This is a genomic window from Blattabacterium sp. (Periplaneta americana) str. BPLAN, from assembly GCF_000093165.1.
Taxonomy (GTDB): Bacteria; Bacteroidota; Bacteroidia; order Flavobacteriales; family Blattabacteriaceae; genus Blattabacterium.
In genome coordinates, this window is record NC_013418.2 from 459,842 (window position 1) to 517,512 (window position 57,671).

Below are 57,671 nucleotides of genomic sequence, written 5' to 3' on the forward strand. Positions count from 1 at the left end.
AAAATAAATTTAGAATTCCGCTTTCCTCAAGCATTAATTTTATGTCCTACAAGAGAACTTTGTATACAGATAACACGTGATCTTTCCCGTTTTTCTAGATATATTTCATTAATAAAAATTATCCCATTATATGGAGGGGTTAGCATCGAGAATCAAATACTATCTTTACAAAAAAGAACTCACATTATTGTCGGAACTCCAGGTAGAATTATTGATTTAATTGAAAGAAAAAAATTGCATTTATCCGATATAAAATATTTAGTACTTGACGAGGCGGATGAAATGTTGAATATGGGGTTTAAAGAAGAATTAGATTCCATTATAATAAAACTACCGAAAAAAAGACAAAGTTTGCTATTTTCTGCCACAATGTCTAAATATATGAATGGAATAGCACATGATTACTTAATAGATCCTATAGAAATTATTACAGGAAAACGAAATTTTGCATCTGATGATGTGAGACATATCTATTACATAGTGAGTAATCAAAATAAATATCTTGCTTTAAAACGTATCGTAGATATCAATCCAGATATTTATGGAATTATATTTTGCAAGACTAGAAAAGAAACTAGAGAAATAGCAGAATCTTTAATACAAGATGGTTATAATGCAGATGCACTTTATGGAGATCTTTCGCAATCACAACGGGAATCCGTTATGAACCGGTTTAGAAATCGAATTTTACAATTCCTTGTGGCAACAGATATAGCGGCTCGTGGAATAGATGTAAATGATGTCACTCATGTCATTAACTACAATATTCCAGATGAAAGTGAAATTTATGTACATAGGAGTGGTCGAACAGGAAGAGCTGGAAATACGGGAATTTCTGTTTGTATTATTCATTCTAGAGAAACTAGAAATCTACGAGAATTTGAAAAAAAAATAGGAAAAAGTTTTGAGAGAATTATGATTCCTTCTGGAGAAGAAGTCTGTGAAAAAAAACTCTTTCATTTTATAGAAAAAGTCAAAAAAATAGTAGTGGATGAACAATCCATGAAAACATTCCTTCCAGAAATCCAAAAAAGATTGGAGGTATTTGATCGAGAAGAATTAATCAAACGTTTCTCTTGGATAGAGTTTAATCGTTTTTTTTCTTATTACAAAAACTCCAAGAATCTAAACAATTCTATTTTCTCATACAAAAAAAATTATTCTGCAAAAAAAAAATTTCTCTCAAAGAGAGTGAAAAAAGAATCTTTTTCAAAACTTTTTCTAAATATAGGATATAAAGACAATTTAACAAAATTAGGCCTGATTAATCTAATCAATCAAGCAGTGAATAATTCACGTATTAATATTGGAAATATAGAAATTTTATCCAACTTTTCTTTATTTGAAGTAGAAAAACGTTATCAAAAAAAAATATTAATAGGAATGAGTAGAATCCATCATTTTGGAAGACCTATTTCTATAGAGATAAAAAATTAAAATTTGATTTATGGCTGGTAATATTTTTGGGAATTTATTTAGAGTTACTACTTTCGGGGAAAGCCATGGAAATGCTTTAGGAGGTATTATTGATGGATGTCCCGCTGGAATAGAATTGAATCTTGAAGAAATTCAAAATGAATTAAATAGAAGAAGACCAGGTCAATCCTCTATTGTTACTCAAAGAAATGAACCGGATAAAGTAAATTTTCTTTCTGGAATTTTGGACAATAAAACTACAGGAACTCCTATTGGATTTATTATCTTCAATAAAGATCATCAATCAGATGATTATAGACATATTCAAAATATATATCGTCCTTCTCACTCAGATTTTACCTATGAAAAAAAATATGGAATAAGAGATTATAGAGGAGGTGGGCGTTCTTCTGCACGTGAAACAATATGTAGAGTGGTAGCTGGATCCATTGCTAAACAATTAATAAAAGACATAAAAATTACATCTTATGTTTCTTCCGTGGGGAACATATCCATCAACAAACCTTATCAAGATTTGGACTTATCAAAAATAGAAGAAAACTCTATCAGGTGTCCTGATCCATATACTGCTGAAAAAATGATATCTCTAATCCGTAAAATTAAGAAAAAAGGAGATACCATAGGTGGAACTATAACCTGTGTCATAAAAAATGTTCCAGTAGGAATTGGAGAACCTGTTTTTAACAAATTACATGCTGAATTGGCAAAAGCTATGCTTTCTATTAATGCTGTAAAAGGTTTTGAATATGGTAGTGGATTTTTTGGATCTGAATTAACCGGATCGAAACATAATGATTTATTTAATAGTGACGGAAGCACTAAAACAAACTTTTCCGGAGGGATTTTAGGTGGAATCTCAAATGGAATGGATATTTATTTTAGGATAGCATTTAAACCTGTAGCTACAATAATGCAAAAACAAAAAACCATAGATAAAGAAGGAAATCTAATTTTTATGGAAGGAAAGGGGAGGCATGATCCTTGTGTACTTCCTCGTGCTATTCCCATTGTAGAATCTATGACTGCTTTAGTTTTGGCAGATTATTGGATGTATAGAAAATTATCTAAATATTCTTCAATAAGGAATTGAAACCTTATTTTCTAATTTTTATTTTAGGTCCAACTGGTGTTGGAAAAACGTCTATATCCATTTTTTTAGCAAAGAGATTAAAAACTGAAATTTTATCTTGTGATTCTAGACAATTTTATCAAGAATTAAAAATAGGGTCTTACCGACCTACTATAAAAGAGCTTGAATCAGTTCCACATCATTTTATAGGACATTTAACTATTCATCAGTCTTATAATGCCAAATGTTTTGAGAAAGATTCATTAAAAAAAATGAAACAATTATTTAAAAAATATTCTATTTTAATTATGGTAGGAGGATCTGGATTATATGAAAAATCGATAACAGAAGGTTTGTCGGATATTCCGAATATTGATTTGAATATTAGAAATAATCTAATCTATAATTTTAAAAAAAAAGGAATTCTTTTTCTTCAAAAAGAAATTCAAAAATTATCTCCAATCCCTACCAATATAGACAGGAATAATCCAAGACGTTTGATAAGATATCTAGAAATAGTTAGATCTACAGGAAAAAATCCTTCTTTCTTTTTTAAGAAGAGAAATTTAAGATTTTTTTCAACCCTAAAAATTGGATTAACTTTGCCAAGAGAAGAAATCTATATTCGAATAAATAAGAGAGTAGAAAAAATGATTCAAATGGGGTTATTAGAAGAAGCTTGTAGGTATTATCCTTACAGACATTTGAATAGCTTGCATACCATAGGGTACAAAGAAATTTTTGATTTTTTATTATCTAAAAAGAAACAATCCTTCCATGAAGCAATAGAAGAAATAAAAAAAAACACCAGAAGATATGCAAAAAGACAATTGACTTGGTATCGAAAAGACCCTTCTATTACATGGTTTCATCCAAAAGAAAAAGAGAAAATATTTTATTTTATTTTGAATAAAGTAGAAATGGGCAATACTGGATTTGAACCAGTGCCCCCCTGCTTGTAAAACAGGTGCTCTAAACCATGCTGAGCTAATTGCCCTAAAAATATCTTCAAATGTAAAGAAAAATTTATAAATTCAATAAAGCTTCAGATACAGTAAAAGTGCTTCCACTTATTAAAATTAGATCTTTTTTTTTAGCTTGAGATTTTGCTGATAAAAGAGCTTTCTTTACAGAAGGGAAAAAACATATTTTTCGGTTATTTTTAAACATTTTTTTTACCAAAATTTTCAAATTTTCAATAGAAAATTTTCTTTCTATATTAGGTTGACAAAAGTAATAAAAAGCTTCAAGAGGAAAATATCTTAATAATTTTTCTACCTTTTTTTCTTTTACGAAACCTAATACTAAATGCAAATTTTTATATGATTCTTTTTTCAATTGTTTATTGATCATAAAAACACCTTCTTCATTATGAGCTATATCACAAATAATTTTTGGATTATCTCGTTGTAATATATGCCAACGTCCTTTAAAATTAGTATTTTCAATAACTTTTTTTAATCCGCTCTTTATAGATTCATTAGAAACTATTATATTTTTTCTTTTTTGTAAAATGTCTATAGTTTTTAAGACTATAATTCTATTCAAATTTTGATAATCTGCTTCAAAAGGCATTTGATATTTTGAATAACCTTTTACATAATTTGAGAAATATATTGGAGCGTTTTTTTTTAAGGCTTCTTTAAAAAAAACAAATTGGATTTCTTTAGAAATCTCGCTCCCAATTATAACCGATATGTTCCTCTTTATAATTCCTGCTTTTTCTAAAGCTATTTTTAATCTATCATTTCCCAATGATTCTGTATGATCTTCACTAATATTAGTAATAATGGAAATTTCCGGATTTATAATATTAGTGGAATCTAAACGCCCTCCCAATCCTACTTCAATAATAGCTAGATGAACTTTCTTTTCCTTAAAGTATTGAAATGCTAAAGCCGTATTCATTTCAAAAAATGACATTTTTTCTTTTTCAATAATTTTCTTATTTTCTGCAATAAAATTGATAATGAAATCTTTTTCTATTAAAATACCATTACAGCTGATTCTCTCTCTAAAGTCTATTAGATGAGGAGAAGTGAATAAACCTATGTTATATCTTTCTTCTTGTAAGATAGAAGATAACATATGTACTGTTGACCCCTTTCCGTTAGTCCCTCCAACATGAATGCTTTTAAAAAAATTTTGGGGATTTCCTAAATAAGAGCAAAAAGATTGTATTCTTTTCAAACCAGGTTTATAGGATTTTAATCCTTTTTTTTGATAAATGGGAAGACGGTTAAAAATCCATTGAATAGTTTCAGAGTAATTCACTAAATATAGAAGTTTAATAATATAGCAAAAATAGATTTTTTTCAAAAAATTCATTAAATTTATCGAGTAGTATTATTACACTCTGAAATAATAAAAACACATTTACACTTTATCGAAAAAATTATAGAAGAAGATTTAAAAAGAGGTTTTCCTATTGAAAAAATTAAGATTTCGATTTCCTCCAGAACCAAATGGGTTTCTTCACATTGGACATGTTAAAGCTATATATCTGAATTTTGAATTAGGAAGAAAGTATAAAGCACCTGTCAATTTAAGATTCGATGATACAAATCCTATTGGAGAAGAAAAAAAATTCATAGAATCTATCAAAGAAGATATCAGATTTTTGGGATTTAAATGGAATAAAGAATGCTATGCTTCGGATTATTTTCAAAAGCTTTATGAATGGGCTGTGGAACTTATTAAAAAGAATAAAGCTTATGTAGACGACCAATCTAAAGAAATCATACAAGGTCAAAGAAAAACTCCTTTTGAAGAGGGGATAAACAGTCTATATCGTAATAGATCTGTGAATGAAAATTTGTATTTATTCGAAAAAATGAAGAATGGATTTTTTGAAGAAGAATCATGTGTTCTAAGAGCTAAGATCAACATGAAATCTTCAAATATGAACATGCGAGATCCAATTATGTATAGAATTTTGAAAAAAAGACACCCTCGTACTAAAAACGAATGGTGTATTTATCCTACTTATGATTGGACCCATGGTCAATGTGATTATTTTGAACAAATATCTCATTCTTTATGCTCTTTGGAATTTGAAAATAGACGTCCCTTATATAATTGGTATCTAGATCAAATTTGTGAAAGCAATAAAATAAGGCCAAAACAAATAGAATTTTCAAGACTAAATTTGAGTCATACCATAACTAGTAAAAGAAAAATACAATACTTGATTGAAAAAAATGTGATCTCATCATGGGATGATCCACGTATTTTAACAATATCTGGATTGCGTCGTAGAGGATACACATCTTTAGCTATAAACAATTTTATTCAAAAAATAGGAATAACAAAAAGAAAAAATCTTATTGACACCTCTCTTTTAGAATTTAGAATTAGAGAACATTTGAATAAAATTTCTCCTAGAGTAATGGTGGTGTTAAAACCAATAAAATTAGTCATTGATAATTATTCTATAAATTCTACTGAATGGCTAGAAACAGACAATAATCCAGAAAATCAGAAATTTGGATGTAGAAAAATTCCTTTTTCAAAATTTTTATATATTGAGGAAAATGATTTTCTAGAAAAAAAAGTAAAAAAATTTTTTAGACTTTCAATTGGACATGAAGTCAGACTTAAAAATGCTTATATCATTAAAGCAAATTTTGTAGTAAAAGATTCTAATGGAAAAATAAAAGAAATACATTGTACTTATGACCCAACAAGTCAATCTGGAAAATTGGTAAAAAATGAAGATAAAAAAAGAGTAAAAACTACCTTACACTGGGTTTCTATAAAACATTCTATTCCTATAAAGATATATTTATATTACCCCCTTTTTTCAATAAAAAATCCAGATAAAGAAAATTTTAAAGAACACATAAATTCAAAATCTATAGAAAAGATTGTAGCCTATGCAGAACCTTCCTTACAAAAAGCTAAAAGAGGAGATCGCTTTCAATTCCAAAGAATTGGATATTTCTATGCAGATATCAATCTAAATAATAATAAAGAAGAACTAATTTTTCATAAAACCGCTTCTCTTAAAGATCAATGGAAAAAAATAAATAAAAAGTAATTACAAAATTTCTACATCCGGATTTTCATATTCTCTTAATCCAGTTCCTGCAGGTATTTTATGTCCTACAATTACATTTTCCTTTAATCCATATAAATGATCAGTCTTACTACTTATAGCTGCTTCACTTAAAACTTTAGTTGTTTCTTGAAAAGAAGCTGCAGATATAAAAGATTTAGTCTGCAAAGCTGCTTTGGTTATCCCTTGTAATATAGGTCTTGCAGTAGCTGGTATAGCATTTCTAGTTTTCATCAATTTCTTATTCTTATATTTTAAAACAGCATTTTCATTCCGAAAATCTCTATAACTAATCAAATCTCCAGATTTAAAATTTGAAGAATCTCCAGGATTTTCAACTACTTTCATTTGAAAAATTCTATCATTTTCTTCTATGAAATCATCCTTATATTCAATATTTCCTTCTAAAAATTTAGTATCTCCTACTTCAATCACTTCTACTTTACGCATCATTTGCAAAACAATTACTTCAAAATGCTTATCGTTAATTTTAACACCTTGCAAACGATATACTTCTTGTATTTCTTTTACCAAATATTCTTGAACAGCTCTTGGTCCCCTTATATTTAAAATATCATTCGGAGTAACTGCTCCATCGGATAAAGGCATTCCTGCTTTTACATAATCATTCTCTTGAACTAGAATTTGATTAGAAAGTTTTACTAAATACTTTCTAATTTCCCCTGTTTTAGATTCTACTATAATTTCTCTATTTCCTCTTTTTATTTTTCCATGACTGACTATTCCATCCATTTCTGATACTACAGCCGGATTAGAAGGATTACGAGCTTCAAATAATTCAGATAAACGAGGCAATCCTCCTGTAATATCTCCAGACTTAGCGGACCTCCTGGGAACTTTAACCAAAATTTTTCCTACTTTTATTTTCTCTTGATCTTCTACCATTAAATGAGCACCTACTGGTAAATTGTAAATCTTCAATTCTTCATCATTTTCATCCAAAATTTTTAATGTAGGTATTAAATTTTTATTTCTTACTTCTGTAATAACTTTTTCTTGAAATCCAGTTTGCTCATCTATTTCCACTTGAAAGGTCACCCCCTGTTCTAAATGTTGATAAGAAATTTTTCCAGTATACTCTGCAACAATAACGGCATTATACAGATCCCACTGGCAAATTAGATCTCCTTCTTTTAACTCATCCCCATGTTTAACATATAAAGTAGCTCCATAAGGAATATTATTAATCATTAAAACAGATGACTTATTTTTATTAAATAGTTTCATTTCTGTAGAACGAGAAACTACCACTCCAACTTTTTCTCCATAATCATTTTTAATTTGAACAATTTTTAAATCCTCAAATTCTATAATTCCATCATATTTTGTTCGTATCTGTGAAGATTCTGTGATATTTCCAGCTGTTCCTCCAACATGAAAAGTACGTAAAGTTAATTGGGTTCCCGGTTCTCCAATGGATTGTGCGGCGATAACTCCTACAGCTTCTCCTTTTTGAACTATTTTTCCTGTAGACAGATTACGTCCATAACATTTAGAACAAATACCCATTTTAGCTTCACAAGTAAGAGGAGAACGTACTTCCACGAACTCTATTCCAGATTTTTCAATTAAATCTGCAATTCTTTCATCAATCATTTCTCCAGAATCAACTATTAATTCATTGTTTTTTGGATGAAAAAGATCATTTAAAGATATACGTCCCAAAATTCTATCAAATAAAGTTTCAACTACTTCTTCGTTTTTTTTCAATGCTGATATTTCTAAACCACGTAACGTGTTACAATCTTCCATTTTTATAATTACATCTTGAGCAGCATCTACTAGACGTCTTGTCAAATATCCAGCATCTGCCGTTTTCAATGCTGTATCAGCCAATCCCTTACGAGCTCCATGAGTAGATATAAAATACTCTAAAATAGAAAGTCCTTCTCTAAAATTAGACAAAATAGGATTTTCAATAATTTCTCCACCAGAAGATCCTGCTTTTTGAGGTTTAGCCATTAATCCGCGCATTCCAGAAAGCTGACGAATTTGTTCCTTGGATCCTCTTGCTCCAGAATCTAACATCATATATACGGGATTAAAACCATGTCTATCTTCACGCATCTGCTTCATTACTTTTTCTGTTAACATAGCATTTGTATTTGTCCATATATCAATAACTTGGTTATAACGTTCGTTATTTGTTATTAACCCCATATTATAATTCATTTTCACATTGTCTACTTGTTTTATAGCATAATTTACCATGTTTTTTTTATCACTTGGAATGATAATATCTCCTAATCCAAAAGAAAGACCTCCTTTGAAAGCATTATAAAATCCTAATTCTTTGATGTCATCTAAGAATTTTGCAGTAGTAGGAACATCTGTTAAATGCAAGATTTTTCCAATAATTTCCCTTAAAGATTTTTTTGTAAGGGATTCATTAATGAATCCTACTTTTTTAGGAACAACTTGATTAAATAAAACTCTTCCTACAGTAGTTTCTATCAATTGATCAAACAAAGTTTCTTTCTTTCGAACACTAACTTTCACTTTTATTAGAGCATGTAATTCCACCACATTTTGATTATATGCTATTTCTACCTCTTCTGGAGAATAAAAAATAAGTCCTTTTCCTTTTACTTTACTAGAAGTAACTAAAGGTTTAGTCATGTAATATAAACCTAATACCATATCTTGAGATGGAACAGTAATAGGAGAACCATTGGCAGGATTTAAAATATTCTGAGAAGCTAACATAAGAAGTTGAGCTTCTAAAATAGCTCCAGAAGATAAAGGAAGATGAACGGCCATTTGATCTCCATCAAAATCTGCGTTAAAAGCAGCACAAACCAAAGGATGTAATTGAATTGCTTTTCCCTCTATCAATTTTGGCTGAAAAGCTTGAATTCCTAATCTATGTAAAGTTGGTGCTCTATTCAACAAAACAGGATGTCCTTTTAAGACATTCTCTAAAATATCCCAAATCATGGGATCTCTTTTGTCTATAATTCTTTTAGCAGATTTTACAGTTTTTACAATCCCTCTTTCAATTAACTTTCGTATAATAAAAGGTTTATAAAGTTCAGCGGCCATATCTTTAGGAAGTCCACACTCCTGTAATTTTAAATGAGGCCCTACTACAATAACTGAGCGAGCAGAATAATCTACTCTCTTTCCAAGAAGATTTTGTCTGAAACGACCTTGTTTTCCTTTTAAAGAATCAGATAAGGATTTTAAAGGACGATTCGCCTCAGATTTCACTGCGGATACTTTCCTGGAATTGTCAAAAAGAGAATCTACAGCTTCTTGAAGCATCCTTTTCTCATTTCGTAAAATAACTTCAGGAGCCTTAATTTCTATAAGCCTTTTTAAACGATTGTTTCTTATAAGAACACGACGATATAAATCCGTCATATCAGAAGCCGCATAACGACCTCCATCTAGAGGAACAAGAGGACGTAATTCAGGAGGAATAACAGCTAAAATATGAATAATCATCCAAGAAACATTTCCGCCATTCTTTTTTCCCTCTCTAAAAGATTCTACTACTTGTAAACGTTTTAAAGCTTCAATCCTTCTTTGTTTAGAAGTTTCATTATGAGCTTGATTTCTCAAATCAAGAGATAATTTATCTAAATCTAAACGATTCAAAAGATCTTCTATACACTCACCCCCCATCTTAGCTATAAATTTTTTAGAATCCGTATCTTCTAAATAAAAATTTCCTTTTGGGAGTTTATTTAAAACATATAAATACTCTTCCTCTGTAAGAAAATCGCCTTTTTGAAAAAAGGAACCATCTGAACGAGTAGCCTCCCCTCCCTGAATTACCACATATCTTTCATAATAAATAATCATCTCAAGCTTTTTAGATGGTAATCCTAATAAATAACCTATTTTATTAGGGGAAGAACGAAAACACCAAATATGAACCACGGGAACCACCAAATTAATATGCCCCATGCGTTCTCTTCTTACCTTTTTCTCGGTTACTTCTACTCCACATCTATCACAAACAATTCCTTTGTAACGGATTCGTTTATATTTTCCACAAGCACATTCATAATCCTTAACTGGACCGAAAATTCGTTCACAAAAAAGACCATCCCTTTCTGGTTTATGAGTTCTATAATTGATAGTTTCCGGTTTTAAAACCTCTCCATGAGATTCTTTCAATATAGATTCTGGAGAAGCTAATCGAATAGTAATTTTATTAAATTTGTTATTTTTTTTTCTATTCATTCTTTCATAAAGTATAAGAAACTGAAAACTTTCATTCTTCTAAATTAATATCCAGTCCAAGTCCTTTTAATTCATAACATAAAACATTAAAAGATTCTGGATTATTGGGTTCAGGCATGGGGTCCCCTTTCACTATAGATTCATAAGTTTTAGCTCTTCCTGTTACATCATCAGATTTAACAGTTAATATTTCACGCAAAATATTAGAAGCTCCAAAAGCTTCTAAAGCCCAAACTTCCATTTCTCCAAAACGCTGTCCTCCAAACTGAGCCTTTCCTCCTAGAGGTTGTTGGGTGATAAGAGAATATGGACCTATAGAACGAGCATGCATTTTATCATCAACCATATGACCTAGTTTTAACATGTATATTACCCCTACTGTTGCTGGTTGATCAAATCTCTCTCCTGTCCCTCCATCAAACAAATAAGTAGTTCCGAAACGAGGAATATTAGCTTTATCTGTAAATTCAGATATTTTTTCTATAGTAGCTCCATCAAATATAGGAGTTGAAAATTTAATATTTAACTTGTAACCAGCCCAACCTAATACAGTCTCATATATTTGTCCAATATTCATTCTAGAGGGAACTCCTAATGGATTTAAAACTATATCTACAGGACTTCCGTCTTCTAAAAAAGGCATATCTTCCTCGCGAAGAATACGAGCCACTACTCCTTTATTTCCATGTCTACCAGCCATTTTATCTCCAACTTTCAATTTTCTTTTTTTTGCAATATAAACTTTAGCCATTTTAATAATCCCAGAAGGCAATTCATCTCCAACTGTAATAGAAAATTTTTTGTGTTTCAACATACTATTTAAATCATTAACAGAAATTTGATAATTATGCAGTATTTCCGATACAAGATTATTAGTTTCTACATCAAAAGTCCAATCTCCCGGAGTAATTTCTATATAATCAGATATTTTATTAAGTAATTTCGCAGTGAATTTAGTTCCTTCTTCTATAATTTCCTGTTTTTTTTCATTAATAATAATTTTCTTAGAAATTTTTCCATGTAAAACGGTATGCAATTTTTGCAATAATTGATTTCTTAAATCAGAAAATTTCTTCTCATATTTTTTTTCTATGCGCTCTAGCTGTATTTTATCCTGAACTCTAGATTTTTTATCTTTTATACTACGAGTAAATAATTTCGTATCTATCACCACTCCAAATAAAGAAGGTTCTGCTCTTAAAGAAGCATCTTTTACATTTCCAGCTTTATCTCCAAAAATAGCTCTCAATAATTTTTCTTCTGGAGTAGGATCAGATTCTCCTTTAGGGGTGATTTTTCCAATCAAAATATCACCAGGTCTTACTTCCGCACCTACTCGTATAATTCCATTCTCATCCAAATCTTTAGTAGCTTCTTCACTAACATTTGGAATATCATTTGTTAATTCTTCCATTCCTAATTTTGTGTCACGTACATCTAGAGAATACTCATCTATATGTATAGAAGTAAACCAATCTTCACTTACTACTTTTTCTGAAATTAAAACGGCATCTTCAAAATTATACCCATTACATGGAATAAAAGCAGCTCTTAAATTTCTTCCTAAAGCTAATTCTCCATTTTCAGTAGCATATCCTTCACATAAAATCTGTCCTTTTACTACTTTCATTCCCATCTTAACAATAGGTTTTAAAGTAATACATGTATTTTGATTAGTTTTTCTAAATTTAATCAAATCATAAGTTTTCACTTTAGGTTCAAAACTGACCAAAGCTTCTCTTTCCGTTTTTTCATAACGTATAATTATTTTTCTTGCATCAAGATATTCCACTAATCCATTGCTTTCTGCATTAATTAAAATACGAGAATCTCTGGCTACCTGTTTTTCTAATCCAGTTCCTACAATTGGGGCTTCAGGTTTTAATAGGGGAACAGCTTGACGCATCATATTAGAACCCATGAGAGCTCTATTCGCATCATCATGTTCCAAAAAAGGAATTAAAGAAGCAGATATAGAAGCGATTTGATTAGGAGCTACATCTATATAATCCACTTTTTTTGGAGTGACTATAGGAAAATCTCCATCTTCACGAGCTATGATTCTATCAGAAATAAAATTTCCATATTGATCTATTGCATTAGCTTGTGCTATGATTTTTCCTTCTTCTTCTTCTGCACTTAAATATTTAACCTTAGATTTTAAATCTACTTTTCCATCATGAATAGATTGATAAGGAGTTTCTACAAACCCCATATCATTAATCTTTGCAAAAACAGAAAGAGAAGAAATTAAACCAATATTTGGACCTTCTGGAGTTTCAATGGGACATAATCTTCCATAATGAGAATAATTTACGTCTCTCACCTCAAATCCAGCCCTTTCTCTGGATAACCCTCCAGGACCTAAAGCAGACAATCTTCTCTTATGAGTAAGTTCAGATAATGGATTTGTCTGATCCATAAATTGGGATAATTGATTAGTTCCAAAAAAAGTATTTATAACGGAAGATAAAGTTTTTGCATTAATAAGATCTACCGGCATAAAAACTTCATTATCCCGAACATTCATCCGTTCTCTTATTGTTCTAGCCATTCTTGCCAAACCGATACTAAATTGGGCATAAAGCTGTTCTCCTACAGTTCTTACACGTCTATTAGATAAATGATCGATATCATCCACTTCTCTTTTAGAATTGAATAATGCATTCAAATGTTCAACTATAGCAATAATATCTTCTTTAGTTAAAACTAGATAATCCGGATTAATATTTAATCCAAGACGTTTATTCAAACGATACCTCCCCACAGGTCCTAAACTGTATCTAGTATCAGAAAAAAAAAGCTTATCTATAACTCCTCTAGCCGTTTCTTCATCTGGAGGTTCTGTATTTCTAAGCTGTCTATATATATATTCTACAGCCTCTTTTTCAGAATTAGTGGGATCTTTTTGCAAAGTGTTATAAATGATAGAATAATCTTTCTTCTTTCCTTCCTTTTTATGCAATAAAATTGTTTTTATCTCATGTTGGATCATCAAATCAATATGCTCTTGTGTTATGGAGACATCTCTATCTATCAAAACTTCATTTTTCTCTACAGAAATCACCTCTCCTGTATCTTCATCTACAAAATCTTCATGCCAAATATTCAATATTCTAGCTGCCAAAGATCTTGATAAAATAGATTTTGTGTCTTCTGTTTCTGTTATTTTTACTTCTTCTGCTAAATCAAATATTTCTAATATATCTTTATCTCTTTCATATCCAATAGCACGAAGTAAAGTAGTCATGGGTAATTTTTTTTTTCTGTCTATATAGGCATACATTACATTGTTTATATCCGTAGCAAATTCAATCCAAGATCCTTTAAAAGGAATTATTCTTGCGGAATATAACTTCGTTCCATTAGCATGATGAGATTGTCCAAAAAATACTCCAGGAGAACGATGCAATTGAGAGACTATCACACGTTCTGCTCCATTGAATATAAAAGAACCAGAAGGAGTCATATACGGATAAGTCCCTAAATAGACATCTTGATATACAGTCTCAAAATCCTCATGTTCGGGGTCTGTACAATATAATTTTAATTTTGCTTTTAAAGGAACACTATAAGTTAATCCCCTTTCAATGCATTCTTCTATAGAATATCTGGGAGTATCGATAGAGTATCCTTTGAATTCTAAAACGAAGGAATTCCTCGCATCAGAAATAGGAAAATTCTCTGTAAAAGCTTTAAATAAACCTTCATTTTTTCTATTTTCTGGTTTTGTATCTAATTGAAAAAATTCTTTAAATGATTTTATTTGAATATCCAAAAAGTCAGGATACTCTACTTGTTTTGCCACTGAGGCAAAAGTTATTCTTTCTGAGACATTTTCTGTGTTCACCAAATCTAACAGTAATTTTAACTTAAAAACAAAAAAATAAATCTTGATTTATCATTTCAATTCAACTTCAGCTCCTATTTCTTCTAATTTCTTTTTTAATTCTTCTGCTTCTTTTTTATCAATAGATTCTTTAATAACGTTTGGAACATTATCTACTAATTCCTTAGACTCTTTGAGTCCTTTTCCAGTGATTTCTTTAACTAATTTCACCACAGATAATTTAGAATTTCCTGATGATTTTAAGATTAAGTTAAAAATATTTTTTTCTTCTTTTTCTGAAGATTCTTCCTTCTTTTTTGAAGAATCAACCACTAAAGTATCAGATGGTTCAATCCCATACTCATTTTTTAAGAGATTAGATAATTCATTAACTTGTTGAACAGTTAAATTAACCAATTGTTCTGCTAGCTTTTTTATCATTTTATTATTTTTTTTAATTGTTAGAAAACACGTTTATTTTTAGATATGGATAACGTCTTTAGAATTCTAAAAATCTGATTTTCTCCATATTTTATGGATAAAATAACCTGTTCAATAGGGGATTGAAGAATTTTTAAAATATCTATTATGAGATCTTTTTTAGATTTAATATTAATTAATACATCTAAATCTTTATTTCCAAAATAAAAAGATTCTTCTATATATGCTCCTTTTAAATAAGGTTTTTCTATTTTTTCTGAAACATGAAAATTTTTTATAATTTTTGATGGAATATTTCCTAAATCTGAATTGCAAGCTAAAACAGAAGTATTCCCATTTAAAATAGAAAAAAAAGAATCTAATTTTTTATTTTTGATATTTTCTAAAGCTTTTTTCAATAAAGTATTTTTGACTACTCTCATTTGAATATTATATTCATAAAAATTCTTTCTTAAAAGAGAAATTTGATTAGAATTTAAATCGGATACATCAATTAAATATATTGTATCATTATCCGATAATATAGAAATTAATTTTGATAATTCTGTTCCTTTTTTTTCTTTCTTCATTTGTTTATAAAACTTTTAGAATCTACTAAAATACTACTACTCATAGAAGTCGATAAATAAATACTTTTTATATAAGATCCTTTAGAAGAAGAAGGTTTACTCCGAGTAATTTTATTCATAATTGCTTTTACATTATTTGATATATATTGAGAATTAAAAGATGCCCTTCCGATAGAAGCATGAATAATTCCATAACGATCCGTTTTAAACGAAATCTTTCCAGATTTAATTTCCTTAATAGAATTTACTGGATTCATAGAAACTGTATCCATTTGAGGATTTGGCATTAGACCCCTTGGTCCTAATATTTTTCCTACAGAACTCAATTGATCCATAACAGACGGCATAGCTACAATAACGTCAATATCCAGCCATCCAGATTTAATTTTTTCTAGATAATTCAATCCTACATAATCTGCCCCAGCTTCTTTAGCTTCCAATTCTTTATTTTTTGTAACTAGAGCTAAAATACAAACATTTCTTCCTGTTCCATGTGGCAATCGAACAGTTCCCCGTACCATTTGATTTGGATTACGTGTATCTATATTCAGATGAACAGAAATATCCACTGAAGCGTCAAATTTAACAAAAGATATTTCTTTAAGAAGAATAGATGCTTCCTCTAAAGAATATTTCTTATTTTTATTAATTTTTTCCAGAATTTTTTTTCTATTTTTAGTTAACTTTTTTGACATGAGTATTTATTTATCGATTTCTATTCCCATAGAACGTGCAGTTCCAGAAATCATAGATATAGCAGAATCTATGGAAAAACAATTCATATCTTCCATTTTATTTCTCGCAATCATTCTAATTTGATCCAAACTAACTTTTCCAATTTTAGAACGATTTGGTTCTCTGGATCCTTTTTCTGCTTTTATAAAATTCATTAACTGAATAGACACAGGAGGTTTTTTAATTAGAAAAGAAAAAGATTTATCTTCATATATAGTAATAATCACTGGACATATCTCTCCCTTCCATTTTTGAGTCCTAGAATTATATTGTTTACAGAATTCCATAATATTCACTCCTGAACTTCCTAAAATAGGACCAATAGGAGGTGCTGGGTTAGCATTTCCTCCATTGATTTTTTGGATTTTTATTTTTTTTACTATTTTTTTTTGACTAACCATTATTCTATTCTAAATTTTCTCTATTTGTGTAAAATTCAATTCCAAGGGGGTTTTTCTCCCAAAAATCAAAACTGCTAATTCCAGTTTTCTTTTTTCTTCATTAATTTTTTCAATAGTTCCATTAAAACCACTAAAAGGGCCATCTATTACTTTTATAGTTTCTCCAACTACAAAAGGAATGCTAAAATTTTCATAATTTTCGGATAATTGATCTATCTTTCCTAACATTTTATTAACCTCTTCTTTTCTCATAGGAATTGCAGAACCTCCTTTTCCTTCACTTAAAAAATTTATCACACCAGGAACATTTTTAATAGCATGAACGGCCTCTCCCTCAAGATGGGCTTCTATCATAACATATCCTGGATAGTGCACTTTTTCCCTATGAATTTTTTTTCCTTTTCTCATTTGGATAACTTTTTCAATGGGGACTAAAACCTTCCCTATATATTCTTGAAACCCATTATCTCTAATTTCATTTTCAATATAGGACTTAACCTTACTTTCTTGACCACTAATGGTTTTTAAAACATACCATTTTCTTTCCAAATCACTCATCGATACTTAACTTTTATGTTTTATTTTAAGGAAAATAATTTTTTAATAAAAAAAATAAAAAAACCATCCACTCCATATAGAAACAGGGATAAAAATATAGAAAAAAACGACACTATTATCGTAGTGATTTGTAAATCTCCCCACCTGGGCCAGGTGATGCAATAAACAAATTCATCGTAAATTTCCAAAAAAAAATTTTTTTTTTTCATGCTCTATCTACGATTTTCGCACGGATGGTAAGAATCGAACTTACGACATTCGGTTTTGGAGACCGATGCTCTACCAACTGAGCTACATCCGTATATTAATTAATCCATAATCTTAGTAACTTGTCCTGCTCCAACAGTCTTTCCTCCTTCACGAATAGCAAAACGCAAATTTTCACTTAAAGCTACCGGTTGATGTAAATCAACTTCCATAGAAATATTATCTCCAGGCATCACCATTTCTATTCCATCAGACAGATGAATTTCTCCCGTAACATCTGTTGTTCTCAAATAAAATTGTGGACGATATTTATCATGAAAAGGAGTATGTCTACCTCCCTCCTCTTTTGTAAGAATATATACTTCCGCTTTAAATTTCTTATGAGGTTTTATAGATCCTGGTTTTCCAATAACCATTCCGCGTCGGATATCTTTTTTTTCTATTCCACGCAATAAAAGTCCTACATTATCTCCAGCTTGACCTTTATCCAAAATTTTACGAAACATTTCTACTCCTGTTACGGTAGACGATAATTTTTCTTTTGCCATTCCAATAATATCAACTAAATCTCCTGTATTAATGATTCCACTTTCGATACGACCAGTGGCTACTGTCCCTCTTCCTGTAATGGTAAACACATCTTCTACAGGCATTAAAAATTCTTTATCCATTTCTCGAACTGGTTCTGGAATATATTCATCTAATACATTCATTAATTCTTGTATCTTTTCTACCCATTTTTTTTCTCCATTTAAAGCCCCTAAGGCAGATCCTTTAATCATAGGAATATTATCTCCATCATATTCATATTTAGAAAGTAACTCTCGAATTTCCATTTCTACTAATTCTAATAATTCTGGATCATCTACTTGATCTACTTTATTCATAAAAACAACTATTTTAGGAACTCCCACTTGACGTGCTAATAAAATATGCTCTCTAGTTTGAGGCATAGGTCCGTCTGTAGCTGCAACCACTAAAATAGCTCCATCCATTTGAGCTGCTCCAGTAATCATATTTTTAATATAATCTGCATGTCCTGGACAATCTACATGGGCATAATGCCTCTTCACTGTTTCATATTCTACATGAGAAGTATTAATAGTTATTCCTCTAGCCTTTTCCTCTGGAGCATTATCGATTGCATCAAAGCTTTTCTCCTCTGCCAATCCTATTTCTGATAATACTTTTGTAATGGCAGCTGTTAAAGTTGTTTTTCCATGATCTACGTGACCAGTTGTACCTATATTTAAATGTGGTTTGTCACGTTTAAATTTTTCTTTTGCCATGATAGTTTCTAAAATTTTTAATAATTTTTGATTCAAGAAAAAGCCAACGGCGGGACTTGAACCCGTGACCTCTTCCTTACCAAGGAAGCGCTCTACCTCTGAGCTACATTGGCCTTCATTCATAATTAAGTAGAGCGGAAGACGGGATTCGAACCCGCGACATTCAACTTGGAAGGCTGATGCTCTGCCAACTGAGCTACTTCCGCCTAATATGGGGAGAGCAGGATTCGAACCTGCGAAGGCAAAGCCAACAGATTTACAGTCTGTCCTCGTTAACCAAACTTGAGTATCTCCCCAAAATAAAGCCGGTGGAGGGATTCGAACCCACGACCCCGAGATTACAAATCACGTGCTCTTGCCATCTGAGCTACACCGGCTGCTTTTATTTTATCATAGAATTAAATAATTATTCACTAACTATGGAAATCAGGTAGGTACAAATCTATAGAGATTTTTATAATTCTCAAAAAAATAATGAGTCTCAAAAAATTTTTACATGTTTGATTTTATTTTTGAAAATAAACAATAAAATAACTCCGAGAAATATTACAAAATCGGAAAAATTGAAAACTGGCTTAAAAAAATGAAAATGAGATCCTCCAAAAAATGGAATCCAAGCAGGGATATAAGTATCTATTATAGGAAAATAAAACATGTCTACTACGCATCCTTCCATGAAATTTGCATATCCATTATTTGATAAATGAAGATTTATTTTAGATATCCCTGCATAAGAAATCCATTTATGAGATTCTCTATCATAAACAGTCCCTGTATCAAATAAAAATCCATATAAGGCGCTATCTAAAAAATTTCCTATAGCTCCCGATAAAATAAAAGTGGTAGGAATTATCAAATAATTAGAAGATTTTTTTTTGATTTTTTTATAAAGGAAAACAGACAGAAAAAAAACTAGAATGATACGAAAAATACTTAAAAGAATTTTTCCAAAATATCCAGGAGCGAGATAAATCCCATAGGCCATTCCAGGATTTTCTACAAAAAAAATCCAAAAAAATGAAAAAATAGACACTCCACTCCCCAATTCAAAATGAGTTTTTACATAAATTTTTAAAATTTGATCTGTTAATAAAATAGAGGAAATACTTAGAAAAATTTTTTTCAAAAAATTAAAAATTTACTTTTTTTTTTCTTCAACTTTCCTTTTTCCTTCAATACTTAAAGTAGTATGTGGAACGGCCATTAAACGTGCTTTAGGAATCAATTTTTTTGTTATGCGACAAATTCCATAATCTTTGTTTTCAACTCTAATTAAAGCTGCATTCAAACTTCGTATAAATTTTTGTAAGTGTTCTATGATTTGAGCATTTTGTTCTTTACTAAGCGTTTCTGATCCTTCTTCAAAAGCTTTAAATGTAGGATAAGTATCATCTGTTCCATTATTTTGATCATTAGCAAAGGATTCTTTAAGGATTAAAAAATCTTTTTTGGCTTTTTCTAGTTTTTCAAGTATCAGTTTCCGAAACTCATTCCTTTCTTCCATCGAATATCTTTGTTTTATTTTCATTTTTATATATTTTCGACTTTCCGAATCAGTATATATATGGAATATTCTTCAAAATTAACCATTATCCCTTTCTTTTCTATATCTTCTTCTAACAAAAGATCTACAGCTAGAGTTTCTTGACAAATATAATCTTTGTGTTTCTGTATGAGAGATTTTATTTTTTGAATGACATTTATATAGATTAATATCTTTTCTACAACCTTATAGTTACACTTTTTTCTCAATTTCTGTATATCCCTAACCAATCCTCTTATAAACCCTTCTTCCCAAAGAAAATTAGTCACGCGAAGATCTAAAGCAATTGTCAATTCATTATCAAATAGAATAGACCAATTTTTAATAATTTCAGTGGTTATTTTAACATCTTTTAAAAAAAGTACAACCTTTTCTCCTTGAAGAAAAAAAACATATTTCTTTTTAATTTCTATTTCTTGAATCTCCTCCTGAGTGAATCTTTTGATGATTTCCGAAATTTTTTGAGTTTTATTTCCAAATCTAGGACCTAAAGATCTATAATTTGGTTGAATCCGCTTTTTTAATTCTAAAGATTTAGAAGAATCCGGATATTCAATTTCCTTGACATTAATTTCTTGTTTAAGAATCTCAGATATTTTTTGTAATCCGAAACGGATTTTAGGATCATGAACCAAAACAAGTAATTTTTGTAAAGGTTGACGAATTTTTATCCCATTCTTTTTTCTAACAGAAAAAGCCATAGCAGTAATTTTCTGAACAAGTTCCATTCTTTCTTCAAATTCTTTATTTATAAAATTTGAATTATAAACCGGAAAATCCGCTAAATGAATACTTTCAAAATTTTCTTTTTTTGTAACGGAGTTTAAATCCATATATAATCTCTCTGAAAAAAATGGAGTAATAGGAGAAATTAATTTAGCAACTGTAATCAAACATTTATAAAGAATCTGATAAGCAGATATTTTACTTTTCGTATATTTTTCTTTCCAAAATCTTCTTCTACATAACCTGACATACCAATTACTTAACTTATCTAATACAAAAGAGAAAATAAAACGAGCGGCTTTAGTAGGATTATAATTTGAATAATGTTCATCCACTATCTTAATCATTGTATTCAATTCAGAAAGAATCCAAAAATCTAATTCTGTGTTATGTTCTGAATAACAATCTTCTTCTTTATAGGAAAATCCATCTATATTAGCATACAGAACAAAGAAAGAATAAATATTGTAAAGGGTCCCAAAAAATTTATTGACCCCTGTATGAATTTCTTTTATGTTAAATTTTAAATTATCCCAAGGTTCAGAATTAAATACAATATACCAACGGATGGCATCCGGTCCATAATCTTCTATCAAATTGAATGGATTTATAGCATTCCCTTTGCTTTTAGACATTTTATGTCCTTTTTCATCCAAAACTAAACCAGTAGATATAACATTTTTATATGCTTTAGAATTAAATAAAATAGAACTAATAACATGTAATGTAAAAAACCACCCTCTTGTTTGATCTATCCCTTCTGCAATAAAATCTGCGGGGAAAAAAAAATTCTTATCTATAAAATTTTTATTCTCAAATGGATAATGAAATTGAGCATATGGCATAGCTCCAGAATCAAACCATACATCTATTAAGTCAGGTTCTCTATTCATTGGTTCTCCTTGACTAGAAACTAATATCACCTTATCCAAAAAATGTTTGTGTAAATCTATTTTTTCGTAGTTTTCATCTTTCATATCACCTGGAGTAAAATTCTTCCATGGGATGTTCTGCATAAATCCATGTTCAATAGATTTTTGAATTTCTATAAATAATTCTTGAATAGATCCTATGACTATTTCTTCTTTTCCGTCTTTTGTTCTCCAAATGGGTAATGGAGTTCCCCAATATCTAGAACGTGATAAATTCCAGTTTTTTACATTTTCTAACCAAGATTCGAAACGTTTTTTTCCTATAAATTTCGGATACCAATTGACTCTTTTATTTAAAAGAATCATCTTATTTTTTATTTGAGTAGTATTTATAAACCATGAATCTAAAGGATAATAAAGTATAGGTTTTTCTGTTCTCCAACAATGTGGATAAAAATGTGCATACATTTCTACTTGAAAAACTTTCTTTTCTTTCTCAAGAAAAGAAACTATTTCTTGATCTACAGAAACTTGTTTTTTATTTTTTTTTGAGTCAAAATCCTTCTTGACATATTTTCCACCAAATCCATGAGGAAAATTTTTTAAAAACCTTCCTTGCATATCTACTAAAGGAACTAGTTTTTTTTCTTGATTTAAGACTAACAGAGATGGAATATTATGTTCTCTAGCTATTTTTAAATCCTCTATTCCAAATGTAGGAGCTACATGAACGATACCTGTCCCTTCTATTGCATTTACATAATCTCCTTCTATAACTCGAAAGGCTTTTTCTTCTTCTTGATGAGGTTTAAACCAAGGAAGTAATTGTTCATATCTACTTTGAATTAATTCATTTCCTTTAAATTGATATTCAATAAAATAAGGAAATCTATTTTTTTTGATTTTTATATGATTAAATTCACTATTATTTGAAACGTGATAAAATTTTTTTGGAGATAAGACTTTATGAATTAACCTTTCAGCAAGAATGATGTTTTCTTTTAAAAAAGTATAAGGATTATAAATTTTCACTAAAAGATAATCTATATTCGATCCGATAGCTAATGCAGTATTAGATGGAAGAGTCCAAGGAGTAGTAGTCCAAGATAGAAAATAAATGTCTCCTAAAAAATTACGAATTTCTTTTGGAAGAGTTTCTTTTTTTGCTTTAAATTTTAAAGTAGGAGCTATTTGCTTCACCTCCTTATAGGTTCCTGGCATGTTTAACTCATGATGACTTAATCCAGTTCCTGCAGCCGGGGAATATGGTTGAATTGTATAATCTTTATAAAGAATCTTTTTTCGATAGAATGTTTTGATTAACCACCAGACACTTTCTATATATTTTGGATTATATGTAATGAATGGATTCCTCATGTCTAACCAGTATCCTATTTTATTCGTAAATTTTATCCATTCTTTCATCGATTCGTTAACGAAACTTTTACAAATTCTATTATATTCTTCTATACTGATATTCTTCCCTACATCATTTTTAGTAATTCCCATTTTTTTCTCAACATTCAGCTCAATAGGTAATCCATGAGTATCCCATCCTGCTTTTCTAATCACTTTTTTTCCTTTAATAGTATGATATCTACAAAAAATATCTTTTATAGTTCTTGCTACCATATGGTGCAGTCCTGGACTTCCATTTAAAGAAGGAGGTCCCTCATAAAGAATATAGGTAGATACTTTCTTCTCAGAAATATTTCTAGATTGAAAACTTTTTTGAAAAATATTGTTCTTTTTCCAAAATTGATATATTTCTGCAGCAATCTTTTTAAGGTCTAGGTTTTTATACTCTCTAAATATTTTTGACATAATGAATAAAAATTCAAAAAAAAAGGTCTTTATCCTTTCAATTAAACTTTTTTATAAAAAAATACCCTAATTTATTTAATTACTACTATAATATTATGAATAAAAATCAGAATTCTAATTTTCAAAAGGAAGAAACTCCATTAGTCAAACAATATAATGATATAAAAGCTAAACATCCAGATACAATATTATTATTTCAGGTAGGAGATTTTTATGAAACTTTTGGAGAAGATGCCATCAAGTGTTCTAAAATATTAGATATAGTTTTAACTAGAAGATCAAATAATCACAAACATACTCATTTAGCTGGTTTTCCTTATCACTCTTTAAATACTTATTTACCAAGACTAATACGATCAGGACATCGTGTTGCTATTTGTGATCAATTAGAAGAACCAAAAAAAGGAAAAAATATTGTTAAGAGAGGAGTTATAGAACTAGTAACCCCGGGAATAGCTATAGACGAAAATATTTTACAAACTAAATCCAATAATTTCTTAGCCTCTATTCATGCAGATAAAAAATACTTAGGATTAAGTTTTTTAGATATTTCTACAGGAGAATTTTTCATAGTAGAAGATACTAAAGAAAATCTTCTACACTATTTAAAGCATTTTAATCCAAGTGAAATTATTTTTCAGAGAAAAGAAAAAAAGTATTTTGAGGAATTATTTCAAAATAAGTATTATACCTCTCTTATGGAAGATTGGATGTTTAATTACCCATTTGCATACGAAAAATTAATATCCCATTTTCAAACAAATTCTTTAAAAGGGTTTGGAATTGAAGATCTAAAATTAGGAATTATAGCATCCGGAGTTATATTAAGCTATTTATATGATACACAACATTATAAAATAAAACATATTTCTAACATAAAAAGGATCAAAAAAGAAGAACACATGTGGATTGATGATTTTACTTTCCAAAACTTGGAAATATTTCATGGTCTGAATAAACAAGGAGTGTCCTTAATTGATATCATAGATCAAACATTAACTCCTATGGGAAGTAGATTACTAAAACATTGGATTTATTTTCCTTTAATCAATATCCTCTCCATACAAAGACGTCACCAAATAGTAGAAGAATTATTTTCGAATATTTCAATTCGTGATTTTATCCAAAAAAAACTTAAAGAAATCTATGATATAGAACGAATGATTTCCAAAATGGCTATTGGAAAGATTTCTCCACGTGAAATCATTACATTACATAAATCTTTGACAGCTATTTATGAGATACAAAAAATTTTTTTATCCCAACAATCTAAAATTCTTTTAGAACTAGGAAATAGTTTTCAAAATTGTCATATAATATCTAAAAAAATTACAGAAACTATCCATCCGGATCCTCCAAATCATATTGAAAAAGGAAATGTAATTGTAAAAGGATTTTCTCAAGAATTAGACAAAATTCGTTTTCTATATTTTTCCAAAAAAGAATATCTGGAAAAACTCCGTTCTATTGAACAATCAAATACAGGCATTCTCAATTTAAAAATTGGTTATAATAACATTTTTGGATATTTTTTTGAAGTGAAAAGCACAAAAAAACACAAAATCCCATCTCATTGGATACGAAAGCAAACATTAACTAACTCAGAAAGATATACTACTGAAGAATTAAAAAATTATGAGTTGCAAATTTTAAATTCCGAACAAAAAATATTCTCTCTTGAAAAAGAAATTTTCCATAATCTGATCAACAAACTATTAAAATATATAAAACCTTTACAGAAAAATGCAAAAATAATTGCAAAATTAGATGTTTTATGTTCATTTTCTATTTCTGCATTAGAAAATAATTATGTAAAACCAGAAATAAATCATTCTTTTGAACTATGTATAAAAAAAGGAAGACATCCGGTAATCGAAAGACAATTCATTTCTAAAATCTCTTATATTCCTAATGATCTGTTTTTAAACAAAACAGATCAACAAATCATGATTATAACAGGACCGAATATGTCCGGAAAATCAGCTATTTTACGTCAAACAGCTATCATTATATTAATGGCGCATATTGGAAGTTTCGTTCCTGCTCAATATGCAAAAATGGGTTTAGTAGATAAAATATTTAGCAGAGTTGGAGCTTCCGATAATATTTCTTTAGGAGAATCCACTTTTATGGTAGAAATGAATGAAACTGCAAACATATTAAACAATCTTTCTAAAAGAAGTTTTCTTATTTTAGATGAAATTGGACGAGGAACTAGTACATATGATGGAATATCTCTTGCTTGGTCTATTGTAGAATTTTTACATGAAAACTCTTTTAGACCTTTAACTTTGTTCGCTACTCATTATCATGAATTAAACAAGATGAGTTCTTTTTTCAAAAGAATTCAAAATTACCACATTTCTGTAAAAAAAATTAATGAAAATATTATTTTTATGCGAACATTGATTGATGGAGGCAGCGAACATAGTTTTGGAATTCACGTAGCAAAAATTTCAGGAATGCCTACAAGAGTAATCCACAGAGCAAAAGAAATATTAAAAACATTAGATAAAAAAAATCAAGTTTTTCAAGAAGAACATCCTAAAATTTTATTCAAAAAAAAAGCCTTTTTTATCTTAAAAAGAATTATGAATTATTTTATTAAAAGAAAATAAATTTGCGACATATATTAAAGTGTTTTTACCTTTATATAGTCATTTTTTTAACAAGCGAGGATAGCTCAGGTGGTAGAGTACGACCTTGCCAAGGTCGGGGTCGCGGGTTCGAATCCCGTTTCTCGCTTTTTACTACCACCCGGGTGGTGGAATCGGTAGACACACAGGACTTAAAATCCTGTGATCTGTTAAGATCGTACGGGTTCAAATCCCGTCCCGGGTATTCTTTACTACTCGCCTATTTTTTTATAATTGAAATAATTTGGAGATTCTTTTGTAATACTTACACTATGTGGGTGATTTTCTTTTAATCCAGAATTAGTGATTGTTACAAATTTTCCCATTTTCATTAATTCTGGAATAGTAGAGACTCCACAATATCCCATTCCAGAACGTAATCCTCCACAAATTTGATAGAGAACATCTTTCATTTTTCCTTTATAAGGAACTTTTGCTTCTATTCCTTCTGGAACATATTTTTCTTTAAATTGAAAATAGCGATCTTTACTTCCTCTTTTCATAGCTACTAAGGACCCCATCCCTACATAAGTTTTGAACTTTCTCCCTTGAAAAATTATTTCTTCACCTGGAGCCTCATCAGTTCCTGCAAATAGACTTCCAATCATCACAGAACTAGCTCCAGCAGCAATAGCTTTTACTACGTCTCCAGAATATCTGATTCCTCCATCCGAAATTACATTTACATTTCTTTTTTTTGCATATTCACAAACATCTTGTATGGCAGTTATTTGAGGCATTCCTACTCCAGCAATGACTCTTGTTGTACAAATAGATCCGGAACCAATTCCCACTTTCAAAATAGTAGAACCAGCATCTATTAAATCTTTAGCCGCTTCCATAGTAACTATATTTCCAGCTATTAAAACTACCTCAGGAAAAGAATTTCTGATGGATTTAATCATTTTTAATACACTGAGAGAATGACCATGAGCTGAATCTATAGAAATAAGATCTACTCCTACTTTTACTAAAGAGTCTACTCGATCCAAAGTATTTTTTTCTATACCTACAGCCGCTCCCACACGTAAACGTCCTTTAGAATCTTTGCAAGCATTTGGGTATTCTATCAAATTATCTATATCTCTAATAGTAATTAAACCTACCAATTTTTTCAAATCATCTACAATAGGTAGTTTTTCTATTCTTTCTTTCAAAAGAATATTTTTTGCCTCTTCTAAAGTTATGTTCTTTTTAGAAGTAATCAATTTTTCTTTGGTCATTACATCTTCAACCAAAGAATCTAAATCCATGCGATATTTAATATCTCTGTTAGTTATAATCCCTACTAAAGTCTGATCTTTTTCAATTACGGGAAGTCCAGATATATGATACTTCTTCATAAGATATTGTGCCTCTCTAAGTGTTGATTTTCTGGATAGAGTAATGGGATCATCAATCATTCCACTTTCACTTCTTTTGACTTTGTAAACTTCTTCCGATTGGTTTTTTATATTCATATTTTTGTGAATAATCCCCATTCCACCTTCTCTAGCTATGGATATAGCTAGAGAAGATTCCGTTACTGTATCCATAGCAGCGCTTAATATGGGGATATTAAGAGTCATATCAAATGTTAAGGAAGTTTTAAGAGATACTTCTGATGGAAGAATAGAAGAGAAAGAGGGAACAAGTAATACATCATCAAAGGTTAATGCTTCCTTTAAAATTTTTTTATTTAAAGACATAATCTTGATAGTTTTTCTTAAAATATATATAATTTTGAATAGTTAAGTGATTTAGGACGATCTAATATTCTTATTTTCAAACTAAATAAAAGAGAAGAAATTAGTATTCAATATGTCATTTTTCATTTTTTTTTTTTTTAAATCAAATAATGATATATTTTTTCATTCCAAATTTTTATATAAATTTGCCCAGAATATGTTATAACTGAAATACTATTGATTATGATGAAAAAATTAAGAATTACTGTAACCACAATTTTTTTAGCAATATTTTTATTTACAAGTAGTTGTAATAACAAGTCTAAAAACGAAAATGGAAATCCTACTACAACAGAAGAGGAAAAAACAGCTAATACAAATGAAAATACAACAAATTCTGCTCCTACTACTCCTCCTTCTACATCTAGTGAGGAAGAAACTTCCAATTCAAAAAATGAAGATTCAACATCTAATAACAATAAAGAAAAAGATAAGGTGACTTCCGAAGAGAACGAAAAGAATAATAAATAAAAAAGAAGTAACCAAAAGAGAGGAGAAGTTCAAATTTTTTTCTCTTTTGGTTCTCCAATTGCCTTATATACTTTTCACTCTTGCCTTTTTTCCCCGAAGGAATCTGAAATAATAAATTTTTGATTTACGTACTTTTCCTTTTTTATTTATCACAATATTTTGTATACTAGGTTGATTGAAAATAAAAATACGTTCTATTCCTATTTCTCCACTCATTTTACGAACAGTGAAAGTTTTTGTTAATCCTTTTCCTTGTTTCTTAATAACTACTCCTTTAAAAGATTGAATTCTTTTTTTTTCTCCTTCTTTAATTTCAAAAAAAACAGTGATAGTATCTCCAGAACTAAATGGAGGAAGATCATTCTTTTGAATACATTTTTCTTCTATATAATTCACCCAATTTTTCTTTGACATACGTTATAAAATTAATTAGTATTTTTTACTTCATATAGAATCTTTTTTGTCAAAAAATTTGTTCTTTTTTTTGAGGAACTTTCTATATGTAACCGAAGAATATTTTCGGTATTAGATTTTCTTACATGGATCCATTCATTATTTAGCAAGTAAATCTTAATTCCATCTTCAAGATCCATATTCTTTCCTTTATATTTATCTTTTATTTTTTCTAGGATTTCTCCAATTTTTTGATTAGAAGATAATCGAATTTTTTTTTTAGACATAAAGTAATTAGGATATCTTTTTTTTAATTTAGTTAACGATATTTTAGAAAGTTTAGCTACATGAGTTAAAAATAAAGCAATACCTACCAAAGCATCTCTTCCATAACGTAAATCTGGATAAATTACCCCCCCATTGCCTTCTCCTCCAATAAGAGCCTGAACTTCTTTCATTTTTTTCACAACATGCACTTCTCCTACAGAAGTAGAATAATAGGGAGCTCCTTTATTCGTAGATAAGTATTTTAAGGCATGAGAAGAAGATGAAGTAGAAACAATAGGTCCTATTTTATTTTCCAATAGATAATCTGCAATTGATACCAAAGTATATTCTTCTCCAAAAAAGTCTCCATTTTCACAAATAAATACCACTCTATCCACATCTGGATCTACAGATATTCCTAAATCTGCTCTCATTTCTGGTACTTTTTTGCAAATTTCTTTGAGATTCTTCTCAATAGGTTCAGGATTGTGAATAAAATCTCCATGAGGATCACAATACATTTTTATTACTTTTACTCCCAAACATTTTAAAAGAATAGGCACTGCTATTCCTCCAGTAGAATTAATTCCATCTACAACAATTTTAAATCTAGCTTCTTTAATAATCTCTTGATCTACCAATGGTAAAGAAAGAATAGTATCTATATGTTTATGAATATAATTTTTTTTATACCGATGAGTACCTAATTTATTAAAAGAAGCAAAATGGAAATACTCCTTTTCTACTATATGAAATACTTTTTGAAAGTCTTCTTCAGACAAAAATTCTCCTTGGGAATTAAACATCTTTAACCCATTCCAATTTTTTGGGTTATGGCTAGCTGTTAACATTACACCTCCATCCGCTTTTTCATTCATAACGGCTAGACCAACAGTAGGGGTTGTAGATAAACCAATGTCAATGACATTGACTCCAAGACTCTGAAAAGTTATAACCAAAAATCGTTGAAAAATGGAAGAAGTCATACGTCCATCTCTACCTAATATTACTAAATATTTATTTTTATACTTATATTTCCTTTTCATCCAGGAAACATATCCTGCTGAAAATTTGATAATCTCTAGAGGAGAAAAACCTTCTCCTTTTTTCCCTCCCAGTGTACCTCTTATTCCAGATGAAGATTTTACAAGTGTCAAAAATTGATTTGTATTTTTCTATATAACAAAAATACAAAATTAATTCTTGAGAATTACTCAAATTTAATCACTTTAATAGGAGGAATTTTACTAATAATAAATAAAAAAGGAAAAAAAACGGAAAAAAAACATACTAAGATAATAGATATATTAACACATAAAAAGTGATTTATATTTAAATAAACAGGAACAACATCAACATAATATTGTGTTTGATTTAATGATATCAATCGGAATTTTTTTTGCAATATTAAAAACAAAAAACCAATACTATTTCCTATTATTAACGGAGGTATTAAAATATGCATAATATAATATAAAAATATTTTATGTATGATTTGGTTTCTAGTTCCTAAAGTTTTTAAAATTCCTATAGTTTTCATTCTTTCTAAAAGGAGTATTAGAGAAAATACAATTATATTGAATATAATAGCTGTGATAACAACAAAAATAATAACAAAAATATTAACATTAAAAACATTTAACCATTCTATAATATCTTGATTATATTGATTGTATATAGTTTTAACTAGAAATTTATCAGAATATTTACGATCTATTTCTTTCTTTATAGATTCCATTCTCTTAGAATCAAGAGAAGATATAAAAATTTCAAATCCTTCTACAAAATTTTCTTTCCATCCGTTAATACTCTGTATATGTTTCATATCACCAATCAGATAAACATTATCAAATTCAGGAATTCCTGTATCGTATAAACCACATACATAAAATTGTTTATAAAAAACAAAAGGTTTTCCATTTTTAATGGAAATAAAACCTATTAAAATAGAGGATCCTTTGTTTAATTTCAATAAATTAGAAATTTTTTTGGATAAAAGAATTTCAGAACGGGAAAACAAATTTTTCTTTGACCCTGATACCAAAAAATTTTTAAAAAAAACAGGATTATAATCTTTGGATATTCCTTTGAAAACAAATCTATCCACATCTTTTTTTCCTTCACTTTTACATACTATGACTTCTTTTTCAGAAAAAGGATAAACAAAACTAACGGAATTAAAAAGAAATAAGTTTTTTTTTTCCAAAGAAAGAAAACAGGTCTCTTTTTTCGGATTATTTACAACAATAATTGGACCTTGAATATTTAAGAATTTCTGGTTAATTACTTTTTTAAACCCAAAACCTACAGAAAAAGTTAAAATACTTATAATCACACTAAATACTATAGTGGATTGTGTCACTAAAACTATAGTGCGTAATATTTTCTTTTTTCTACAATCTTTCCAAATTGTTTTTCTGGAAAAAAACCATTCAAAATTCAATGATTTTTCATTTTAAATGAAAAATCATCCTCATCTTTCAAAGATTCCTTATTATAATTCAAATTTTTTTTTCTTCATTAGGAGGACATTCTATAAAAAAATTTTCTTTTTCCAAAACATTCTTTTGATAATCTTCCTCCCATATTAAAGAATAATTTTCCTTTTTTTCAAAATTCACAAATTTTGCTTGATCACTTATAAACTTTAAACGAAACCGATCCAAACATCCATTTCTATGTTTAGCTATAATTATTTCTGCTTGACCTATGCAAGAATCCTTCTCCTCTGTATCCCAAGTATTAAATCCATAATATTCAGGTCTATAAATAAATAAAACGATATCTGCATCTTGTTCAATAGCTCCGGATTCACGCAAATCAGATAGCAATGGCCTTTTACTCCCCCCTCTTATTTCCACTGCTCTAGACAACTGTGATAAGGCTATGATAGGAATGTCTAATTCTTTAGCAAGAGATTTTAAACTACGAGAAATTATGGATATTTCTTGTTCTCGATTTCTAAATTTTGAACCAGAATCGCTAATTCCCATTAATTGCATATAATCTATCATCACCAATTTTACTCCATGTTGAGAAATTAAACGACGACATTTTGCGCGTAAATTAAATATAGATAAAGATGGAGTATCATCTATAAAAAGTGGAGCATTTTTTAATTTTTTAGTTTTATAAAACAAACGTTTCCAATCTAGATCAGAAAGACTGGCACTTTTAAGTTTCTCGGAAGAAATTCCAGTTTCTGAGGAAATTAATCTCGTTATTAATTGAATAGAAGACATTTCCAATGAAAAAATAACCACAGGAACCTTTTGTTCAATAACAATATCTCTAACCATAGATAACATAAAAGTTGTTTTTCCCATTCCAGGTCTAGAAGCAAGTATTATCAAATCTGAATTTTGCCATCCAGAAGTAACTTTATCTAATTTTTGAAACCCAGATGGAATTCCACTCAAACCTTCTTTATTATTTTCTACTTCTTTTATCCTATCAATAGCTTTTCTTATAAGATATTGAGTAGTCTCATACTTTTTTGTTCTCAAATATTTTTGATTTATCTCAAAAAGTTTAGATTCTGCTTTATCTAAAAGTTCGAAAACATCTGTACTATCTTCATAACAATGTTCTATAATATTTGAAGAAATGCTAATCAATTTTCTTAGAATAAATTTTTGTTGTACAATACGACTATGATATTCTATGTGAGCAGATGAAATAACTTTCTGTGTTAATTCTATTAAATATAACTCCCCTCCTGATTTTTCAAGTTTTCCATTTTTACGAAGTTGATTAGATACAGTATAAATATCTACGGGTTTAGAATCCTGATATAATTGTTGTATTGAACGAAATATTTCTTGATGTTCTTTTTTATAAAAGACTTCTGGAACAAGTATATCTATAATCTCATCTAATCCCTTTTTATCAATCATAACAGAACCTATAATTGCCTCCTCTAAATCCAATGCTTGAGGAGGTATTTTTCCATTTTTAATAAAATCAGGACTAGGACGAAGTATCCTATCTTCCTCTTGGATCAGATAACTCATTTTTTTCATGATATACTTTTAGCTTTCTTTTCTAATCATTAAAAACCCCTATGGAAATATACTTATTTTTTCTAGCTCTGATAAGTTCTTCTATATCAATACAAGATAATTCTTTATAGTATTTTATTATTTTTTTTTTTATAGTTTCATAAGCTTGTTCTGGACAAAAATGCGCTCCTCCTAAGGGTTCTTTTATCACATCATCTATAAGATTTAATTTATGCATATCCTCTGCTGTTAGTTTCAATGCTTCTGCAGATTTTTCCTTATTCTTCCAATTCCCCCAAAGTATTGTAGAACAACTCTCAGGAGAGATAACAGAATACCATGAATTCTCCATCATAGAAACTTTATCTCCTATTCCTATTCCCAAGGCCCCACCACTAGCTCCTTCTCCTATAATTAGAACAATAATAGGAACTTTTAGACACATCATTTCATAAATATTTTTTCCAATAGCCTCTCCTTGACCTCTTTCTTCTGCTTCTATTCCAGGAAAAGCTCCTGGAGTGTCTATAAATGTTACAACAGGTTTTCGGAATTTTTCCGATAATTTCATAAGACGTAGCGCTTTTCTATATCCTTCAGGATTAGGCATTCCAAATCTTCTGTATTGTCTATCTTTCGTATTTTTTCCTTTTTGTGTTCCTATAAACATAAAAGTCTGATTTTCTATTTTCCCAAATCCCCCTATCATAGCCTTATCGTCTCCAATATGACGATCTCCATGCAATTCAATAAAAGACTCTTTTTTTGTAATAGATAATATATAATCTAAAGTATAAGGTCTATTAGGGTGACGAGAAAGTTGCACTCTTTGCCAAGGAGTTAATCGATTATGTAGTTGTTTGATAGTTTTTTCTAACTTATGTTGTAATTGATTACAGACTTCTTTCATATTCACTCCACTCTTTTTTTCTATCATCAAACAATTAATGTATTGATCCTGAATTTCTTGTATAGGTTTTTCAAAATCTAAATATTCCATGATTATATAAAAGACTGAATATATTCTCTATTCATAAAAGAGATATTTTCTGTAGAAATCCCTTTTGGACAATCGATTTCACAAGCTTGAGTATTAGTACAATTTCCAAAACCCTCTTCATCCATTTTTTTTACCATATTCAATACACGTTTTTTTCTTTCAATCTTTCCTTGAGGTAACAGAGCTAATTGCGCTACTTTTGCAGAAACAAATAACATGGCAGATCTATTTTTACATGTAGCTACACAAGCTCCACAACCAATGCATACAGCGGCATCAAAAGCTTTATCTGCATTTTCTTTTGGAATAGGAATCATATTTCCATCCACCGTCTTTCCAAAAGTATTTACAGAAATAAAACCACCTGATGTAATAATTCTATCAAAAGAAGATCTATCTACAACAAGATCCTTAATAATAGGAAAAGACTTAGCTCTCCAAGGTTCTATGTATATGGTTTCTCCATTATTAAAATGACGCATGTGAAGCTGACATGTTGTAATCAAGTCTTGAGGTCCATGGGCTCTACCATTAATATATAAAGAACACATTCCACAAATTCCTTCACGACAGTCATGATCAAATGAAATAGGGAGTTCTTTTTTTTTAGATAAAATTTGATTATTTAACAAATCTAACATTTCTAAAAAAGAACTCTCAGGTGAAACATCATCAACTTTATAAGTTTTAAATTCGCCTTTTTCTTTACTATTTTTTTGTCTCCATACTTTTAATATAAAATTGAGTAATCCTTTCATAATAATTTATTTATAAGAACGCGATTGCGGTTGAACAAAACTAAAAGTTAAGTCTTCTTTATGCATAATTTCTTCACTAACAGATTTTTTTTCTTGATATTCCCATATAGAAACATATTTATAATGAAGATCATCACGAAGGGCCTCTCCTTCTTTTGTTTGAAATTCTTCTCTGAAATGACTTCCACAAGATTCTTTTCTATTTAAAGCATCCATAGCTATAAGTTCTCCCAATTCTAAAAAATCGGCTACACGTTCTGCTTTTTCCAATTCTGAATTGAATCCATCTCGAATATTTCCAGGAACAAAAACATTTATCCAAAATTCTTCGCGAAGTTCTTGTATCTTTTTGATCGCCTCAGATAAGCCTTTCTCATTTCTACTCATTCCAACATATTTCCACATGATATTTCCAAGTTTTTTATGAAAAAAATCAACAGATTCTTTTCCATTGGAGGAAAAAAATTTTTGAATTCTTTCTTTTACATTTTTCTCTGATTTATCAAATTCTTTATGTTTTGTGGATATTGTTTTTGTCCTACCTATATATCTAGACAAATAATCTGCTATAGTATAAGGCAAAATAAAATAACCATCAGCTAAACCTTGCATTAAAGCAGAAGCTCCAAGACGATTAGCACCGTGATCGGAAAAATTCGCTTCTCCTATAACATAACACCCTTTTATAGAGGACATTAAATTGTAATCCACCCATATTCCTCCCATGGTGTAATGAACAGCTGGATAAATCTTCATAGGAGTTTTATAAGGATTTTTATTAGTAATTTTTTCATACATGTGAAATAAATTCCCATATTTAGACTCTAGAAATTTTTCTCCAAATTTTTTAATTTCCATGTCATTTGAATTTTTTATCCCAAGTTCATTTGCTTTTTCTATTCCATATCTTTCTATGGAAGAAGAAAAATCCAAAAAAACTCCTTCTTTTGTTTCATTATTTTCTATCCCAAAACCATTATCACAACGTTCTTTAGCAGCTCTAGATGCTACATCTCTTGGAACAAGATTTCCAAATGATGGATAACGTCTTTCAAGATAATAATCTCTTTCTTCTTCTTTAAGATCTTCAGGATTTTTTTTCCCATTTCGTATAGAAATAGCATCTTCTATTTTTTTTGGAACCCATATGCGTCCGTCATTTCTCAATGACTCTGACATTAATGTTAATTTAGATTGATAGTTTCCATGTACAGGAATACAAGTAGGATGTATTTGAGTATAACAAGGATTAGCAAAAAAACCTCCTTTTTTATGAACTTTCCATATAGCACTAGCATTAGATCCCATAGCATTAGTAGATAAAAAAAACACATTTCCATAACCTCCTGAGGCTATAACAACAGCATGAGCTGCATGACGCTCAATTTCTCCAGTAATTAAATTTCTAGCAATAATCCCTCTAGCTAAACCTTCTATTACCACTAAATCTAACATTTCATGACGGTTGTACATTTTTATTCTTCCTTTTCCTATTTGTCTAGACATAGCTGAATAGCAAGCAAGCAAAAGCTGTTGCCCTGTTTGTCCTTTCGCGTAAAAAGTTCTTGAAACTTTAGTCCCCCCAAAAGATCTATTTTCAAGATATCCTGCATAATCTCTAGCAAACGGAACTCCCTGAGCTACACATTGATCAATAATATTTGAAGATATTTCTGACAAACGATAAACATTAGCCTCACGAGATCTGTAATCTCCTCCTTTAATAGTATCATAAAAAAGCTGATAAACAGAATCATTATCTCCCTTATAATTTTTAGAAGCATTAATCCCACCTTGAGCGGCTACAGAATGTGCTCTTCTTGGGGAATCTTGATAACAAAAAACTTTTACTTTATATCCTAATTCAGCTAGAGTAGCCGAAGAAGCTCCCCCGGAAAGTCCTGTTCCAATTACAATAATCTCCATATTAGATCTATTGTTGGGGGAGACTAATTCTAAAATAGATTTATGATGAATCCATTTATGAGTCAAAGGACCACTTGGAATTTTAGAATTTAATTTTAAAGAGTTTTTAGTCATTAAGATATATTAATTTCCATTGAAAAAGAACCAAATAGCGATAATAGAAAAACCAGAACAAATAAACAAGAAATAAAAAAAACTAAACTTTCGTATCCAAAATAATTTCTTTTTATTAGATAATCCCAATGATTGAAAAGAAGATTGAAATCCATGGTTTAAATGAAATCCCAAAACTAAAAAAGAAAAAACATAGATGAATGTATATACAGGATTTTTAAATAAGGAAATGACTAAAATATAATCTGAAGTATGAGAATATTTCATAGGAATCATAAAATTCATTAAATGCAGAACTAAAAAACACAAGATTAAAACCCCCGTATGAACCATAGTCCGACTACTAAATGTAGATAAAGGTTTTTTTATGGTATAATCCATTTTACCTTTTGATTTTTTATTCTTTAAATGTAATCTAATTCCAAAAAAAATATGAATAATAAAACCTAAAGCAAGAACATATTCTAGCATTTTTACAAGAAAATTTCTTCTCATGAAAGACACAGCGTTATTAAACGCTTCTTCTCCAGAAAAAATAAAAAGATTAACACTCAAATGTAATAACAAAAAAGACATAAGGAAGATCCCTGTAGTTGCCATAACTACTTTTCTTCCAAGAGAAGATTGAATAAAACGGCACTGAATCACTGATTAAATTGCGAATTTCTATCTTCGTAAAGATATTTATTTTTTTTGAAAAATTATCAATTTTTTATTTTTTGGAAGCCTTCAATTAATAAATCAACATCTTTTTTTTCATTGAAAATTCCAAAAGAAATTCTTACAGGCATCATTTTTTTTAATAAATGTTTGCTGGTTATAGAAAGAATCACATGAGAGACTTTTTTCAAATTTTTTGAGTGACAAGAACTTCCCTTAGAAATAGCTATTCCCATTAGATCTAAATGAAAATATAATAAATGATCTTTTTTTGGATAAAAAATATTTAATATATTAGGAATACTCTTATCCATAGATTCTGATAACCCATTAAAAATAATGTCTGGAATAATTTTTTTCAATTCTGAAATACAATAGAATTTTAAATTCCTAATTTTTTCTATATGATTGGGAAAATCACAACAGGATAAATGTAAAGCTTCCGCTAGTCCTACTATTCCATAAATATTTTCCGTTCCTGAACGAATACCATATTCTTGATAACCCCCTGTGATAAAAGATTTTATATTTTTTATGATTTTTTCTCTAATAAAAACAAAACCTATTCCTTTTGGTCCATAAAATTTATGTGCACTAGCAGTAGCAAAATCAAAAGGTAATTGTCTCATGTTGACAGGAAAATTTCCAATGATTTGAATAGTGTCTGAATGAAAATAAGCTTTGTATTCTTTGCAAAGAAATCCAACTTTTTCTATATCCAATAAATTCCCAATTTCATTGTTAGCGTACATTAAACTTACAAGTATTTTATTCGGATAATTTTTTTTTAATATTTTTTCTAGATAATTTAAGTCTATAACTCCTTTATCCTGAATTTGAAGAAATTCTACAAAAACTTTATTCTTCTGAACTAAATCTATAACGGTTTGTAATACAGAATCATGTTCCAGTGGAGAAGTCAAAATATATTTGACTTTTAAATCAATAACAGCAGATCTCAAAACTAGATTGTTAGCTTCAGTTCCACTAGAGGTAAAAATAATCTCAGATGGAGAAGCATTTATATCCTTTGCTATACGTATTCTTGACTCTTCTATTATGGAACGTGCTAGCCTTCCATAACTATGTTGTGTAGAAGAAGGGTTTCCAAATGAATATTTTAATGTATTTACCATGACTTTTCTAACTTCGCTCCTTACAGGAGTGGTAGCTGCATTATCTAAGTATGCTCTTTTCATAAGAATAGAATTAAGTTGCATAGTTAGTTACAAAAATAGAAAATTATGTTATAATTTATTCAAATTCCGTTGATTAAAAAATATAGAAAAAATTCCCTCGTTATTAATTTTGTATATTTATCCTTTCTCAAGGTCTTTTTTTATAAAGCTTCTACTTATTACCTTTTGTTTTAAAAATGTTATTAAAATGTCTATTTTATTTTTATTTAAATTGAGTACATATGAAAATAAATGTTGGATTTTCGGTTCTCATGGGGTTTATAATTGGAATTATTACATGTTATTTCTTTGGAAAAAAAACCATCTTGAAAAAATATATTCATTTATTAGGAAAAGCTAAAATTCAAGCAAAAAAAATTATAAAAAATGCAGAAAAAGAAGGAGAGTCTATAAAAAAAAAGAAAATCATTCAAGCAAAAGAAAAATTTATAGAACTTAAATCTAAACATGAAAAAGATGTTCGTCTTAGAGAAAAAAAAATAACGGATATAGAAAATAAAACAAGAGAAAAAGAATCTAGATTATCTAAAGAAATTGAAATTTATTTTAAAAGAAATAATCGTCTAGAAAATCAAATACATGATTGTGAAAAAAAATTCAAAATTCTTCAAAAAAAACAAGAGGAATTTAAAAACATGCAGATAAAACAAATAGAACTCCTTGAAAAAATATCCAATTATTCTTCTGAAGAAGCTAAAAATGAATTAATTGAAGTACTTAAAGGAGAAGCGAAAGTCAAAGCACAAACACATATACAAAATATTATAGAAGAATCCCAACTCACTGCAAAAATGGAAGCCAGAAAAATAGTTATTCAAGCTATTCAAAGAATTGGAACAGAACAAGCTGTTGAGAATGCAGTTTCTGTATTCAATATAGAATCGGATGACGTAAAAGGTCGCATTATTGGACGAGAAGGAAGAAATATAAGAGCTCTGGAAAAAGCAACAGGAGTAGAAATTATTGTAGATGATACTCCAGAAGCTATTCTATTATCTTGTTTCAATCCTATACGTAGAGAAGTAGCTAGGTTATCACTTCATAAATTGGTAATAGATGGACGAATCCATCCAGCAAGAATTGAAGAGATCGTAGCAAAAACTGAAAAACAAATTGAAGAAGAAATAGTAGAAATCGGAAAAAAAAACATAATCGATTTAGGAATTCATGGAATACACCCAGAATTAATTAGAATGATAGGTAGAATGAAATATCGTTCTTCTTATGGACAGAATCTATTACAACATTCTAGAGAAGTGGCTCATTTAGCAGGAATATTAGCCTCAGAATTAGGATTAAATGCAAAATTAGCTAAGCGGGCAGGTTTATTACATGATATAGGAAAAGTTCCTGAAACAGAATCAGAGCTCCCTCATGCTATTTTAGGAATGCAATGGGCTGAAAAATACGGAGAAAATATGGAAGTTTGTAATGCTATAGGCTCTCATCATGATGAAATAGAAATGAAAGTTCTAATATCTCCTATCGTACAAGTATCGGATTCTATTAGTGGAGCTCGTCCTGGAGTGAGAAGGAATTCTTTTGAATCTTATTCTAAAAGATTAAAAAATCTGGAAGATATTGCTTTTAGTTTTGATGGAGTAAATAAGGCTTTTGCTATACAGGCAGGTAGAGAACTGCGAGTTTTAGTGGAAAGCGAAAAAATAGATGATAAAAAAGCTTTTCAGTTATCTTTTGATATAACAGAGAAAATAAAAAACGAAATGACCTATCCTGGTCAAATAAAAGTAACAGTGATCAGAGAAACCAGAGCTGTACAAATAGCTAGATAAAATCTAATTATAAATTATGAAAGATTCTATTACTTCCTTCATCGAAAAATATTTTCTTCATTTTAATGCTCTAACTTTATCAGAAGCAGCTAAAGCTTATAAACATCATATTAAAAATAATGGAAAAATGATGATAACATTGGCAGGTGCAATGAGTACTGCAGAATTAGGAAAAATATTAGCTGAAATGATCCGAAAAGATAAAGTTCATATTATTTCTTGTACTGGTGCTAATTTAGAAGAAGATATAACAAATTTAATAGCTCATTCACATTATAAGAAAATTTCTAATTATAGAGATTTAACTCCTGATGAAGAAAAAAATTTTTTAAAAAAAGGATTTAATCGTGTTACAGATACTTGTATTCCAGAAGATAAAGCCTTTAAATTGCTACAAAAACATATTCTCAATATATGGAAAAAAGCTAAGGAAAAATCTGAACGATATTTTCCCCATGAATATATTTATCAATTATTATTAGAAAATATTTTAGAACCATATTATGATATCAATTCAAAAGATAGTTGGGTTTTGGCTGCCGCAAAAAAAAATTTACCCCTGGTTGTTCCAGGTTGGGAAGATAGTACAATAGGGAACATATTCGCTTCATATTGTATGAAAAAATTATTTTCACCAATTCTTGTAAAAAATGGAATCGAATATATGATTTATTTAGCTAAATGGTACCAAAAAGAATCTGTGAAAAATAAAATAGGATTTTTTCAGATAGGTGGAGGAATTTCCGGAGACTTTCCTATTTGTGTAGTCCCTATGCTTTCTCAAGATATAGGATGGACACCTACTCCTTATTGGGCTTATTTTTGTCAAATTTCTGATTCTACTACTAGTTATGGATCCTATTCCGGAGCTATTCCTAATGAAAAAATAACTTGGGGAAAATTAGATAAGGACACTCCTAAGTTTATTATTGAATCGGATGCTACTATTGTGGCACCATTAATTTTTGCTTATATATTAGATATGTAAGTAAGCAGATTTTTATAACTTTATTAAATAAAATACTTTAGTAATGAATAATTTATATGATCTTATTGTTATCGGTTCTGGTCCAGGTGGTTATGTTTCAGCTATTCGTGCAAGTCAACTAGGAATTCATACTGCTCTTATAGAGAAATATCAAGATTTAGGCGGGACTTGTTTAAATGTGGGTTGTATTCCTTCAAAATCTCTTTTATATTCTTCTAAATATTTTTTCTTTGCAAAAAATCATCATCATTCCCATGGAATTATTTATGATAAATTATCTTTGGATTTAGAAAAAATGATGAAAAGGAAAAATGAAATCGTGAAAAAAACAAATGAAGGAGTGAAATATCTCATGAAAAAAAATAATATTGATTTATACAAAGGCCTAGCTTCATTTAAAAAAAATCATGTGATTTCTATCACAGATAGAAAAACTTTTAAAAATATACAAGAAATACAATTTAAATATTGTATAATAGCTACAGGTTCTAAACCAATAGGTCTTCCATTCTCAAATTTTGAGAAACGAAAAAAAATTATTTCCTCTACGGAGGCTCTTTCTATGAATGAAATTCCAAAAAAATTAATAATAATTGGAGGAGGAATAATCGGATTAGAATTAGCTTCTATTTACCATAGGTTAGGAAGTCAAGTAACTATTATTGAAACCATGGATAGAATAATTTCAAATATGGATCATTCTTTAAGTCAAGAAATTCAAAAAATATTAGAAAAATCTGGAATTCAAATAGAAACCTCCTTATTAATCCAGGACATAGTTTCATTAGATTCTAATGAAATTACAGTTTATGTTAAAAATAAAAATAATGGAAAAAAAATGAAATATATAGGGGATTATTGCCTCATATCAATTGGGAGGAAACCTTATACAGAAAATCTTGGATTAGAACATATAGGAATTCAAAAAGATCAAAAAGGTTTCATTTTAGTTAATGATTTTTTACAAAGTTCTGTAGAAAATATCTATGCTATAGGAGATGTCATAGGCGGAAAAATGTTAGCACATAAAGCGGAAGAAGAAGGTTTATATGTAGCAGAACATCTAGCTGGACAAAAACCAAATAAAATAAACTATAATTTAGTCCCATCTGTTCTATATACTAATCCTGAAGTATCTAGTATTGGATTTACAGAAAAAGAAATCCAGAATAAAGGAATAGAATACAATATAGGTTTCTTTCCTATGAGAATATTGGGAATAGCTCGTGCTAGCGGATCTACAGAAGGTTTTGTAAAAATTCTATCTCATAAAAAAACAGATGAAATCTTAGGAGTTCATATGATAGGCGATCATGCCTCCGATATGATAATGGAAGCTTCTGTCGCTATGGAATTTCGTGCCTCTTCAGAAGATATCTATAGAATTTGCCACCCACATCCTACTTTTAGCGAATCTTTTAAAGAAGCTGCCTTGTTGAGTTTTGAAAATAAAGCCATACACATGTAATTACCACATTATAGGCTTTTTTCCTATTTTTTTCAAAAATTGATTAGTTTTAAAAAACTGTTTAGATCCTAAAAAACCAAAATTTGCAGAAAGAGGAGATGGATGTGATGTTTTTAATATATAATGATTATTAAAATCAATTAGAGAATCTTTTTTTTTGGCTAACTCTCCCCACAATAAAAAAACAATATGCTTTTTTTTATCCGAAATTATTCGAATGATTTTATCCGTAAAAATCTCCCAACCTTTATTTCTATGAGATCCAGGAAGTCCTTTTCTTACCGTTAAGACAGAATTAAGTAATAAAACACCTTGGGTGGCCCAAAAAATTAAAGAACCACTAATAGGAAATGATTTGTTTTGAAAACAATTATTCACTTCTATAAAAATATTCTTTAAAGAAGGAGGAATTGCAACTCCATCCGGAACAGAAAAGGATAGACCATCAGCTTGATTATCCTTATAATAAGGATCTTGCCCTAGAATAACTACTTTTAGTTTAGAAAAAGAACAATAATTGAAAGAAGAAAAAATATTTATTTTTTCTGGAAAACAAACATAATTTTTATATTCCACCCTAAGGAATTTTAATAATTTTTTAAAATAAGGCTTATCCCATTCCTCTTTTATGAAAAAAAGCCAATCCTCATTTATGTTCGGAAATTTTTTTATTAATATTTCTTTTTTCATAAGATCTAAAACTTATCATTTTTTTATTTTCCTCATCCCAAAGTTTATATTTTGCACATTTTAAACTTCCTGAAAAGTTCATTTTTGTTACATATTTATCGAAAATAGGATTTTGACTATGACAGTCAGGTAAATAATAAAATGGAATACTGGGAGCTAAATGATGGATGTGATGATATCCAATATTTCCTGTAAACCAATGAATTATTTTAGGTAATTTGTAAAAAGAACTACCTTTTATAGCGGCTATACAGTAATCCCAATTAGTTTTCCATTCTTTGTAATTAGGATTATGTTGATGTTGAACATAAAAAACCCATATAGCTACAATAGAAAACAAAACAATAGTTGGAAATTGAATAAATAATAATTTAAAAAAACCAATAAAATTTCCTATAAAAATATAAAAAGATAAAATACAAAAATTGCTGATCCAAAGATTTACTTTTGCTTTTTCCCAACCTTTTATATGAATTAATGGTAATCTATTGTGTATAAAAATATAATAGATAGGTCCTAAAAAAAACATGACGATAAAGGATCGATACATTCTATACTTTATTTTTTTCCAAAAATTCAATTTTTGATATTCCCTAACAGTTAAAATAGTTATATCACCTATATCTCTAAAATCCAATTGAGAATTATGTGCATGATGATAATTATGTGATTTAGCCCAATATTTAAACGGAATTAAAGTAAAAAGGCTACAAATAAAACCTATGATATTATTAATTTTTTTTGAAGAGGTAAATGATTGATGTCCACAATCATGTTGAATGATGAATATTCTAATCAAAAAAAAGGAGTTAAATATAGATAAGAAAACTGTTAAATACTTGGAATAATTGAAGATGCAAAAGACTATTGTTATCCAAATGAAAACAAAAGGAAAAAAAGTATTTAAAATTTGAATAAAAGCTTTCCAATTATTTGGATAATAAAGTTTTGCTATATCTTTCCAATTTTTAAATGCTTTTTTAATTTCTAAATATTGAGAATTCATTGAAATGAAAAATTCTTTTAAAAAGAATCATGCAAAAAATTTTTCTTTTTAAGAAGATCTTCTTTAGATTCTACATGACTATCATCTAGAACACAACAATTTACTGGACAAATCGTTACACATTGTGGTTCTTCATAAAACCCAACACATTCTGTACATTTTTCTTCTACTATAAAATAGATATCCTTTTTTTTTGGTTTCTGAGGAAATATTGGATCCACAAAAAAATCTTCTGACATTTTTTTCTTCCACAAAGAAGTTCCATCTGACATTTTCCATACTTTTCCTCCTTCATAAATTGCATGATTAGGACATTCAGATTCACAGGCCCCACAATTTATACATTCTTCTGTGATTTTTATAGACATTTAAATTAAATTTAATGTAGATTCTATAATATAATGAACAATTTGATTCAGACTTTCGATAGGTTAGGTCTTTTTCTTAGAGAATTTAAGAAATTTTATGCACATGAAAAATATATTTCTGGAAATTTTAAAAAATTTTTTTTTCCATTTCAGAATATTATAAAAAAAATCCCCATTATCAATAGCTGGTTTAGGACAGAAGATTTATTCATCACTATTGAACAATGGGGGAAAATACTTACAAAAGAAAAACTAGAATATTGGTTGAATGAATATTCTTTTATCAAGAAAAAGAATCAAATAAAAACTATTTTAGTTATTATGCCGGGAAATATTCCCATAGTAGGATTTCATGATTTTTTATGTGTCCTTTTATCAGGACATCGAATTTTAATAAAATTGTCCGAAGAAGATAATTTGTTACTTCCTTTTTTAGGCAAAATAATTACTCATATAAATCCTTTATTAGAAAAAAAAATAAAATTTTCTAAAAACTTTTTTAAAGAAAAATATGATTCTGTTATAGCAAGTTGCAGTAATAATACAGCTCGTTATTTTGAATACTACTTTAGAAAATATCCTATGATACTTAGAAAAAGACGAACTTCTATAGCTATTCTACAAGGAAATGAAAGTAAAAAAGATTTAATCTCTTTAAATAAAGACATTTTAACTTATTCTGGAAGAGGATGTAGAAATGTGGGAAAGATATTCATTCCTAACAATTATGATCTTCATCTCATCTTGGATCAAAATTTATTATCCTATGTAATGAAAAATTATAAGTATATTGATAACTACAATTATTATCTTTCCATATATACTCTAAATAACATAGTCATTAAAAGAAATCCTATGATGATTTTAATAGAAAGCAAAGATTACCATAGTCCAATCTCAGTGGTATATTATGAATTTTATTCCAATTTAAACCAATTAAAAAAATTGATACACAAAAATAGAAAACATTTACAATGCTTAGTCTCAAGAAATATTTGTAAAAACGAAATTGATTTTGGAAAAACTCAATTTCCTAAATTGTGGGATTATTCAGACAATATTGATACAATTAAGTTCCTTACAGAAAAAAATTAAGATGGAATTTTAATAATAAGTTTATCCCTTTCTCCTATATACATATTTTTTATAACTCTTCCATCTATTACAGGAGCCTTTAATCCATCTTTCAAAAAGATATTACAGATGAATATTCTAGATTCATCCCAAATATTTGCTTTGATAAAACTCTCTAAGGTCATTCTCCCTCCTTCTACAATTAGAGATAAAATGTTTTTCTGATATAGATAATTGAAGATATTTTTTATAATCTCTTTATCAAAAGAAATCTGAACAAATTCTGTATTTTTCTGATTTTCTTTTTTCTTTTCGGTAAAAACAATTGTTTTTTTCGTTCCATCCAAAATAAAATAAGAAGCAGATATACTCAATTTTCTGTCCATAAAAATTCTAATTGGATCTGATCCGAACCATTCTCTAACATCTAATTTTGGATTATCATTAAACACGGTTTTTCTTCCTACTAAAATACTATCCTCTTCAGATCTCCATTTATGACTCAATTGTCTAGAATAAATTCCACTAATCCATGAAGGTTTTTTTTTCTCATTTCTTTTCAAGGAATCCATAAAACCATCATCACTTTGCGCCCATTTCAATATAATATAAGGTCTCTTTTTTTCATAAAAAGTAAAAAAACGTTTATTTAAAATGCGACACTGATCCCTTAAAACATTTTCTATCACTTCTATTCCATTTTCTCTCAATTTTTGTATCCCCAAACCGTTTACCTTATGACAAGGATCTTGTATTCCTATTACCACTCTAGGGATCTTACTTTTAATGATTAAATCAACACAAGGAGGGGTTTTTCCAAAATGGACGCATGGTTCTAATGTGACATAAAGGGTCGAATCAGTTAATAAAGATGTATTTTCAACCCTATTGATAGCATTTACCTCTGCATGATCCATTCCTACTTTATAATGCCATCCTTCTGATAAAATCAAACCATTTCTTTCTATTAAACATCCTACCATAGGATTAGGAGAAGTTAATCCTAATCCATTCTTTGCCAGTTGAATAGCCCTATACATAAAGATTTTTTTATGGTTCATTTTTCATAAACCTATTTTAATGAATTCCATATTTTCCAAGATTCTTCTGCTTGAATACGTAACATTTCTAAACCATTTCTGATCGTAGACCCTTTTTCTTCTCCTTTTTTTAAAAACAAAGTTTTAGATGGATTATAAACCAAATCATAGAGATAGTGTTTAGAAGAAAGGAATTTATAAGGTAAAGGTGGACATAAATGGATATTTGGAAAAGTCCCCAATGGAGTGCAGTTAATAATAATTTTATGATCTTCTAAAAGATATTGGTTCACTTCTTCATAAACCAAAAAATTTTTATTTTTTCTTCTAGAAACATATCTGTATGGGATTCCCATTCTTTTTAGAATAAAGGAAACTGATCTAGATACCCCACCTGTTCCAAGAATCAAAGCCTTTGGATTTTTATATGATAATTTATTTATGTCCTTTTTGAAAGAAAACTCAAAACCTAAAACATCTGTATTATAACCAATCCGATGTTTCTCTTCATTTATCTTTACTACATTAACAGATCCAATAGATTTTGCTTCTGGCATAAGTTTATTTAAAAAGGGAATAATGCTCTTTTTATATGGAATAGTGATATTGCATCCTTTCAAGGATGGATTTTTAAAAATCCGTAAAACATCTTCTATTTTTGGAATATCGAATATTTCATAAGTGACTTCATAAATAGATTCTTTTTTAAATTTTTTCATGAAATAGTCTCTTGAAAAAGAATAACTGATTCCTCTTCCTATCAATCCAAAAATTCGTTTATAGTTTTTATACAAGCTATACATACATAGGATTAAAGATGCATCTATATTTTTTTTTATTCCTCTTTCTTTAATCGCATACGTTCTCTATATATAGCTCGTAAAATTTCATTTCTCCTACCTTCAGAAGGTTTTATATATTGTTGTTTTTCTCTAAATTCCTTTAAAATCCGCGTTTTATCAAATTTCTTTTTGCATTTCTTCAAGGCTTTATCAATAGATTCTCCCTCTCTAACTGTTGTAATTAATACCATACTAATAATGTAAAAAAAACAATGTGGACACTATCGGATTTGAACCGACGACCTCTACTCTGTCAAAGTAGCGCTCTAAACCACCTGAGCTAAATGTCCATTTTTGCAGGACAAAATTAAATATTTTTATTATTATTATCATTTTAATGCGAGATAAAAAAAATGTCACATAATGTATTAGAAAAATCTATAGAATATTTAAAGGGATTCAGTTTAAAAAAAACACGTTTATTTAATATAGAATTACAAATTCATACATATGAAGATCTACTTTTTTTTTATCCTACAAAATATGTCCGTTATTTTATATTAAATAATATATCAGAGTTAATAAAAAAAAATCCTACCGAAAACACCCTTATACAAATAACAGGAAAAATTACCCATTTAGAAGAAATAAACTATCAAAATAAAAAAAGAAAAATATTGGTAGCACATTTAGAGGATGAAACAGGATATGTTGAATTGGTCTGGTTTCAGACCATCAATTTTTTTAGAAAAATCATCAAAAAAAACATGACGATAACAGTACACGGGAGGATAAAACATTTTCAAGGAAAAATTCAAATCATTCATCCAGATATTCAAAAATTTCAATTTTCAGAAAAAAATTACTCCATATATCCTATATATTCCATTCCTAAAAAACTTAGGGAAAATGGAATAAATAATTCTTTTATGATAGAAATCTTGAAGAATCTAATAGAAGAATCAAAAAATGATATAGAAGAAATATTTCTTCAGGATATTATGAAAAAAGAATTAATGCAAAGGAAAGAAGCATTGATTCAAATACATTTCCCACAATCTTTAGAAAAATTATTTCAAGCAAAATATCGTTTAAAATTCGAAGAATTATTTTTTTTAAAATTATTCCTTTTATCCAAAAAAAACAGAAATAAAAGTTCTTCATCTAACAGTTATCCCTTTTCAAGATTAGGAAAAAATTTTTATAATTTCTACAAATATTGTTTACCATTTCCTTTAACAGAGGAACAAAAAAGAGTATTCAGAGAAATACGCAATGATTTAAAAAAACCTATGCAAATGAACAGATTATTACAAGGAGATGTAGGATGTGGAAAAACTATAATAGCTGTTTTCTCCATGCTTCTTGCTTTAGATAACGGGTTTCAATCTTGTTTAATGGTTCCTACTGAAGTTTTAGCAATACAACATTATTCTTCTATAAAAAAAATGTTTTCTGGAATTGGAATTCAACTAGCTTTATTAACTAGTTCCACCTCTATTCAAATGCGAAAATGTATATATCATGATGTTTTTATCGGAAAAATTTCCATTCTTATAGGTACACACACTTTGATTCAAGATACAGTCCATTTTAAAAATCTTGGATTAGCTATAATTGATGAGCAACAGCGTTTTGGAGTGGAACAAAGAGCTAAGATTTTAGAAAAAAATGAAAGACCCCCTCACATATTAATCATGACGGCAACTCCCATTCCTAGAACTTTAGCCATGACTCTTTATAATGACTTAAAGATATCCATTATAAGGGAATTTCCCATAAATAGAAAACCTATTAAAACTGTTCACTTTCGCAATAAAAATAGATCTAAAGTCCTTGAAATTATAAAAAATCAGATTCAAAAAGGAAGACAAATATACATTGTTCATCCTACTATAGAGAAATTCAAAAAAAATGGATCGAAAAATTTAATGAATTTAATGAGAGGCTATCAATTGATAAAAGAAAACTTCCCAAAGTTAAAAGATCGAATTGGAATTCTACATGGTAGAATGAGTTATCAAGAAAAAAATATTCAAATGAATCGATTTTTACGTGGAGAAACTCTAATTATGGTCTCTACTACTGTTATAGAAGTAGGAGTAGATGTTCCTAATGCTTCAGTTATTTTAATAGAAAATGCAGATTGCTTTGGTCTATCTCAATTACATCAATTAAGAGGGAGGGTGGGAAGAGGCCCACATCCAAGTTATTGTCTTCTTATGACTAATGAAAAGATTAGTGTAGAAAGCCATTTTAGAATGAAAATTATGTGCGAAACTAAAGATGGTTTAGAAATAGCTAAAAAAGATCTTAAATTAAGAGGAAGTGGAGATTTAATAGGAACTAAACAAAGCGGAAATGCTTATTTTCGAATTGCAAATCTTCTTAAAGATTACAAATTAATAAAAGAAGTCATTCCTATTGCTAAAAAATTTTTTAACAAAAATCCTGATTTTCTATTAAATCATAAAACCACTAAAAATCATTTCTATAAATACTACAAGTCTTTTTGGGGAAAAATAAGCTAAAAATAAAAAATATGGATTATAGATCATCACTTAATAGTTCCCAACGAAAAATTATAGAAACAATTCATGGGCCTGTTCTAGTAATTGCTGGAGCTGGATCAGGAAAAACCCGTGTAATTACACATCGTATAGTTCACATGATCAATAATCTAGGAATAGATCCCTCTAGAATATTAGCTTTAACTTTTACTAATAAAGCAGCTAAAGAAATGAAGATGCGCATTTCAAATATGTTGAATCAAACGGATTTGAATCAGATCTCCCTGGGGACTTTTCATTCTATATTTTCATGGGTTTTGCGAAAAGAATCTCATTGGCTTGGTTACAAATCAAATTACACTATTTACGATCAAAGAGACTCAGAAAATGTGATAAAAAAAATATTAGATGACTTCAATTTTAAAACATCTCTCAGCCCTACGAAAATCAGAAGAAAAATATCGGAATATAAAAATAACTTGAAAACCATAAACAATGAAAAATCATATCATGATATAAAAAAAATATATGAATATTATGTAAAACGTTGTTTAAAATCAGAAGCTTTAGATTTTGATGACATATTACTTCATACAAATTATTTATTTTTTCATTTTCCTAAAATACTACATAAATACCAAGAAAAATTCCAATACATATTAATCGATGAATATCAGGATACCAATTTTTCTCAAAATACGATCATTAAAAATTTATCTTCAAAACATAGAAATATTTTTGCCGTAGGTGATGATGCTCAAAGTATATATGCTTTTCGTGGTGCGAACATCTCAAATATTTTAAATTTTCATATGGATTACAATGAAGCAAAAATTTTTCGTCTTGAACAAAATTATCGTTCTACAAATCACATAGTGCAGGTCTCTAATAAGATTATTTCTTTTAATAAAAATCAAATCTTTAAAAAAATTTGGACAAATAACGAAAAAGGAGAGAAGGTAAAAATATATGGAGCTCCTTCTGAAAAGGAAGAAGCGCAATACATTGCTTCTTCCATCTATTTCACTAAAAGAAATACCCAATTTCAAAATAAAGATTTTGCTATTCTCTATAGAACCAATACACAATCAAATATCCTAGAACAAGCTCTAAAAGAAAAAAAAATACCATACAAAATATACGGATCCATATCCTTCTATAAAAGGAAAGGAATTCTAGATTTTTTAGCTTATTTAAAAATCATCACTAATCCCAACGAAGAAGAATCCCTATTACGTATAATAAAAAAAAAAATAGGAAATAAAAAAGCTATTAAATTAATATTAAATTTATCTAAAAAGGAGAAGAAAACTTTTTATAATCTTTTAAAGAATCTGATAAATTATTATCCTTTCCTAAGAATCAACAAAAAAACAAAAGAAAAATTAGAAAATTTCATTTTAACAATAGAAAAATTTCGTTTGGAATTAAACGAAAAAAATACCTATACAATAGCAAAAAACATAGCAAATTTCTTCTTAGAAGAAGATAAAAAAAATTTTTATCATGCTGATGATTTTCAATATATATTAGAGAATATATCTATATATCTTAAAGAGCAAAAAATCTTAAAGAAAAATGGAGATATGAGTTTATCTGGATTCTTGCGATATTTTTCTTTAAGAGAAGGAATCGATGAGGAAAATGAAGAAAATCAGGTATCCTTAATGACTATACATTTATCTAAAGGTTTAGAATTTTCCGTGGTTTTTATTGCAGGATTAGAAGAAAACTTATTTCCATCAAAATCTAGTTTAGAAAATGAATTGAAACTTGAAGAAGAACGCCGTCTATTCTATGTTGCTATAACAAGAGCTCAAAAAAAAGCTATATTCACATATGCAAAATCTCGTTTTTTATGGGGAAAAAAAATCAGAACTGTTCCTAGTCGTTTTATTCAGGAAATAAGCGAAAAATTTATTGACAGAGAACATGGAATTAATAATTCCAATAAAGAAAATCCTATATCAAAAGATTTGTATCCTGATGAAAAGAAAACATTATCCATGTTTAAAAAAGGAGTTAAAGTATTTCACAAAAATTTTGGAATGGGAGTGATACTAGATATTCAAAATGAAATAGCTATAATTAAATTTCAACAATTAGGAATAAAAAAAATTTTACTAAAAATAGCTAAACTTGTTATTTATTCCTAATTATTAAATTTCTTTTTATGTTATGGAAGATAAAAAGATGAAACTAAATTTTAGTCTACAAAAATTAATTTTTTTTGTAGCTATTCTTTTATTTTTCATCAAGTTAATTACTTGGTATATCACTTCTTCTCTTTCTATATTTAGTGATGCAATGGAAAGTATAACCAATATTATTAGTGGTTTTATAGGTTTGTATAGCCTGTATATATCCTCTTTACCCAAAGATCACAATCATCCATATGGTCATGGGAAAATAGAATTTATATCAACAGCTATAGAAGGATTCTTAATTTTTTTTGTAGGAATGGTTATTTGTATAAAAACTTTTATACATGTAAAACATCATGATCCTATTCTATTAAAATTAGATTATGGAATTCCTATGATGTCATTTACCGCTATTGTTAATTATGGGTTAGGTTTTTTAGCCTGTAAAATAGGAAATAAAAATGGAGCTTTAACGTTAATAGCTAGCGGAAAACATCTTCAAACAGATACTTATTCTACTTTTGGAATAGTGATAGGATTAATATTGTTAAATATTACAAAATGGATATGGATAGATCCTATTATTTCTGTTATTTTTTCCTTTGTAATTTTATATACAGGATTAAAATTGTTAAGATATGCTACAGCTGGTATTATGGATGAGTCGGATAAAGAACTTTTAAAAAAATTATCTTTTTATATAAATGCAAAAAGAGATATTCATTGGATTGACCTTCATCATTTAAAAATTATTAAATATGGAAGTGCTTTACATGTTGATTGTCATTTAACTGTTCCATGGTTTTTTAATGTCAAAGAATCCAATAAAGAAGTCCAAAAGTTGACAAATTTAACAAAAGATAAATTTGGACATAAAGTAGAATTATCTGTACATGTAGATGCTTGCACAGATAATCATTGCATATCCTGTTTCAATACTTTCTGTAAGGAAAGAAAAAATTTTTTGCAGAAAAGATCTTATTTTCACAATAAACCTTAGAAGCAGAAAAGATCTTATTTTTATAAATAAAAAATCAATATGGAATATAATACTAATCGTTTCAAATTGGTTATCCCAGAATATGGTAGAAATATCCATAAAATGATTGCTTATGCAATACAAATAAAAAATAGGAAAAAACGTAATCGTTGTGCTTGGAGTATCATTAAATTGATGACGGATTCCAATCCTAGATTGAATAACCCATATTTTCAACATAAACTATGGAATCAATTATTTATTATGTCTAAATATCAATTAGATATTGATCCTCCTTTTCCAAAACCTCATCCAGAAAAAATAAAAATTTTTTATTATAAGAAAGTGGAATATCCCGAATATTTAACTGATTTCCGGTATTATGGAAAAATCATTAGAAACATGATCCATGTAGCAATACATTGCAAAAATAGACAAAAAAAAGAAGGGTTATTTTATGCAATAGCAAATACTATGAAGAAAAATTATTTGAGATGGAATAAAAACCTTGTAGAAGATGATATTATCTTTAAAGATTTAAAAGAGCTTTCAAAAGGAAAAATATGTTTAATGAATAATACCGATCCGTTATTACAATGCTCCTATCTTTTAAATCCAAAAAGAAAAAAAAACTATATGAAAAAAAAGAAAATAGGATGAATTATGGCTTCTTTTAAGATAGAAGGAGGATCTCCTCTAAAAGGAGAAATAAAACCACAAGGAGCAAAAAATGAAGCTTTGCAAGTTTTGTGTGCAGTCTTGCTAACCTCAGAGAAATTGAGAATAAAAAATATTCCAGAAATAGGAGATGTAAAATGTTTGATGCAAATACTTCAACACTTAGGAGTTGTAGTAAAAAAAAATGATATTGGAGATTTTACTTTTCAAGCTAAAAACATTTGTCTAGAATATTTAAATACGAAAAAATTTCGTGAGGATGGAAAATGTATTAGAGGCTCTGTCATGATTGCGGGACCTTTGCTAGCTAGATTTGGAAAAGGGTGCATGCCTATCCCCGGAGGAGATAGAATTGGTCGTAGACGTTTAGATGCACATCTAAGAGGTTTTGAATCTTTAGGAAGTCATATAGATTATAATAGAGAAAATCAGTATTTCTATCTTACCTCTAAATATTTAAAAGGAAAATTTATTCTTCTAGAAGAAGCTTCTATAACAGCTACAGCTAATATTATCATGGCGGCGTCTTTAGCTAAAGGAAAAACCACTATTTATAATGCGGCTTGTGAACCTTATATTCAACAATTATGTAGGCTATTAAATAGAATGGGAGCAAAAATAAAAGGCATAGGTTCTAATTTAATCCATGTTACTGGAGTTACAGAATTGGGAGGATGTCTCCATACTATTTTGCCTGATATGGTAGAAATAGGAAGTTGGATAGGATTAGCAGCTATTACTAGTTCTGAAATAAAAATTCGGAATGTTAGTTGGAAAAACCTAGGAATCATCCCGAATATATTCCAAAAAATGGGAATATCCTTAGAAAAGAAAGACGATGATATTTATATCCCATCTCAAAAATCCTACCAGATAAAAAAATTATTAAATAACGCTATATTAACAATTTCTGACGCTCCATGGCCAGGTTTAACTCCAGATTTACTAAGTATTTTAACTGTGGTAGCTACTCAAGCAAAAGGAAGTGTCTTAATCCATCAAAAAATGTTCGAAAGTAGATTATTTTTTGTAGACAAATTAATTGAAATGGGAGCACAAATAATATTATGTGATCCTCATAGAGCAACCGTTATTGGTTTGAATCATCAATCTTCTTTACGAGGTTCTCTATTAAACTCTCCAGATATCCGAGCTGGAATATCTCTTCTTATAGCTGCACTTTCTGCTCAAGGAACTAGTAGGATAAAGAATATAGAACAAATAGACCGAGGATATGAAAATATTGATCAAAGATTACGTCTTTTAGGAGCAAATATTGTAAGAATAAAATGATCTTTTTTTTCTCCAATTATAGGGATCTATAGGGTTTTTTTTTCCCCATAGTCCAATTTTATTTTTTTTCGCTTGAGATTCAATTCTTTTATATGGAACATTTTTAGAAAATTTCCAAACCCAAGCAAATCCGGACTCTAGAATATCCTTTCCTAAATCTTTGTTTTTATCATAAATAACCAACCCAACAATACGATTATATTTGTCTCTTTTTAGATTCTTGATTAAAACTGTTTTATTTAGAATTTTTTTTTTTAAAAAATTTTTTGCTTCTATTCCATAAGATTGATTTTTTTCTGGACAATCTATATCAGAAATTCTTATTTTATATTCTTCCATTTTTTTCGTCTCAATTCTAAAAGTATCTCCATCATAAATTTTGATCACTTTTCCCGTAATTGAGGATCCTATGGACAATGAAAGAATAAGAAAAAACTGAACAATAAACACTATATTTTTAAAATATGTATAAATTCAATCAAGAAGAAAAAAATAATTTACATAATAATTCACAAAATCAACTAACTTTATAATTGGATGAAAAGATCGAAAAATGAAAAAATACTATGGAAAAAGAAAAATTCGAATATATCACTAAAGAGGGATTAAAAAAACTACAACAAGAAATAGAAAGATTAGAAAACATTGAAAGACCAAAAATATCAATGCAAATAGCAGAAGCCAGAGATAAAGGAGATCTTTCAGAAAATGCAGAATATGATGCTATAAAAGAAGCACAGGAATTTTTAGAAATGAACATAGCCAAATTAAAAAAAAAACTATCCAATGCAAGAATTATTGATGGATCACAAATCAATAGAACCAGAGTTTCTATTCTATCTACAGTTAGGGTAAAAAATTTAACATATGGAGGAGAACAAATATATACCTTAGTTCCAGAAGGAGAAGCAGATTTAAAATCTGGTAAAATTTCTATAAACACTCCTATATCTACAGGATTACTTGGAAAACAAGTAGGACAAATTGCTCATATTAAGTTACCTAATAAAATGATACTTGATTATGAAATTTTAGAAATAGCATTTAGTGAATGAAATGAATCGGAAAAATATATTTACACATATAATAAAAAACGAAGTACCTGCTTATAAAGTCGCAGAAAATTCTGAAAATCTTGCTTTTTTAGATATTTATCCAATAAAAATTGGTCATACTTTAGTGATTCCAAAAAAAAAGAATCCAGAAAAAATATTTTCTCTTCCAGAAAAAGATTTTTTATCTATCATGTCTTTTACTAGAAAAGTAGCTATAGGCATTGAAAAAATAATTCCTTGTAATCGTGTTGGAATATTTGTGATGGGTTTTGAAATCCCTCATGTTCATATCCATTTAATCCCTATGGATCAAGAAAGTGATGGGGATTTTTCTAAAAAAAGAATATCTTTATCTGCAAATCATTTCAAGATTTTATCAGAAAAAATTAAAAAATCTATTAATCTGTAAATCAATATCTTCTATCTATTCCAATGAAATAAAATTTTTAAACCTTTTATTGTATGCAACTTATCTTTAAGATGAATTTTTTTAGTTAAAGGAGTATAAATATGAGAAAGCCCTCCTGTAGCTATAACAAAACAGTTTGTTTTTAATTCTTTATTAATTCGGTTAATGAGTCCTTCTACCATACTGATGTATCCATAAATAATTCCACTTTGAATACAAGTTTCAGTATACTGTCCTAATATACTAGGGGGTTTTTTTAATTCTATTTGCGATAGTTGAGCCGTATTACCTATCAATGCAGATAAAGAGCTATTGACTCCTGGAGCAATAATAACTCCTTGAAGAGTTCCGTATTTATCTATGCAGGTTAAACTTAAAGCCGTTCCAAAATCTACCACTAGAGTATTTTTTTTATTATGATATAATGTATATGCAGCTATAGCATTAGCATATAAATCTGTTCCTAATTGATG

General features: G+C 28.7%; 48 protein-coding genes and 9 tRNA genes (2 of these 57 running past the window's edge). 19 read left to right on the top strand and 38 right to left on the bottom strand.

Going from position 1 to position 57,671, the window contains the following annotated elements:
• The 3 genes in view from BPLAN_RS02270 to miaA are tightly spaced (at most 10 nt apart) and all read left to right on the top strand, a layout consistent with a single transcriptional unit that may run on beyond the window.
• A protein-coding gene (locus tag BPLAN_RS02270; RefSeq protein WP_012821590.1) for a DEAD/DEAH box helicase crosses the window boundary here: on the top strand, positions 1 to 1,437 show its 3' portion. 192 nt of this gene lie to the left of the window's left edge; only the last 1,437 of its 1,629 coding nucleotides appear in the window; its start codon lies off the left edge, out of view; it ends in the stop codon at positions 1,435 to 1,437.
• Positions 1,438 to 1,447: 10 nt separating this feature from the next.
• Positions 1,448 to 2,527: a chorismate synthase gene (aroC, locus tag BPLAN_RS02275; protein ID WP_012821591.1), complete on the top strand. Its 1,080-nt coding sequence runs from the start codon at positions 1,448 to 1,450 to the stop codon at positions 2,525 to 2,527.
• On the top strand, positions 2,524 to 3,468 hold the full coding sequence (gene miaA, locus BPLAN_RS03215; RefSeq protein ID WP_012821592.1) for a tRNA (adenosine(37)-N6)-dimethylallyltransferase MiaA: 945 nt from the start codon (positions 2,524 to 2,526) through the stop codon (positions 3,466 to 3,468). The genes aroC and miaA overlap by 4 nt, the downstream gene beginning before the upstream one ends.
• Here the strand turns inward: miaA and BPLAN_RS02280 are convergent.
• Together BPLAN_RS02280 and BPLAN_RS02285 are read right to left on the bottom strand one after the other, a co-directional pair.
• Positions 3,428 to 3,503 (bottom strand) — tRNA-Val (locus BPLAN_RS02280). The two genes, miaA and BPLAN_RS02280, sit on opposite strands and share 41 nt — an antisense overlap.
• Positions 3,504 to 3,532: 29 nt before the next feature.
• Complete coding sequence (locus tag BPLAN_RS02285) at positions 3,533 to 4,834, bottom strand: folylpolyglutamate synthase/dihydrofolate synthase family protein (protein ID WP_012821593.1); 1,302 nt, start codon at positions 4,832 to 4,834, stop codon at positions 3,533 to 3,535.
• 100 nt (positions 4,835 to 4,934) lie between these two features.
• On the opposite strand from BPLAN_RS02285, the gene glnS reads away from it, so the two are divergent.
• Entirely contained in the window at positions 4,935 to 6,545 is a 1,611-nt protein-coding gene (gene glnS / locus BPLAN_RS02290) for a glutamine--tRNA ligase (protein ID WP_012821594.1), read from the top strand.
• On the opposite strand, the gene rpoC is transcribed toward glnS, so the two are convergent.
• From rpoC to ileS, 17 genes are all read right to left on the bottom strand, one after another.
• Positions 6,546 to 10,775, bottom strand: a complete 4,230-nt coding sequence (gene rpoC, locus BPLAN_RS02295; RefSeq protein ID WP_012821595.1) for a DNA-directed RNA polymerase subunit beta' — start codon at positions 10,773 to 10,775, stop codon at positions 6,546 to 6,548.
• Positions 10,776 to 10,806: 31 nt separating this feature from the next.
• Positions 10,807 to 14,625, bottom strand: a complete 3,819-nt coding sequence (gene rpoB / locus BPLAN_RS02300) for a DNA-directed RNA polymerase subunit beta (protein ID WP_012821596.1) — start codon at positions 14,623 to 14,625, stop codon at positions 10,807 to 10,809.
• A gap of 51 nt (positions 14,626 to 14,676) precedes the next feature.
• The gene (gene rplL / locus BPLAN_RS02305) at positions 14,677 to 15,045 is read right to left on the bottom strand and encodes a 50S ribosomal protein L7/L12 (RefSeq protein WP_012821597.1); all 369 of its coding nucleotides are present in this window, start codon (positions 15,043 to 15,045) and stop codon (positions 14,677 to 14,679) included.
• A gap of 20 nt (positions 15,046 to 15,065) precedes the next feature.
• Positions 15,066 to 15,614, bottom strand: a complete 549-nt coding sequence (gene rplJ, locus BPLAN_RS02310) for a 50S ribosomal protein L10 (RefSeq protein WP_012821598.1) — start codon at positions 15,612 to 15,614, stop codon at positions 15,066 to 15,068.
• Positions 15,611 to 16,309: a 50S ribosomal protein L1 gene (rplA, locus tag BPLAN_RS02315; RefSeq protein ID WP_012821599.1), complete on the bottom strand. Its 699-nt coding sequence runs from the start codon at positions 16,307 to 16,309 to the stop codon at positions 15,611 to 15,613. The genes rplJ and rplA overlap by 4 nt, the downstream gene beginning before the upstream one ends.
• 6 nt (positions 16,310 to 16,315) lie before the next feature.
• Positions 16,316 to 16,750: a 50S ribosomal protein L11 gene (rplK, locus tag BPLAN_RS02320; protein WP_012821600.1), complete on the bottom strand. Its 435-nt coding sequence runs from the start codon at positions 16,748 to 16,750 to the stop codon at positions 16,316 to 16,318.
• A gap of 9 nt (positions 16,751 to 16,759) precedes the next feature.
• The gene (gene nusG / locus BPLAN_RS02325; RefSeq protein ID WP_012821601.1) at positions 16,760 to 17,308 is read right to left on the bottom strand and encodes a transcription termination/antitermination protein NusG; all 549 of its coding nucleotides are present in this window, start codon (positions 17,306 to 17,308) and stop codon (positions 16,760 to 16,762) included.
• A 20-nt stretch (positions 17,309 to 17,328) separates the two neighbouring features.
• The gene (gene secE / locus BPLAN_RS02330) at positions 17,329 to 17,517 is read right to left on the bottom strand and encodes a preprotein translocase subunit SecE (RefSeq protein ID WP_041178283.1); all 189 of its coding nucleotides are present in this window, start codon (positions 17,515 to 17,517) and stop codon (positions 17,329 to 17,331) included.
• Positions 17,518 to 17,536: 19 nt separating this feature from the next.
• Positions 17,537 to 17,609 (bottom strand) — tRNA-Trp (locus BPLAN_RS02335).
• A gap of 7 nt (positions 17,610 to 17,616) precedes the next feature.
• Positions 17,617 to 18,804 (bottom strand): elongation factor Tu, encoded by a 1,188-nt coding sequence (gene tuf, locus BPLAN_RS02340; RefSeq protein ID WP_012821602.1) that lies wholly within the window; start codon positions 18,802 to 18,804, stop codon positions 17,617 to 17,619.
• Between the two features lie 41 nt (positions 18,805 to 18,845).
• Positions 18,846 to 18,917 (bottom strand) — tRNA-Thr (locus BPLAN_RS02345).
• Between the two features lie 20 nt (positions 18,918 to 18,937).
• Positions 18,938 to 19,010 (bottom strand) — tRNA-Gly (locus BPLAN_RS02350).
• Between the two features lie 6 nt (positions 19,011 to 19,016).
• Positions 19,017 to 19,100, bottom strand: a tRNA-Tyr gene (locus tag BPLAN_RS02355).
• A 7-nt stretch (positions 19,101 to 19,107) separates the two neighbouring features.
• Positions 19,108 to 19,181, bottom strand: a tRNA-Thr gene (locus BPLAN_RS02360).
• Between the two features lie 104 nt (positions 19,182 to 19,285).
• Positions 19,286 to 19,930, bottom strand: a complete 645-nt coding sequence (locus tag BPLAN_RS02365) for a lipoprotein signal peptidase (protein ID WP_012821603.1) — start codon at positions 19,928 to 19,930, stop codon at positions 19,286 to 19,288.
• A gap of 12 nt (positions 19,931 to 19,942) precedes the next feature.
• Positions 19,943 to 20,332 carry a TraR/DksA C4-type zinc finger protein gene (locus BPLAN_RS02370; RefSeq protein WP_012821604.1) on the bottom strand — a complete coding sequence of 130 codons (390 nt, stop codon included), beginning with the start codon at positions 20,330 to 20,332 and terminating at the stop codon, positions 19,943 to 19,945.
• Positions 20,333 to 20,334: 2 nt separating this feature from the next.
• Positions 20,335 to 23,769 carry an isoleucine--tRNA ligase gene (ileS, locus tag BPLAN_RS02375; protein ID WP_012821605.1) on the bottom strand — a complete coding sequence of 1,145 codons (3,435 nt, stop codon included), beginning with the start codon at positions 23,767 to 23,769 and terminating at the stop codon, positions 20,335 to 20,337.
• A 95-nt stretch (positions 23,770 to 23,864) separates the two neighbouring features.
• Between ileS and mutS the strand changes: the two genes are divergently transcribed.
• The 3 genes from mutS to BPLAN_RS02390 all read left to right on the top strand — a co-directional run bounded on the left by mutS (position 23,865) and on the right by BPLAN_RS02390 (position 26,610).
• On the top strand, positions 23,865 to 26,387 hold the full coding sequence (gene mutS / locus BPLAN_RS02380) for a DNA mismatch repair protein MutS (RefSeq protein ID WP_012821606.1): 2,523 nt from the start codon (positions 23,865 to 23,867) through the stop codon (positions 26,385 to 26,387).
• Positions 26,388 to 26,441: 54 nt separating this feature from the next.
• Positions 26,442 to 26,514: transfer RNA gene (locus BPLAN_RS02385), tRNA-Gly, on the top strand.
• Positions 26,515 to 26,524: 10 nt separating this feature from the next.
• A tRNA-Leu gene (locus tag BPLAN_RS02390) sits at positions 26,525 to 26,610 on the top strand.
• Between the two features lie 7 nt (positions 26,611 to 26,617).
• Here BPLAN_RS02390 and guaB read toward each other — a convergent pair.
• A complete protein-coding gene (gene guaB / locus BPLAN_RS02395; protein ID WP_012821607.1) occupies positions 26,618 to 28,093 on the bottom strand; it encodes an IMP dehydrogenase in 1,476 nt (491 codons plus the stop codon).
• 222 nt (positions 28,094 to 28,315) lie between these two features.
• Between guaB and BPLAN_RS03235 the strand changes: the two genes are divergently transcribed.
• The gene (locus tag BPLAN_RS03235; RefSeq protein ID WP_041178284.1) at positions 28,316 to 28,603 is read left to right on the top strand and encodes a hypothetical protein; all 288 of its coding nucleotides are present in this window, start codon (positions 28,316 to 28,318) and stop codon (positions 28,601 to 28,603) included.
• Positions 28,604 to 28,666: 63 nt separating this feature from the next.
• Here BPLAN_RS03235 and rplS read toward each other — a convergent pair whose 3' ends face one another.
• Genes rplS through BPLAN_RS02445 form a run of 9 tightly spaced genes read right to left on the bottom strand, consistent with a single transcriptional unit; the run spans position 28,667 to position 38,921 of the window.
• Positions 28,667 to 29,017 (bottom strand): 50S ribosomal protein L19, encoded by a 351-nt coding sequence (rplS, locus tag BPLAN_RS02405; RefSeq protein WP_012821608.1) that lies wholly within the window; start codon positions 29,015 to 29,017, stop codon positions 28,667 to 28,669.
• An 11-nt stretch (positions 29,018 to 29,028) separates the two neighbouring features.
• The gene (glmM, locus tag BPLAN_RS02410; protein ID WP_012821609.1) at positions 29,029 to 30,420 is read right to left on the bottom strand and encodes a phosphoglucosamine mutase; all 1,392 of its coding nucleotides are present in this window, start codon (positions 30,418 to 30,420) and stop codon (positions 29,029 to 29,031) included.
• 53 nt (positions 30,421 to 30,473) lie between these two features.
• Positions 30,474 to 31,706: an ABC transporter permease gene (locus BPLAN_RS02415; RefSeq protein ID WP_012821610.1), complete on the bottom strand. Its 1,233-nt coding sequence runs from the start codon at positions 31,704 to 31,706 to the stop codon at positions 30,474 to 30,476.
• A 58-nt stretch (positions 31,707 to 31,764) separates the two neighbouring features.
• Positions 31,765 to 33,276, bottom strand: a complete 1,512-nt coding sequence (gene dnaB, locus BPLAN_RS02420) for a replicative DNA helicase (protein WP_049756782.1) — start codon at positions 33,274 to 33,276, stop codon at positions 31,765 to 31,767.
• Between the two features lie 31 nt (positions 33,277 to 33,307).
• Entirely contained in the window at positions 33,308 to 34,264 is a 957-nt protein-coding gene (locus tag BPLAN_RS02425; protein WP_012821612.1) for an acetyl-CoA carboxylase carboxyltransferase subunit alpha, read from the bottom strand.
• Positions 34,265 to 34,266: 2 nt separating this feature from the next.
• The gene (locus BPLAN_RS02430; protein ID WP_012821613.1) at positions 34,267 to 35,022 is read right to left on the bottom strand and encodes a succinate dehydrogenase/fumarate reductase iron-sulfur subunit; all 756 of its coding nucleotides are present in this window, start codon (positions 35,020 to 35,022) and stop codon (positions 34,267 to 34,269) included.
• Between the two features lie 6 nt (positions 35,023 to 35,028).
• Entirely contained in the window at positions 35,029 to 37,062 is a 2,034-nt protein-coding gene (locus tag BPLAN_RS02435) for a fumarate reductase/succinate dehydrogenase flavoprotein subunit (RefSeq protein WP_012821614.1), read from the bottom strand.
• Between the two features lie 9 nt (positions 37,063 to 37,071).
• Positions 37,072 to 37,710, bottom strand: a complete 639-nt coding sequence (locus BPLAN_RS02440; RefSeq protein WP_012821615.1) for a succinate dehydrogenase cytochrome b subunit — start codon at positions 37,708 to 37,710, stop codon at positions 37,072 to 37,074.
• Between the two features lie 56 nt (positions 37,711 to 37,766).
• Positions 37,767 to 38,921: a cysteine desulfurase family protein gene (locus BPLAN_RS02445; protein ID WP_012821616.1), complete on the bottom strand. Its 1,155-nt coding sequence runs from the start codon at positions 38,919 to 38,921 to the stop codon at positions 37,767 to 37,769.
• A 221-nt stretch (positions 38,922 to 39,142) separates the two neighbouring features.
• Here BPLAN_RS02445 and rny point away from each other — a divergent pair, with 221 nt between their 5' ends.
• From rny to lpdA, 3 genes are read left to right on the top strand one after another with little or no spacing between them, the layout of a single operon-like run.
• Positions 39,143 to 40,714 carry a ribonuclease Y gene (rny, locus tag BPLAN_RS02450; protein ID WP_012821617.1) on the top strand — a complete coding sequence of 524 codons (1,572 nt, stop codon included), beginning with the start codon at positions 39,143 to 39,145 and terminating at the stop codon, positions 40,712 to 40,714.
• A 16-nt stretch (positions 40,715 to 40,730) separates the two neighbouring features.
• Entirely contained in the window at positions 40,731 to 41,702 is a 972-nt protein-coding gene (locus tag BPLAN_RS02455) for a deoxyhypusine synthase family protein (RefSeq protein WP_012821618.1), read from the top strand.
• A gap of 43 nt (positions 41,703 to 41,745) precedes the next feature.
• Entirely contained in the window at positions 41,746 to 43,170 is a 1,425-nt protein-coding gene (lpdA, locus tag BPLAN_RS02460; protein ID WP_012821619.1) for a dihydrolipoyl dehydrogenase, read from the top strand.
• On the opposite strand, the gene BPLAN_RS02465 is transcribed toward lpdA, so the two are convergent.
• From BPLAN_RS02465 to BPLAN_RS02475, 3 genes are read right to left on the bottom strand one after another with little or no spacing between them, the layout of a single operon-like run.
• Entirely contained in the window at positions 43,171 to 43,860 is a 690-nt protein-coding gene (locus tag BPLAN_RS02465) for a uracil-DNA glycosylase (RefSeq protein WP_012821620.1), read from the bottom strand.
• On the bottom strand, positions 43,817 to 44,866 hold the full coding sequence (locus BPLAN_RS02470) for a fatty acid desaturase (RefSeq protein WP_012821621.1): 1,050 nt from the start codon (positions 44,864 to 44,866) through the stop codon (positions 43,817 to 43,819). Before BPLAN_RS02470 ends, BPLAN_RS02465 begins: the two co-directional genes overlap by 44 nt.
• A gap of 17 nt (positions 44,867 to 44,883) precedes the next feature.
• Positions 44,884 to 45,234, bottom strand: coding sequence for a 4Fe-4S dicluster domain-containing protein (locus BPLAN_RS02475; RefSeq protein ID WP_012821622.1), 351 nt, complete (start codon positions 45,232 to 45,234; stop codon positions 44,884 to 44,886).
• 33 nt (positions 45,235 to 45,267) lie between these two features.
• Here BPLAN_RS02475 and BPLAN_RS02480 point away from each other — a divergent pair, with 33 nt between their 5' ends.
• Entirely contained in the window at positions 45,268 to 46,329 is a 1,062-nt protein-coding gene (locus BPLAN_RS02480; protein ID WP_012821623.1) for an acyl-CoA reductase, read from the top strand.
• Here the strand turns inward: BPLAN_RS02480 and ribD are convergent.
• The 4 genes from ribD to BPLAN_RS02500 form a co-directional block, all read right to left on the bottom strand.
• Positions 46,326 to 47,369 carry a bifunctional diaminohydroxyphosphoribosylaminopyrimidine deaminase/5-amino-6-(5-phosphoribosylamino)uracil reductase RibD gene (gene ribD, locus BPLAN_RS02485; protein WP_012821624.1) on the bottom strand — a complete coding sequence of 348 codons (1,044 nt, stop codon included), beginning with the start codon at positions 47,367 to 47,369 and terminating at the stop codon, positions 46,326 to 46,328. The genes BPLAN_RS02480 and ribD overlap by 4 nt on opposite strands.
• 11 nt (positions 47,370 to 47,380) lie before the next feature.
• The gene (locus BPLAN_RS02490; RefSeq protein WP_012821625.1) at positions 47,381 to 48,151 is read right to left on the bottom strand and encodes a shikimate dehydrogenase; all 771 of its coding nucleotides are present in this window, start codon (positions 48,149 to 48,151) and stop codon (positions 47,381 to 47,383) included.
• Positions 48,152 to 48,183: 32 nt separating this feature from the next.
• Complete coding sequence (rpsU, locus tag BPLAN_RS02495; protein WP_012821626.1) at positions 48,184 to 48,381, bottom strand: 30S ribosomal protein S21; 198 nt, start codon at positions 48,379 to 48,381, stop codon at positions 48,184 to 48,186.
• A gap of 24 nt (positions 48,382 to 48,405) precedes the next feature.
• Positions 48,406 to 48,480: transfer RNA gene (locus tag BPLAN_RS02500), tRNA-Val, on the bottom strand.
• A 63-nt stretch (positions 48,481 to 48,543) separates the two neighbouring features.
• On the opposite strand from BPLAN_RS02500, the gene recG reads away from it, so the two are divergent.
• The 5 genes from recG to murA are packed head-to-tail and all read left to right on the top strand — an operon-like array spanning position 48,544 to position 55,734.
• Entirely contained in the window at positions 48,544 to 50,661 is a 2,118-nt protein-coding gene (recG, locus tag BPLAN_RS02505) for an ATP-dependent DNA helicase RecG (protein ID WP_012821627.1), read from the top strand.
• Between the two features lie 11 nt (positions 50,662 to 50,672).
• Positions 50,673 to 52,796: an ATP-dependent helicase gene (locus tag BPLAN_RS02510; protein WP_012821628.1), complete on the top strand. Its 2,124-nt coding sequence runs from the start codon at positions 50,673 to 50,675 to the stop codon at positions 52,794 to 52,796.
• 37 nt (positions 52,797 to 52,833) lie between these two features.
• Entirely contained in the window at positions 52,834 to 53,784 is a 951-nt protein-coding gene (locus BPLAN_RS02515; protein ID WP_238523107.1) for a cation diffusion facilitator family transporter, read from the top strand.
• A 39-nt stretch (positions 53,785 to 53,823) separates the two neighbouring features.
• Complete coding sequence (locus BPLAN_RS02520) at positions 53,824 to 54,423, top strand: DUF4290 domain-containing protein (RefSeq protein WP_012821630.1); 600 nt, start codon at positions 53,824 to 53,826, stop codon at positions 54,421 to 54,423.
• Between the two features lie 3 nt (positions 54,424 to 54,426).
• Positions 54,427 to 55,734, top strand: coding sequence for a UDP-N-acetylglucosamine 1-carboxyvinyltransferase (gene murA / locus BPLAN_RS02525; RefSeq protein ID WP_012821631.1), 1,308 nt, complete (start codon positions 54,427 to 54,429; stop codon positions 55,732 to 55,734).
• On the opposite strand, the gene BPLAN_RS02530 is transcribed toward murA, so the two are convergent.
• On the bottom strand, positions 55,705 to 56,073 hold the full coding sequence (locus tag BPLAN_RS02530; RefSeq protein ID WP_238523108.1) for a thermonuclease family protein: 369 nt from the start codon (positions 56,071 to 56,073) through the stop codon (positions 55,705 to 55,707). The genes murA and BPLAN_RS02530 overlap by 30 nt on opposite strands.
• Before the next feature lie 227 nt (positions 56,074 to 56,300).
• Between BPLAN_RS02530 and greA the strand changes: the two genes are divergently transcribed.
• Positions 56,301 to 56,789 (top strand): transcription elongation factor GreA, encoded by a 489-nt coding sequence (greA, locus tag BPLAN_RS02535; RefSeq protein WP_012821633.1) that lies wholly within the window; start codon positions 56,301 to 56,303, stop codon positions 56,787 to 56,789.
• Between the two features lies 1 nt (position 56,790).
• Entirely contained in the window at positions 56,791 to 57,198 is a 408-nt protein-coding gene (locus tag BPLAN_RS02540; protein ID WP_012821634.1) for an HIT family protein, read from the top strand.
• Between the two features lie 11 nt (positions 57,199 to 57,209).
• Here BPLAN_RS02540 and BPLAN_RS02545 read toward each other — a convergent pair whose 3' ends face one another.
• A protein-coding gene (locus BPLAN_RS02545) for a type III pantothenate kinase (protein WP_012821635.1) crosses the window boundary here: on the bottom strand, positions 57,210 to 57,671 show its 3' portion. 315 nt of this gene lie beyond the right edge of the window; only the last 462 of its 777 coding nucleotides appear in the window; its start codon lies beyond the right edge, outside the window; it ends in the stop codon at positions 57,210 to 57,212.

Excerpts from the sequence above, each read along its gene's own strand:
- nusG (WP_012821601.1), bottom strand. The coding sequence starts at position 17,308 with ATGAGTGATTTGGAAAGAAAATGGTATGTTTTAAAAACCATTAGTGGT.
- BPLAN_RS02490 (WP_012821625.1), bottom strand. The coding sequence starts at position 48,151 with ATGTATAGCTTGTATAAAAACTATAAACGAATTTTTGGATTGATAGGA.
- ribD (WP_012821624.1), bottom strand. The coding sequence starts at position 47,369 with ATGAACCATAAAAAAATCTTTATGTATAGGGCTATTCAACTGGCAAAG.
- rpsU (WP_012821626.1), bottom strand. The coding sequence starts at position 48,381 with ATGGTATTAATTACAACAGTTAGAGAGGGAGAATCTATTGATAAAGCC.
- lpdA (WP_012821619.1), top strand. The coding sequence starts at position 41,746 with ATGAATAATTTATATGATCTTATTGTTATCGGTTCTGGTCCAGGTGGT.
- greA (WP_012821633.1), top strand. The coding sequence starts at position 56,301 with ATGGAAAAAGAAAAATTCGAATATATCACTAAAGAGGGATTAAAAAAA.
- BPLAN_RS02455 (WP_012821618.1), top strand. The coding sequence starts at position 40,731 with ATGAAAGATTCTATTACTTCCTTCATCGAAAAATATTTTCTTCATTTT.
- BPLAN_RS02445 (WP_012821616.1), bottom strand. The coding sequence starts at position 38,921 with ATGAAAAGAGCATACTTAGATAATGCAGCTACCACTCCTGTAAGGAGC.
- rplL (WP_012821597.1), bottom strand. The coding sequence starts at position 15,045 with ATGATAAAAAAGCTAGCAGAACAATTGGTTAATTTAACTGTTCAACAA.
- recG (WP_012821627.1), top strand. The coding sequence starts at position 48,544 with ATGTCACATAATGTATTAGAAAAATCTATAGAATATTTAAAGGGATTC.
- rplA (WP_012821599.1), bottom strand. The coding sequence starts at position 16,309 with ATGTCAAAAAAGTTAACTAAAAATAGAAAAAAAATTCTGGAAAAAATT.
- BPLAN_RS02470 (WP_012821621.1), bottom strand. The coding sequence starts at position 44,866 with ATGAATTCTCAATATTTAGAAATTAAAAAAGCATTTAAAAATTGGAAA.
- BPLAN_RS02475 (WP_012821622.1), bottom strand. The coding sequence starts at position 45,234 with ATGTCTATAAAAATCACAGAAGAATGTATAAATTGTGGGGCCTGTGAA.
- mutS (WP_012821606.1), top strand. The coding sequence starts at position 23,865 with ATGAATAAAAATCAGAATTCTAATTTTCAAAAGGAAGAAACTCCATTA.
- dnaB (WP_049756782.1), bottom strand. The coding sequence starts at position 33,276 with ATGAGTTATCTGATCCAAGAGGAAGATAGGATACTTCGTCCTAGTCCT.
- BPLAN_RS02285 (WP_012821593.1), bottom strand. The coding sequence starts at position 4,834 with ATGAATTTTTTGAAAAAAATCTATTTTTGCTATATTATTAAACTTCTA.
- rpoC (WP_012821595.1), bottom strand. The coding sequence starts at position 10,775 with ATGAATAGAAAAAAAAATAACAAATTTAATAAAATTACTATTCGATTA.
- BPLAN_RS02430 (WP_012821613.1), bottom strand. The coding sequence starts at position 35,022 with ATGAAAGGATTACTCAATTTTATATTAAAAGTATGGAGACAAAAAAAT.
- aroC (WP_012821591.1), top strand. The coding sequence starts at position 1,448 with ATGGCTGGTAATATTTTTGGGAATTTATTTAGAGTTACTACTTTCGGG.
- rplK (WP_012821600.1), bottom strand. The coding sequence starts at position 16,750 with ATGGTTAGTCAAAAAAAAATAGTAAAAAAAATAAAAATCCAAAAAATC.
- murA (WP_012821631.1), top strand. The coding sequence starts at position 54,427 with ATGGCTTCTTTTAAGATAGAAGGAGGATCTCCTCTAAAAGGAGAAATA.
- BPLAN_RS02510 (WP_012821628.1), top strand. The coding sequence starts at position 50,673 with ATGGATTATAGATCATCACTTAATAGTTCCCAACGAAAAATTATAGAA.
- guaB (WP_012821607.1), bottom strand. The coding sequence starts at position 28,093 with ATGTCTTTAAATAAAAAAATTTTAAAGGAAGCATTAACCTTTGATGAT.
- BPLAN_RS02530 (WP_238523108.1), bottom strand. The coding sequence starts at position 56,073 with ATGGAAGAATATAAAATAAGAATTTCTGATATAGATTGTCCAGAAAAA.
- tuf (WP_012821602.1), bottom strand. The coding sequence starts at position 18,804 with ATGGCAAAAGAAAAATTTAAACGTGACAAACCACATTTAAATATAGGT.
- rny (WP_012821617.1), top strand. The coding sequence starts at position 39,143 with ATGAAAATAAATGTTGGATTTTCGGTTCTCATGGGGTTTATAATTGGA.
- BPLAN_RS02520 (WP_012821630.1), top strand. The coding sequence starts at position 53,824 with ATGGAATATAATACTAATCGTTTCAAATTGGTTATCCCAGAATATGGT.
- BPLAN_RS02515 (WP_238523107.1), top strand. The coding sequence starts at position 52,834 with ATGAAACTAAATTTTAGTCTACAAAAATTAATTTTTTTTGTAGCTATT.
- ileS (WP_012821605.1), bottom strand. The coding sequence starts at position 23,769 with ATGTCAAAAATATTTAGAGAGTATAAAAACCTAGACCTTAAAAAGATT.
- rplS (WP_012821608.1), bottom strand. The coding sequence starts at position 29,017 with ATGTCAAAGAAAAATTGGGTGAATTATATAGAAGAAAAATGTATTCAA.
- BPLAN_RS02425 (WP_012821612.1), bottom strand. The coding sequence starts at position 34,264 with ATGGAATATTTAGATTTTGAAAAACCTATACAAGAAATTCAGGATCAA.
- BPLAN_RS02465 (WP_012821620.1), bottom strand. The coding sequence starts at position 43,860 with ATGAAAAAAGAAATATTAATAAAAAAATTTCCGAACATAAATGAGGAT.
- BPLAN_RS02480 (WP_012821623.1), top strand. The coding sequence starts at position 45,268 with ATGAACAATTTGATTCAGACTTTCGATAGGTTAGGTCTTTTTCTTAGA.
- BPLAN_RS03235 (WP_041178284.1), top strand. The coding sequence starts at position 28,316 with ATGATGAAAAAATTAAGAATTACTGTAACCACAATTTTTTTAGCAATA.
- BPLAN_RS02435 (WP_012821614.1), bottom strand. The coding sequence starts at position 37,062 with ATGACTAAAAACTCTTTAAAATTAAATTCTAAAATTCCAAGTGGTCCT.
- BPLAN_RS02540 (WP_012821634.1), top strand. The coding sequence starts at position 56,791 with ATGAATCGGAAAAATATATTTACACATATAATAAAAAACGAAGTACCT.
- rplJ (WP_012821598.1), bottom strand. The coding sequence starts at position 15,614 with ATGAAGAAAGAAAAAAAAGGAACAGAATTATCAAAATTAATTTCTATA.
- BPLAN_RS02370 (WP_012821604.1), bottom strand. The coding sequence starts at position 20,332 with ATGAAAATAAAACAAAGATATTCGATGGAAGAAAGGAATGAGTTTCGG.
- secE (WP_041178283.1), bottom strand. The coding sequence starts at position 17,517 with ATGAAAAAAAAAAATTTTTTTTTGGAAATTTACGATGAATTTGTTTAT.